Annotated in this window: 60 protein-coding genes (1 of these 60 running past the window's edge); 11 read left to right on the forward strand and 49 right to left on the reverse strand. The window is 48.6% G+C overall.

Annotated features, from left to right (window positions below; all coding sequences use genetic code 11):
* Positions 1-90 precede the first annotated feature (90 nt).
* The 19 genes from sigG to IC21_RS01905 all read right to left on the reverse strand — a co-directional run bounded on the left by sigG (position 91) and on the right by IC21_RS01905 (position 22846).
* Positions 91-867, reverse strand: coding sequence for an RNA polymerase sporulation sigma factor SigG (gene sigG, locus IC21_RS01810; protein WP_029142137.1), 777 nt, complete (start codon positions 865-867; stop codon positions 91-93).
* A gap of 154 nt (positions 868-1021) precedes the next feature.
* Positions 1022-1741 (reverse strand): RNA polymerase sporulation sigma factor SigE, encoded by a 720-nt coding sequence (gene sigE / locus IC21_RS01820; RefSeq protein ID WP_019721956.1) that lies wholly within the window; start codon positions 1739-1741, stop codon positions 1022-1024.
* Positions 1742-1765: 24 nt separating this feature from the next.
* Complete coding sequence (gene spoIIGA / locus IC21_RS01825) at positions 1766-2692, reverse strand: sigma-E processing peptidase SpoIIGA (protein ID WP_029713797.1); 927 nt, start codon at positions 2690-2692, stop codon at positions 1766-1768.
* 598 nt (positions 2693-3290) lie between these two features.
* A complete protein-coding gene (gene ftsZ, locus IC21_RS01830; RefSeq protein WP_013858981.1) occupies positions 3291-4424 on the reverse strand; it encodes a cell division protein FtsZ in 1134 nt (377 codons plus the stop codon).
* Between the two features lie 87 nt (positions 4425-4511).
* On the reverse strand, positions 4512-5801 hold the full coding sequence (ftsA, locus tag IC21_RS01835; RefSeq protein WP_029142135.1) for a cell division protein FtsA: 1290 nt from the start codon (positions 5799-5801) through the stop codon (positions 4512-4514).
* 317 nt (positions 5802-6118) lie between these two features.
* On the reverse strand, positions 6119-6874 hold the full coding sequence (locus IC21_RS01840) for a cell division protein FtsQ/DivIB (protein WP_029142134.1): 756 nt from the start codon (positions 6872-6874) through the stop codon (positions 6119-6121).
* 27 nt (positions 6875-6901) lie between these two features.
* Positions 6902-8005 carry an undecaprenyldiphospho-muramoylpentapeptide beta-N-acetylglucosaminyltransferase gene (murG, locus tag IC21_RS01845; RefSeq protein WP_029142133.1) on the reverse strand — a complete coding sequence of 368 codons (1104 nt, stop codon included), beginning with the start codon at positions 8003-8005 and terminating at the stop codon, positions 6902-6904.
* 180 nt (positions 8006-8185) lie between these two features.
* Entirely contained in the window at positions 8186-9286 is a 1101-nt protein-coding gene (gene spoVE / locus IC21_RS01850; RefSeq protein WP_029142132.1) for a stage V sporulation protein E, read from the reverse strand.
* A 78-nt stretch (positions 9287-9364) separates the two neighbouring features.
* A complete protein-coding gene (gene murD, locus IC21_RS01855) occupies positions 9365-10720 on the reverse strand; it encodes a UDP-N-acetylmuramoyl-L-alanine--D-glutamate ligase (RefSeq protein ID WP_029142131.1) in 1356 nt (451 codons plus the stop codon).
* Between the two features lies 1 nt (position 10721).
* The gene (gene mraY, locus IC21_RS01860) at positions 10722-11696 is read right to left on the reverse strand and encodes a phospho-N-acetylmuramoyl-pentapeptide-transferase (RefSeq protein ID WP_029142130.1); all 975 of its coding nucleotides are present in this window, start codon (positions 11694-11696) and stop codon (positions 10722-10724) included.
* Positions 11693-12133 (reverse strand): hypothetical protein, encoded by a 441-nt coding sequence (locus IC21_RS01865; RefSeq protein ID WP_029142129.1) that lies wholly within the window; start codon positions 12131-12133, stop codon positions 11693-11695. The genes mraY and IC21_RS01865 overlap by 4 nt, the downstream gene beginning before the upstream one ends.
* Positions 12134-12138: 5 nt before the next feature.
* Positions 12139-13596 carry a UDP-N-acetylmuramoyl-L-alanyl-D-glutamate--2,6-diaminopimelate ligase gene (locus tag IC21_RS01870; RefSeq protein ID WP_013858971.1) on the reverse strand — a complete coding sequence of 486 codons (1458 nt, stop codon included), beginning with the start codon at positions 13594-13596 and terminating at the stop codon, positions 12139-12141.
* Between the two features lie 274 nt (positions 13597-13870).
* The gene (locus IC21_RS01875; RefSeq protein ID WP_029142128.1) at positions 13871-15787 is read right to left on the reverse strand and encodes a stage V sporulation protein D; all 1917 of its coding nucleotides are present in this window, start codon (positions 15785-15787) and stop codon (positions 13871-13873) included.
* A gap of 236 nt (positions 15788-16023) precedes the next feature.
* Entirely contained in the window at positions 16024-18162 is a 2139-nt protein-coding gene (locus tag IC21_RS01880; protein ID WP_029142127.1) for a penicillin-binding protein, read from the reverse strand.
* Positions 18159-18518 (reverse strand): cell division protein FtsL, encoded by a 360-nt coding sequence (ftsL, locus tag IC21_RS01885; RefSeq protein WP_013858968.1) that lies wholly within the window; start codon positions 18516-18518, stop codon positions 18159-18161. The genes IC21_RS01880 and ftsL overlap by 4 nt, the downstream gene beginning before the upstream one ends.
* Before the next feature lie 21 nt (positions 18519-18539).
* The gene (gene rsmH, locus IC21_RS01890) at positions 18540-19469 is read right to left on the reverse strand and encodes a 16S rRNA (cytosine(1402)-N(4))-methyltransferase RsmH (RefSeq protein WP_029142126.1); all 930 of its coding nucleotides are present in this window, start codon (positions 19467-19469) and stop codon (positions 18540-18542) included.
* 27 nt (positions 19470-19496) lie between these two features.
* The gene (mraZ, locus tag IC21_RS01895; protein ID WP_029142125.1) at positions 19497-19928 is read right to left on the reverse strand and encodes a division/cell wall cluster transcriptional repressor MraZ; all 432 of its coding nucleotides are present in this window, start codon (positions 19926-19928) and stop codon (positions 19497-19499) included.
* Positions 19929-20182: 254 nt separating this feature from the next.
* Entirely contained in the window at positions 20183-21802 is a 1620-nt protein-coding gene (gene bshC / locus IC21_RS01900) for a bacillithiol biosynthesis cysteine-adding enzyme BshC (protein WP_029142124.1), read from the reverse strand.
* A gap of 165 nt (positions 21803-21967) precedes the next feature.
* Positions 21968-22846, reverse strand: coding sequence for a 2-dehydropantoate 2-reductase (locus IC21_RS01905; RefSeq protein WP_029142123.1), 879 nt, complete (start codon positions 22844-22846; stop codon positions 21968-21970).
* Between the two features lie 217 nt (positions 22847-23063).
* On the opposite strand from IC21_RS01905, the gene IC21_RS01910 reads away from it, so the two are divergent.
* Entirely contained in the window at positions 23064-23564 is a 501-nt protein-coding gene (locus IC21_RS01910) for an N-acetyltransferase (RefSeq protein ID WP_017553866.1), read from the forward strand.
* 83 nt (positions 23565-23647) lie between these two features.
* Here IC21_RS01910 and IC21_RS01915 read toward each other — a convergent pair whose 3' ends face one another.
* From IC21_RS01915 to IC21_RS01925, 3 genes are all read right to left on the reverse strand, one after another.
* Positions 23648-24160, reverse strand: coding sequence for an RsfA family transcriptional regulator (locus IC21_RS01915; RefSeq protein WP_029142122.1), 513 nt, complete (start codon positions 24158-24160; stop codon positions 23648-23650).
* Positions 24161-24334: 174 nt separating this feature from the next.
* Positions 24335-24508 carry a 50S ribosomal protein L32 gene (gene rpmF, locus IC21_RS01920; RefSeq protein WP_017553868.1) on the reverse strand — a complete coding sequence of 58 codons (174 nt, stop codon included), beginning with the start codon at positions 24506-24508 and terminating at the stop codon, positions 24335-24337.
* Between the two features lie 53 nt (positions 24509-24561).
* Positions 24562-25107, reverse strand: a complete 546-nt coding sequence (locus tag IC21_RS01925) for a YceD family protein (protein ID WP_029142121.1) — start codon at positions 25105-25107, stop codon at positions 24562-24564.
* Positions 25108-25387: 280 nt separating this feature from the next.
* Here IC21_RS01925 and IC21_RS01930 point away from each other — a divergent pair, with 280 nt between their 5' ends.
* Complete coding sequence (locus tag IC21_RS01930) at positions 25388-26611, forward strand: nucleotidyltransferase (RefSeq protein ID WP_029142120.1); 1224 nt, start codon at positions 25388-25390, stop codon at positions 26609-26611.
* A gap of 244 nt (positions 26612-26855) precedes the next feature.
* Here the strand turns inward: IC21_RS01930 and IC21_RS01940 are convergent, their stop codons facing one another.
* Entirely contained in the window at positions 26856-27905 is a 1050-nt protein-coding gene (locus tag IC21_RS01940; RefSeq protein WP_019721941.1) for a SepM family pheromone-processing serine protease, read from the reverse strand.
* On the reverse strand, positions 27902-28693 hold the full coding sequence (locus tag IC21_RS01945) for a patatin-like phospholipase family protein (RefSeq protein ID WP_029142118.1): 792 nt from the start codon (positions 28691-28693) through the stop codon (positions 27902-27904). Before IC21_RS01945 ends, IC21_RS01940 begins: the two co-directional genes overlap by 4 nt.
* Positions 28694-28818: 125 nt before the next feature.
* Between IC21_RS01945 and spoVV the strand changes: the two genes are divergently transcribed.
* Entirely contained in the window at positions 28819-30039 is a 1221-nt protein-coding gene (gene spoVV / locus IC21_RS01950; protein WP_029142117.1) for a dipicolinic acid transporter SpoVV, read from the forward strand.
* A 244-nt stretch (positions 30040-30283) separates the two neighbouring features.
* Here spoVV and coaD read toward each other — a convergent pair whose 3' ends face one another.
* Positions 30284-30778: a pantetheine-phosphate adenylyltransferase gene (gene coaD, locus IC21_RS01955; RefSeq protein WP_029713796.1), complete on the reverse strand. Its 495-nt coding sequence runs from the start codon at positions 30776-30778 to the stop codon at positions 30284-30286.
* The gene (rsmD, locus tag IC21_RS01960) at positions 30735-31331 is read right to left on the reverse strand and encodes a 16S rRNA (guanine(966)-N(2))-methyltransferase RsmD (RefSeq protein ID WP_029142115.1); all 597 of its coding nucleotides are present in this window, start codon (positions 31329-31331) and stop codon (positions 30735-30737) included. Before rsmD ends, coaD begins: the two co-directional genes overlap by 44 nt.
* Positions 31332-31747: 416 nt before the next feature.
* Here rsmD and IC21_RS01965 point away from each other — a divergent pair, with 416 nt between their 5' ends.
* Positions 31748-32137, forward strand: coding sequence for a DUF7147 family protein (locus IC21_RS01965; protein WP_013858952.1), 390 nt, complete (start codon positions 31748-31750; stop codon positions 32135-32137).
* 133 nt (positions 32138-32270) lie between these two features.
* Here the strand turns inward: IC21_RS01965 and IC21_RS01970 are convergent, their stop codons facing one another.
* The 5 genes from IC21_RS01970 to IC21_RS01990 all read right to left on the reverse strand — a co-directional run bounded on the left by IC21_RS01970 (position 32271) and on the right by IC21_RS01990 (position 34244).
* Positions 32271-32546, reverse strand: a complete 276-nt coding sequence (locus IC21_RS01970; RefSeq protein WP_019721936.1) for a YlbG family protein — start codon at positions 32544-32546, stop codon at positions 32271-32273.
* Between the two features lie 94 nt (positions 32547-32640).
* Complete coding sequence (locus tag IC21_RS01975) at positions 32641-33081, reverse strand: YlbF/YmcA family competence regulator (RefSeq protein WP_013858950.1); 441 nt, start codon at positions 33079-33081, stop codon at positions 32641-32643.
* A gap of 60 nt (positions 33082-33141) precedes the next feature.
* Complete coding sequence (locus IC21_RS01980; protein WP_029142114.1) at positions 33142-33519, reverse strand: hypothetical protein; 378 nt, start codon at positions 33517-33519, stop codon at positions 33142-33144.
* A gap of 74 nt (positions 33520-33593) precedes the next feature.
* Positions 33594-33833 carry a YlbE-like family protein gene (locus tag IC21_RS01985; RefSeq protein ID WP_029142113.1) on the reverse strand — a complete coding sequence of 80 codons (240 nt, stop codon included), beginning with the start codon at positions 33831-33833 and terminating at the stop codon, positions 33594-33596.
* A gap of 15 nt (positions 33834-33848) precedes the next feature.
* Entirely contained in the window at positions 33849-34244 is a 396-nt protein-coding gene (locus tag IC21_RS01990) for a YlbD family protein (protein ID WP_013858947.1), read from the reverse strand.
* Positions 34245-34424: 180 nt separating this feature from the next.
* Here IC21_RS01990 and IC21_RS01995 point away from each other — a divergent pair, with 180 nt between their 5' ends.
* A complete protein-coding gene (locus IC21_RS01995; RefSeq protein WP_019721935.1) occupies positions 34425-34904 on the forward strand; it encodes a PaaI family thioesterase in 480 nt (159 codons plus the stop codon).
* A gap of 111 nt (positions 34905-35015) precedes the next feature.
* Here the strand turns inward: IC21_RS01995 and IC21_RS02000 are convergent, their stop codons facing one another.
* The gene (locus IC21_RS02000) at positions 35016-35888 is read right to left on the reverse strand and encodes a CAP domain-containing protein (protein ID WP_234969439.1); all 873 of its coding nucleotides are present in this window, start codon (positions 35886-35888) and stop codon (positions 35016-35018) included.
* A gap of 407 nt (positions 35889-36295) precedes the next feature.
* On the opposite strand from IC21_RS02000, the gene IC21_RS02005 reads away from it, so the two are divergent.
* Positions 36296-36655, forward strand: a complete 360-nt coding sequence (locus IC21_RS02005) for a YugN family protein (RefSeq protein WP_013858944.1) — start codon at positions 36296-36298, stop codon at positions 36653-36655.
* Positions 36656-36709: 54 nt separating this feature from the next.
* Here the strand turns inward: IC21_RS02005 and ctaG are convergent, their stop codons facing one another.
* The 6 genes from ctaG to cyoE form a co-directional block, all read right to left on the reverse strand.
* Complete coding sequence (gene ctaG / locus IC21_RS02010) at positions 36710-37630, reverse strand: cytochrome c oxidase assembly factor CtaG (RefSeq protein WP_029713795.1); 921 nt, start codon at positions 37628-37630, stop codon at positions 36710-36712.
* A gap of 534 nt (positions 37631-38164) precedes the next feature.
* Positions 38165-38494 (reverse strand): cytochrome c oxidase subunit IVB, encoded by a 330-nt coding sequence (gene ctaF, locus IC21_RS02015; RefSeq protein WP_029141732.1) that lies wholly within the window; start codon positions 38492-38494, stop codon positions 38165-38167.
* A gap of 3 nt (positions 38495-38497) precedes the next feature.
* Positions 38498-39124, reverse strand: a complete 627-nt coding sequence (locus tag IC21_RS02020; RefSeq protein WP_013858941.1) for a cytochrome (ubi)quinol oxidase subunit III — start codon at positions 39122-39124, stop codon at positions 38498-38500.
* Positions 39124-40995, reverse strand: a complete 1872-nt coding sequence (gene ctaD / locus IC21_RS02025; protein ID WP_029141731.1) for a cytochrome c oxidase subunit I — start codon at positions 40993-40995, stop codon at positions 39124-39126. Before ctaD ends, IC21_RS02020 begins: the two co-directional genes overlap by 1 nt.
* 36 nt (positions 40996-41031) lie before the next feature.
* Positions 41032-42105: a cytochrome c oxidase subunit II gene (gene coxB / locus IC21_RS02030; protein ID WP_019721930.1), complete on the reverse strand. Its 1074-nt coding sequence runs from the start codon at positions 42103-42105 to the stop codon at positions 41032-41034.
* Positions 42106-42191: 86 nt separating this feature from the next.
* The gene (gene cyoE, locus IC21_RS02035) at positions 42192-43106 is read right to left on the reverse strand and encodes a heme o synthase (RefSeq protein ID WP_029141730.1); all 915 of its coding nucleotides are present in this window, start codon (positions 43104-43106) and stop codon (positions 42192-42194) included.
* A gap of 480 nt (positions 43107-43586) precedes the next feature.
* On the opposite strand from cyoE, the gene IC21_RS02040 reads away from it, so the two are divergent.
* Positions 43587-44534 (forward strand): COX15/CtaA family protein, encoded by a 948-nt coding sequence (locus tag IC21_RS02040; RefSeq protein ID WP_029141729.1) that lies wholly within the window; start codon positions 43587-43589, stop codon positions 44532-44534.
* Between the two features lie 177 nt (positions 44535-44711).
* Here the strand turns inward: IC21_RS02040 and IC21_RS02045 are convergent, their stop codons facing one another.
* Positions 44712-45929, reverse strand: a complete 1218-nt coding sequence (locus tag IC21_RS02045; protein WP_029141728.1) for an FtsW/RodA/SpoVE family cell cycle protein — start codon at positions 45927-45929, stop codon at positions 44712-44714.
* Positions 45930-46107: 178 nt separating this feature from the next.
* Entirely contained in the window at positions 46108-46389 is a 282-nt protein-coding gene (locus IC21_RS02050; protein WP_013858935.1) for an Fpa/YlaN family protein, read from the reverse strand.
* A gap of 490 nt (positions 46390-46879) precedes the next feature.
* On the opposite strand from IC21_RS02050, the gene IC21_RS02055 reads away from it, so the two are divergent.
* Positions 46880-47371 (forward strand): peptidylprolyl isomerase, encoded by a 492-nt coding sequence (locus IC21_RS02055; RefSeq protein WP_029141368.1) that lies wholly within the window; start codon positions 46880-46882, stop codon positions 47369-47371.
* Between the two features lie 63 nt (positions 47372-47434).
* On the opposite strand, the gene IC21_RS02060 is transcribed toward IC21_RS02055, so the two are convergent.
* The 3 genes from IC21_RS02060 to typA form a co-directional block, all read right to left on the reverse strand.
* A complete protein-coding gene (locus IC21_RS02060; RefSeq protein WP_029141727.1) occupies positions 47435-48763 on the reverse strand; it encodes a PhoH family protein in 1329 nt (442 codons plus the stop codon).
* Between the two features lie 188 nt (positions 48764-48951).
* Positions 48952-49284: a YlaH-like family protein gene (locus IC21_RS02065; RefSeq protein ID WP_029141726.1), complete on the reverse strand. Its 333-nt coding sequence runs from the start codon at positions 49282-49284 to the stop codon at positions 48952-48954.
* Positions 49285-49348: 64 nt separating this feature from the next.
* Positions 49349-51193, reverse strand: coding sequence for a translational GTPase TypA (typA, locus tag IC21_RS02070; RefSeq protein WP_029141725.1), 1845 nt, complete (start codon positions 51191-51193; stop codon positions 49349-49351).
* A 124-nt stretch (positions 51194-51317) separates the two neighbouring features.
* Between typA and IC21_RS02075 the strand changes: the two genes are divergently transcribed.
* Entirely contained in the window at positions 51318-51503 is a 186-nt protein-coding gene (locus IC21_RS02075) for a YlaF family protein (RefSeq protein WP_013858930.1), read from the forward strand.
* A gap of 12 nt (positions 51504-51515) precedes the next feature.
* Here IC21_RS02075 and IC21_RS02080 read toward each other — a convergent pair whose 3' ends face one another.
* Both IC21_RS02080 and IC21_RS02085 read right to left on the reverse strand, forming a co-directional pair.
* Positions 51516-52310, reverse strand: coding sequence for an inositol monophosphatase family protein (locus IC21_RS02080; RefSeq protein ID WP_029141724.1), 795 nt, complete (start codon positions 52308-52310; stop codon positions 51516-51518).
* 204 nt (positions 52311-52514) lie between these two features.
* On the reverse strand, positions 52515-52709 hold the full coding sequence (locus tag IC21_RS02085; protein ID WP_019721921.1) for a YkzI domain-containing protein: 195 nt from the start codon (positions 52707-52709) through the stop codon (positions 52515-52517).
* A gap of 199 nt (positions 52710-52908) precedes the next feature.
* Between IC21_RS02085 and IC21_RS02090 the strand changes: the two genes are divergently transcribed.
* A complete protein-coding gene (locus IC21_RS02090; RefSeq protein WP_013858927.1) occupies positions 52909-53529 on the forward strand; it encodes a DUF1054 domain-containing protein in 621 nt (206 codons plus the stop codon).
* Positions 53530-53650: 121 nt separating this feature from the next.
* Here IC21_RS02090 and IC21_RS02095 read toward each other — a convergent pair whose 3' ends face one another.
* Positions 53651-53938, reverse strand: coding sequence for a UPF0223 family protein (locus tag IC21_RS02095; protein WP_013858925.1), 288 nt, complete (start codon positions 53936-53938; stop codon positions 53651-53653).
* Between the two features lie 328 nt (positions 53939-54266).
* Between IC21_RS02095 and IC21_RS02100 the strand changes: the two genes are divergently transcribed.
* Positions 54267-55736, forward strand: a complete 1470-nt coding sequence (locus IC21_RS02100) for an aminotransferase class I/II-fold pyridoxal phosphate-dependent enzyme (protein ID WP_029141723.1) — start codon at positions 54267-54269, stop codon at positions 55734-55736.
* Positions 55737-55864: 128 nt separating this feature from the next.
* On the opposite strand, the gene IC21_RS17645 is transcribed toward IC21_RS02100, so the two are convergent.
* The 3 genes from IC21_RS17645 to lpdA all read right to left on the reverse strand — a co-directional run.
* Positions 55865-56065, reverse strand: a complete 201-nt coding sequence (locus IC21_RS17645) for a GapA-binding peptide SR1P (protein ID WP_371836564.1) — start codon at positions 56063-56065, stop codon at positions 55865-55867.
* A gap of 50 nt (positions 56066-56115) precedes the next feature.
* Positions 56116-56358, reverse strand: a complete 243-nt coding sequence (locus IC21_RS02105; protein WP_029141722.1) for a hypothetical protein — start codon at positions 56356-56358, stop codon at positions 56116-56118.
* A gap of 187 nt (positions 56359-56545) precedes the next feature.
* Positions 56546-57671: the 3' portion of a dihydrolipoyl dehydrogenase gene (gene lpdA / locus IC21_RS02110; RefSeq protein ID WP_029141721.1), read on the reverse strand. It continues 287 nt past the right edge of the window; the window shows 1126 of its 1413 coding nt (coding positions 288-1413); its start codon lies off the right edge, out of view; its stop codon occupies positions 56546-56548.

Genomic DNA, 57671 nt, shown 5'->3' on the forward strand with positions numbered 1-57671 from the left:
GATTCACCTGTCGGCTCATCGTGTTTCCTTTATCTCGGTCGAAGACTACAAAATCCGTACGCCGCTGTACAGTCGCCTCCGCTTTTCTTACTACTGTATATTTTTGTTCATTTGTTTGATGGCTGCTTTTTCGAGGCGGGAGACTTGGGCTTGGGAGATGCCGATTTCTTCTGCGACTTCCATCTGTGTTTTTCCTTGGAAAAACCGTTTGCGGATGATCATTTTCTCCCGCTCGTTCAGGCGCCGCATCCCTTCCTGCAAGGCGATTTCTTCAATCCATTGCGAATCTTTGTTTTTTTCGTCACTCACCTGGTCCATGACATAAATCGGATCCCCGCCGTCGTTATAAATCGGTTCAAACAGCGATACGGGATCCTGTATGGCATCAAGTGCAAGTACAATATCTTCGTGCGGAACATCCAGCTCTCTGGCGATTTCTTCTGTTGTCGGTTCTTTCGAAGTGGCGCTCATCAGCTTTTCCCTTACTTGCAGGGCTTTATAAGCAATATCCCTCAAGGAGCGCGATACGCGGATCGGATTATTATCCCGTAAATAACGCCGGATTTCGCCGATAATCATCGGCACGGCGTACGTTGAAAAGCGGACATTTTGATTCAGATCAAAATTATCGATGGATTTCATGAGTCCGATACAGCCGACTTGAAACAGGTCGTCCACATATTCGCCGCGGTTGTTAAAGCGCTGAATGACGCTTAACACAAGGCGCAAATTGCCATTGACCAGCTTTTCTCTTGCAGACGTATCGCCGGCATGCATTTTCTTTAAAAGATCCCTCATTTCCTCATTTTTCAAAACGGGAAGCTTGGAGGTATCCACCCCGCAAATTTCCACTTTTTTGCGCTTCAAATCTTTTCCCCCCTTCAGGACTCAGGAGCTGCTGTTCAAAAAACAGTATCTCCCCGGGTGGGAAATTTATGCACTGCGCAAAAAGCGGGAATTGCCTGTGGAAGATGCCCGGACATTGCCGTTCCTGCTTCCCGCCCGCCTGCAAATTTTCCTGCTATACCATTTTATTGAATTCTTTACGCAATCTTTTGATTATTCTTTTCTCAAGCCGTGAAATATAGGACTGGGAAATGCCGAGCATATCGGCGACATCTTTTTGTGTTTTCTCTTCCTGCCCTTTAAGGCCGAAACGCAATTCCATAATCTGTTTTTCCCGGTCCGACAAACGGTGCAAGGCGCTGTAAAGCAATTTTTTATCGACATTTGCTTCAAGGTCCCTTGTAATGATATCATCGTCCGTGCCGAGCACATCCGAAAGCAGCAGCTCATTGCCGTCCCAATCGATATTTAGCGGTTCATCAAACGAAACTTCAGACCGGAGCTTATTGTTCCGCCTTAAATACATCAAAATCTCATTTTCAATACAGCGGGAAGCGTATGTCGCCAGTTTGATCTTCTTTTCCGGATTAAACGTATTCACGGCTTTAATGAGGCCGATTGTGCCGATGCTGATTAAATCTTCAATATTGATGCCGGTGTTTTCAAATTTGCGCGCAATGTAAACGACAAGGCGCAAGTTGCGTTCAATGAGGAGCGAACGTGCTGCCTTATCCCCTGCCGGCAGTTTTTTTAACAGCATTTCTTCTTCTTCTTTGGAAAGCGGGGGCGGCAGGGCTTCATTCCCGCCGATATAATACACTTCATCCGCTTTCAGCCCGAGCTTGAACAGGAGTTTGTACCAAAAATAAGAGAGTTTCAACCGTAAATGTTTCACATTCATCCTCCTTTAAAGTCACCATCAGGCGGATTGCGCAGCTTCTGCCATCATTTGCGGGTGGACAATGCAGCTGAATGCATCATCGCCGGATAAACGTTGTGCCGAAAAAGAAACCAGCACTTTTTTTACAGGCCATGTCCGGTTTCCGCTCGTCAGTTGCACCTCATCCGGCTTGTACGCCAAAAGAAGCGATTGTTTCCCGACCGTTTTTGCCGGAACGAACCGGATGCGGCCGGCCCATTCGTCAGGAAGTGCAATACTTCCGTCCAGCAGACGGGTCGCATCTTCCGCAAGCGCCGCAATTTCTTCGGGGAGATGGTCACGGACGGGCAGGATGGAAAGGATCATCACCGGCAGCTTTGTCAGCGGATCATATAACTGGTTGCCGCTGTCCACCAGCCCTTTTACTGTAAAATCACTTTCCCCGATGCGGATATAAACATCGACAAGCTGGTCATACTTGATTTTCGCCATTTCAAGCCCCTGAATCCGGTTCTTTGAAAACAGCCATGCTGCCGGAAGACCAAGCGCAACAAACGCCCAGCTGACCGGATCGCCGAATCCCCCCGCCGCAGCTTTCAGCATTTTCACCTGCATGTCAAAACGAAAGCTTAAAAAGTAGTGGGCCCCCATTAAAATGCCACCCATCAGAAACGTGGCAAAATAAAAGGTTAAGAGATTTGAAAAAAAATAGCGCCACCTCTTATAGCCGAAAACCGCAAACACCATGGCGCCGGAAAAAAGCAACTTTACGGCCGGGTTGCCGGCGTAATAAGAGAGCTGCGGCATAAAGCCCATGATAATGATCACTGAACCGATAAGCCCGCCTGAAAGAATCCGGAGCAGGCGGGCCGGCCGTTTTAAGGCAATGCTTGTCAGCCATAACAGCAGGCTGTCGGCGAGAAAATTCAAAAGCCAGATGGCATCCATATATACAACCAAACGCATCCCCCCTGTCTCCGCCTCAAATGAACCTGCCCCCCAAAACGGCCGCTTCTGCCCGGGCCGCGCGCCCGAAGCCTGCGGAATGCTGCCGCAATGCATGCTGTGCCGGTTTTCGTGCACCAACCCGGTGACGTTGTTGAAGGGTACATCCACTAAGGCTTTAGGATCTCCAACCCGGTGATTGTGGCTGAAAGGTACATCTGCTGCGGCCTTAAGGGCTCCCATCCGGTGAATGAATCATGGCACAAACCGGCCGTCGCAGTTCCGGCATACTCCGGCTGCCAGGCGGGCCGCTTTGCGCAATTGCAGCATCTGCCCTTCTTAATTTGATTTATGGCTAGTATAACGCACCTGGAGCATCAAAGTGTGTCAGTTTCTGCTGGCAAAAAAACAGAACTTTTCATTTTTTTAACCGAAAAGTGTCAGGCGTGCTTTCCGGGTAGTCCTGTAGTCACGTCGGTATGCATCCGAAAAGAAAAAACCCGGCTGGATAAGCAGGCACCCTCTGCGAATCCAAACCGGGTTTGAAAAGTATTCAAGCGCAAAAAAGCCCGTCTTTGCTTTCAAGCGATGGCCTGGAAAACAGAGACGGGCTCTTTCATTATTTTCTTCTATTCCGGTTCCGCAAAAAAGTCGGAATGTCGAGTGTATCTTCACTGTACTGAACGGTGCGCTGCGGTTCAGACTGGGGTTCTTCACGCTTTGTTTCGCGCTTTGTTTGCTGATTCAGCGCCGGCCTCGACTGTCCGAGCGGCGGGCGCTGCTTGCCCTGGGCCTGTGCTTCTTCATTAAAGCCGGTTGCAATGACCGTGACCACAATTTCATCCTTCAGGCTTTCATTGATGACGGATCCGAAAATCATATTGACTTCCTGGTCTGATGCGGACGCGACAATATCGGCCGCTTCCTGCACTTCATACAAACTTAAATTCGCGCTGCCGGTGATATTCATCAGCACGCCTTGTGCACCGTCAATGGACGTTTCAAGCAGCGGTGATGAAATGGCTTTTTTTGCCGCCTCTGTCGCACGGTTTTCCCCGGAAGCGATCCCGATTCCCATGAGCGCCGAACCTTTATTGGTCATAATTGTTTTGACATCCGCAAAATCCAGGTTGATCAAACCCGGCACCGCGATCAGGTCGGAAATCCCTTGTACGCCCTGGCGCAGCACATTATCCGCTTCCCGGAATGCTTCCAGCATTGGTGTGCTTTTATCCACAATTTCCAGCAGGCGGTCATTCGGGATAACAATCAGCGTATCGACCGCCTCTTTCATGGCACTGATGCCGCCGGCCGCCTGGTTTGCCCGTTTGCGACCTTCAAATGTGAACGGCCTTGTGACCACCCCGACCGTCAGCGCCCCGAGTTCCTTTGCGATATGGGCAATGACCGGCGCCGCCCCTGTTCCGGTGCCGCCGCCCATCCCGGCTGTCACGAACACCATATCCGCACCCTTTAACGCTTCTTCAATTTGTTCTTTGCTTTCTTCGGCCGCTTTCCGCCCTACTTCCGGATTTGCGCCGGCACCGAGGCCGCGCGTTAACTTTGCGCCAATTTGCATTTTAATTTCAGCTTTGGAAAGGTTTAATGCCTGGGCATCCGTGTTTACGGCAATAAATTCAACGCCCTGCAGATTATGTTCAATCATGCGGTTCACGGCATTGTTGCCGCCGCCGCCAACGCCGATAACTTTTATCGTTGCCAAAGCGTCTACATTGGTATCGAACTCTAACATTCACTAATCCTCCTAATTCGTATTGCGTATCTTATCCCGGTCCTGCTGCCGGACGGGCTCCGGTTTTCCGCACATGATGCCGGCAGGCTATTCGAAAAACAAACCAAAGAATTTTTTCATTTTCGATGAAATTTTTTCTTCCTGGCCGGATGCTTGTTTCGGTTTGGACTGCGGTTTTTTCGCCGGTTTCGGTTCCGCATGCTCCATTCCGGCTGCCACCAGGCGGGAACTGACATTTTTCCCTTCCAGCCGCGCATTTTTCGCGGCATACTGGATCAGGCCGACCGCCGTCGTGTATTGCGGCTCACGGACGCCGATATAATCCGGAATGGCGACTCTTACGCGGTTTTGAAAGACCGTTTCTGCAAGCTCCGGTACACCGGGCATATTTGCAGTGCCCCCTGTCAGCACAATCCCACCCGGCAAATCATGAATACCGATTTTCCTGAGTTCCTGCTGGATAAACAAAAAGATTTCTTCTAATCTAGCTTCTATAATATCAGAAATTTGTAATTGGTTAAATTGTTCTTTTTGTTCGCTGCCGATGATCTGCACATCAAAAACATCATCTTCGAGCGCATCCCGGCTGAATGCGTGCCCGTGTTTCAGTTTGATTTTTTCCGCATCTTCCGTTGAAGCCCTCAGACAGATGGACAAATCTTTTGTGATATGGTCTCCGCCGACGGGCAGCACGCTCGTTGTCCGGATATGGCCGTTTTCAAAAACAGCCAGCGTCGTCGAACCGCCGCCGATGTCAACGAGTGCCGTCCCGAGTTCCACTTCATCTTTTGACAGTGCAATGGCGCCGGCTGCAAGCGGCATGAGGACAATTTCCGCGATGGTCAGGCCGGCCTTTTCCACACAGCGCAATGTGTTATGTAAGATCGTTTTGGAAGTCGTGACAATGATGCCTTCCATTTCCAATCTGACACCGATCATCCCGCGAGGATCATGTATTTCATCCAAACCGTCCACAATGAATTGTTTCGGAATGACATTCACAATCTCTCTTTCGGGAGGAATAGAAAGCACTTGCGCTGCATCCATCACTCTTTGTACATCCCCGTCCGTAATTTCACGGTTTTCGCTCTGGACCGCCACCACCCCGTGGCACGGCTGCAGCATCACATGATTGCTGGCAATGCCGACGATTACGTGGTCAATTTTCATGCCGACCATTCTTTCCGCTTGCTCAATTGCCCGCCTGATGGACAGTACGGTTTCATCTATGTCTACAATCGATCCTTTTTTAATGCCTTCGGACCTGACATTGCCAACCCCAATAATATTTAATGAATCATTGCCCAATTCGGCAATGATGACTTTCGTGGCAGATGTACCGATGTCAAGACTCACATATATTTCACTGCTGTTCATACTGCGGCACCTCCCTTTGCCTTTCGATCAAACGCAATCCGCCTATGTTAAAGCTCCATTTTTCCCAATGCGTCTCTTCTGAGGCGGGCTTTTTTGCCGTTCCGTCCGTGGACCCGCCTGAAGCCCCCATTCAAAAAGATGAGTATAAAGAAAGTATTCTTCGTCATGATGAAATTCCCTTTTTTCAATCGGACTTTTTTCATTTTCTTTTGGTTATCAAAATATTTCTAGTCTCAAAATATAGCAATTCCTAAAATTTGGTTTCATCATAAGTCTACACTAAGATGGACACGGAGAAAAGCGAAATTTTTTCATGTTCACTTCGAATCGTAAGCTTTAAAATACGAACCGACTTCGAGGTCAATCACACCTTTTTTCTTCGGGTCAAGCTGGCTGATGATCGAAGGGTAATGCGCCATTTTTTCTGCGAACGACGGAATGCTTGCGCGCACTTCAAAACCGTTATTCATGTACAAGGTGACAAGGTCACGGTCAACGTTTGAAGGGGTATAGCGGACTTCCGAAATGGCATTTGTGATCGAATCCGGCAATTTTTGCATCTGGCGGATCATTTCATGCAAATGCGTATCCTGTTTGAAGCCGGTAAATATCAGGCTTGCGGACGGAATTTCTTTCACCGTTCTTTTGACGACCGAACCGTTGTCCAAAACCGGCAAAAAACCATTTTTCTGCTGTAAATATCCGATTTTTTGATGCTCTTTCACTTTTATGTAAAGCGTATTCGGCAAGGAAATGCTCATTTTCACCGAATCAATTTCAGGGATGGATGCGATTCTTTTCCGGACTGCGCCTTTACGGATATTCCATATATTCTCACCCGTGGCAATACCGCTTTTTTTCAGGATGTACGGCTTGCTGACCGCCTCATTCCCCTCTATCTGAATGCGATGGACGCGGCTCAGCGGGGACTCAAGGTAGATGATCAGCATCACCAGCATAAAAAAAACCGTCAGCAGCATGATGAGCCGCCGGTTCGTTTTTCGGCGGCGCTGCTGCTTTAATTTCGGGATCCGGTCTTCCAGCGAAACGATGTTTTTGTCAGACCGCGCCATTTTGTTCCTCCCTTTTTATTTGCCGCATCATGATTTGGCTTTTGCGGCCAGATTTTCCATCACTTCATAAAGCCGCCACGAAGCGTCACGAATGCCGAGCTTGCGGGCGGCCGCCTGCATTTTCTCCATTTGTTCCCGATCCAGTAAAATTTTATCGATCAGGGACACGAGCTTCGCGGAAGATAAATCTTTTTCAAGCAGCATAAAAGCTGCACCGTTTTCCAAGAGTGTTTTCGCGTTTTTTTCCTGGTGATTATTTGTCACATAAGGGCTCGGAATTAAAATACTAGGCAGGCCGAGCGCCGTCAGTTCGGCCAATGTGGTTGCGCCCGCCCTTGAGACGACAAGATCCACCGCACGCAGCACTTCCGGCATATTGTGGATAAACGGCACCACTTTGATATTTCCCTTTTCGCCGATCAGTGCAATTTCTTTTTTGACGGCCTCATAATGCACATCCCCTGTCGCATAAATGACCTGGTAATTTTTTTGTGCAAAATTGGAAAAAGATTTCACAACCGCTTCATTAATCGGGCGTGCCCCGCGGCTCCCGCCGAAAATGAGAACGGTTGGAAGCGTAGTTTTCAGGCCGAAACCGGAAAGGACGTCACGCCTTTTCTCCCCGATCACTTCCGATGCGCGCGGATTGCCTGTCAGTACTACTTTTTTCTCATCAAAAAAAGATTTTGCGGATTCAAAGCAAATGGCCACTTTGTCAACGTACCGGCTTAAAAACTTATTCGTCAGCCCCGGCACGCTGTTTTGTTCGTGGATAATGGTCGGGATGTGCAGTTTGGCGGCGGCGTAGACAACCGGCCCGCATACATACCCGCCTGTGCCGATGACAACATCCGGCTTGAATTCCCGGATGATTTTTTTGCACCGACTCACGCCCTTTAGAAAGCGGGCAACCGTTTTGACATTTTCAAACGAAAGGGAGCGTTTAAACCCCGTAATATGAATCGATTTGAACGAAATGCTTTCCCGCGGCACAAGCCGGGATTCGAGCCCTTTTTCCGTGCCGATATACAAACATTCCGTGTCAGGATGTTTCTGTTTGATCGTTCTGATCAATGCCAGGGCCGGATAAATATGCCCGCCTGTTCCGCCCCCGCTGACAATGATTTTCATTTTTTCCACCTCAGGACGCCGTGCTGGGTTGCACGGGTATCAATATATGATGTTTGAACCATTCTTTTTCCTATATTACTATATTTTAAACGACAATGGGTACACAGTAAAACGATTATTATCAAAATGTTAACTAGTTGTCAAACGAAAAAAGAACCCCTTTATGAGGTTCTCCTTCCGTTACAGCCGGGAATGGCGGCTGATGTTTAAGAGCACGCCGACTGCGACAAGCATCAACGTCAAAGAAGAGCCGCCGTAACTGATGAACGGAAGCGTAATGCCTGTAACCGGGATCAGGCCAATGACGACGCTGATATTGATCATCACCTGGATCGCGATCATGGAAATAATGCCGACTGCGAGCAGGCTTCCGTACAGATCGGGTGCGCCAAGCGCGATCCGGATTCCGCGCCAAAGCAGCAGCGCAAACAAAATCAGGACAAAAGTCCCACCGATAAAACCGAGCTCCTCGGTTAGAATGGCAAAGATAAAATCATTTTGCGGTTCAGGCAGATAGTGGAATTTTTGCTTGCTCTCCCCAAGCCCCATGCCGAACAGGCCACCCGGACCGATCGCAAGAAGCGACTGGATAATTTGAAATCCTTTCCCCTGCGGATCGGACCATGGATCAAGGAAAGAGGTAATCCGTGCGATTCGGTATGGAGCCGATAAAACAAGAGCGACAAAACCGCCCACACCAAGGAGCCCGAGCATGGCAAAATGGGCAATGCGGGCGCCGGAAACAAAAATCATGATGATGCATGTCCCAAGCATCACCGTTCCCGTTCCAAGATCCGGCTGTAGCATAATCATCCCAAAAGCAACAAAAACGAGCGTCAAGGCCGGGAGCATGCCTTTTTTAAAAGTCGTAATGTATTTCTGGTTTTCCGATAAAAATTTTGCCAAATACGCGATCAGCGCCATTTTAATGAATTCGGAAGGCTGGATGGAAAATGCGCCGACCCCGATCCAGCTCCGCGACCCGTTCCGTTCAAGCCCGATGCCGGGAATCAACACAAGGACGAGCAGCACAAAACAAATGACCAGGATGGTTTTCGCCCATGCCCGCCACGTCCAGTAATCAATGCGCATCACGAAAAACATCGCTGCCACGCCGAGCCCGGCAAAAAGCAGCTGCCGCTTCAAAAAATAAAATGCATCGTTAAATTTGTACTCCGCCACGATCTCACTCGCGCTGAACACCATCAGGAGCCCGGTTGCAAGCAGCGCCAGGGTCACAATGATTAATAAAAAGTCGGGATTCGTTTTTTTCGACGGCATCCGCGCCCACCCCAGAAAAGATTTAGAGCTTCCCGCAAAAACCGGCAAACCGCACCGGTAAAAAAGCGGTGCAAGCCCTTATCTTAACTTATGCACGGCGTCGATGAAAATATCACCACGAATTTCAAAAGATTTGTACTGGTCCCAGCTGGCGCATGCCGGCGACAGCAAAATGCAATCGCCCGGTTCGGATAATGCCCACGCGGCCGGGACGGCTTCTTCCACGTTTTCCACCGTGCGGATGACCGGAATGCCTGCTTTTTTCGCGGTGCTTTCCAGTTTCGGCGCGGTTTCCCCAAAAGTAATCAATGCTTTGACGTACTTCAAAGCCGGGATCAGTTCATCAAAGCCGTTGCCGCGGTCGAGCCCTCCGGCAAGCAGAATGACCGGCTGATGGAAAGCAGCGAGTGCGGCTTTGCAGGCCAGGATATTGGTCGCTTTTGAATCGTTGTAAAATTTCCGCCCTTTGATTTCGCCAATATATTGCGTCCGGTGCTTGACGCCTTTGAACGTTGCGAGCACGCCGCGGATAGCATCATTACTTGCCCCCATCAGCTTGGCAGCGGCGACAGCGGCTAAAATATTTTCCAGATTATGGTCTCCCGGCAGCACAATTTCAGCGCGGTCCATGATTTTTTCGCCTTTCCACATGATGCTGCCGTCTTTTACCGATGCGCCGTCTTCAACATATTCCTTCGTTGAAAAAGGAATAATTTTTGCTTTTGTGAAGGAGACCAGATCCCACAGTTCCGGCTGGGCATGGTTCAGAATCAGGAAATCATCCTCTGTCTGGTTCCGGGTAATATTTGATTTTGCTTTTGCATAAGCTTCTTTTGTCCCGTGATAATCGAGATGGGCTTCATAAATATTCGTGATGATGGCAATATGCGGCCTGAACGTTTGCACGCCCATCAGCTGGAAAGAAGACAGCTCCACCACCATCTGCTGGCCCGCGCTTGCTTTTTGCGCCACCGTGGAAGCTACTTTGCCGATATTTCCGGCAATTAACGGATCAAAATGCGGATCCGCTTGGAAAATTTCATAAATCAAAGTGGTGGTCGTCGTTTTCCCGTTCGTTCCCGTAATGCCGACCATAGGGCATTCTGCAATTTTATAGGCCAGCTCGATTTCGGTAATGACCGGGATCCCTTTTTCAAGCGCCCCTGCAACAAGCGGGTTCGAATAAGGGATGCCCGGATTTTTCACAATCAGTTCAAAGCCTTCATCCAGCAGTTCGATCGGATGGCTGCCGCAAACGACTTTGATGCCCTGTTCCAAAAGCCCCTGCGCCTCCGGGTTCTCTTCAAGCGGTTTATAATCATTCACCGTTACAAACGCCCCGAGCCGGTGCAACAGAGAGGCCGCGCTCACCCCGCTTTTTGCCAGCCCGAGCACTAATACTTTTTTATGTTCATATTCCGTGATATTTTTCATGTTACATCCACACCTCGATATAAATTCCTAAAATCGCACACAAAAGGCCTACCGCCCAGAACGTCACGACAACACGCCATTCCGACCAGCCCGCCAGCTCATAATGGTGGTGCAGCGGGCTCATCCTGAAAATTCTTTTTCCTGTTGTCTTAAATGATATCACCTGAAGAATGACAGACAAAGTCTCGATGACAAAAACACCGCCAATCACAATTAAAAGAATCTCAAGATTGGTCAGAATCGAAATGGCGGCAATCGCCCCGCCCAATGCAAGCGATCCGGTGTCCCCCATGAAAACTTTTGCCGGATGGGCATTAAAGACGAGAAAACCAAGCACGGCCCCAACTACGGCAACCGAAAACAGGGCGACATCCGCCTGTGACTGGTTCCATGCCAAAACGGCGAATGCCCCGAAAGCAATCGCTGCCGTCCCGGATACAAGGCCGTCAAGCCCGTCCGTCAGATTGACCGCATTGGAAAACCCGACAAGCCAGAGAAGAATGATGACAAAGTAAAACCAGCCGAAATTAACCGATTTGTCCGTAAACGGAATCGAGACTTCCGAAGATAAATGGAAGTGGCGGAAAACGACATAAAAAATGACGGCAACGAGAATCTGGCCAAGCAGTTTCTGCTTCGATGTAAGACCAAGATTCCGCTTCATCACCACTTTTATAAAGTCATCCAAAAATCCGAGCAGCCCGAATCCGATCGTAACAAGCAGCAGCAGGTAAATTCTGACAGTCGGTTCAGCGAATTTACCGGCCATGACCAGCGTGGATGCAATGATCGATACCAAAATAATCAAGCCGCCCATTGTCGGCGTCCCGGATTTTTTCTGGTGCGATTTCGGGCCTTCTTCCCGAATGCTCTGGCCGAATTTCAGTCTCCTTAAAAAAGGGATAAAAACGGGCGAAAGCAGCACGGAAATTAAAAAAGCCATCAGCGTTGTAAAAAAAATTACCTGCTCGATCATGCTTTTTCCCTCCCGTGACGCCTGCATGCACAAAGCAGCCGCTTCCTGTTTTCCGCATCCGCCAAATCATATGTATGAGGGTTTTTGTCCCGCAATTCCGGGCCGTAAAAAATAAAAGTTGTCTTCATATCCAAATCCTTGCTTTCCATTTTTTTTAGATAAAACTGTACCAGTTGTGTAAAAGCAAAAGAAACATCTTCTGCCATAAACAGCGGAAAATCATTCGGTATATAGCGGGGCACGGGCGCATCTTTTTTCCAAAGCGCCGCGATTGCCCCGTGTGCAATTGCCCGGTTAATGTCCAGTTCAGAAAAAGGGACGTATAATCCCTTTGGCTGGTTTACATCTGCAAACACGCTGACTGTTGCAAATTCGAGCGCCATCTCCATGCCGCGGCCCAAACTGAAAAGGCGGGCTGTATCCCCGAATGATAACATATGCTTCACCGCTCCTTTATCATTTCCAGTGCAACTTCCCTGTCATCAAAATGATGCACTTCATTTCCAATGATTTGATAAGTTTCATGGCCTTTTCCGGCAATCAGGACAACATCCCCCGCCTTTGCACGGAAAATGGCTGTTTTGATTGCTTCCCTCCGGTCGGGGATGCATGCATACCGCTCGCCTTCTACCCCTTTTTCCATCTCGCGCAAAATGGCAAGCGGATCTTCGCTGCGCGGATTATCCGATGTAAAAATCGGATAATCCGCATATTTACAGGCAATTTGCGCCATCACCGGCCGCTTTGTTTTATCGCGGTCGCCGCCGCAGCCAACAACGACAAAGATTTTTTTCTTGGCAAACTGCCGGACCGTTTTCAGGACATTTTCCAGACTGTCGGGCGTGTGCGCATAATCGACAATCACGGAAAAATCCTGGCCGCCGTTTACGAGCTCAAACCGGCCGCGCACGCCTTCCATCGCTTCCGCCGTTTTAATGATCGAATCAAGCGGCACCCCGGAAACAACCCCGGTTGCGATCGCTGCGAGCATATTATAGACGCTGAACTTCCCGACAAGCTGCAGACGGACTTCCCGTTTTTCAAACGGCGTCACAAGCGTGAATGTCGTCCCGCGGGCGTGCATGTCAATGTTTTCGGCCATAAAATCCGCATCGCGGTCGATCCCGTACGTTATGACAGGCACCGCTGTTACTTGTTCAAATTCTTTTGATGCGGCGTCATCTGCATTTAAAATGGCATATTTCGGCTTATCCTGCGGGCAGGAGTTCCCGAGCTGCGAAAACAATAAACTTTTAGCGCGCCGGTATTCTGCCATTGTTTTATGGTAATCGAGATGATCCTGCGTGAGATTTGTGAAAACGGCAATATCATAGTCGCAGCCGTGCACCCGGCCTTCAACAAGCGAATGCGAAGAAACTTCCATCACACAGTCGGTGACGCCGCGCGCGTTCATTTCATGAAATATTTTTTGCAATGTCAGGCTGTCCGGCGTTGTGTTTTTCGTTTCCAGCGTTTCATCGCCAATTTTCATATACATCGTGCCAATCAGGCCGGTCGTTCTGCCTGCATCCCGGTATATTTTTTCGATAATATGGCTCGTTGTTGTTTTTCCGTTTGTGCCGGTAATCCCGACAAGGCGGAGCTTGCGGGACGGCTGCCCGTAAAACCGGTCTGCAAGGAGCGCCATTGCCCGTTTTGTATTGCGGACGATAATGACCGGTACATCCACATCGACCGGCTTTTCGGCTAAAATGGCTGCTGCGCCCCGTTTTGCCGCATCAACGGCAAACTTGTGCCCGTCAACCGTATAGCCTTTGATGCAAATAAACAGACTGTTTTTCGTGACAAGCCGGTTATCCTGGACAAGTTCCGTAATTTCCGGATTCACAGCAGGCATTTTCACAAACGACAATGCCTCTAACAATGTATGTAACTTCATTTGCTTCCAACCCTTCCTGTTCCAAACCCTTGTTGCTGCATCTTTTTTGTGTATACATGTAAATACAGTCCTTTTCTATTGTACAAAAAAAACGGCCATTAAGCTATGAAGTCCTGCTGATTTTTAAAATGTAAGCCGGAGCAGCCCTGTTTTATGCCCCTTGAAACAAAAACACGGGCGGCCGGACATACGGCGCCGCCCTGTTTTCCTGCATGCAAATCCGGATTGTCGGGCCTGGCGGGGCCCAAGTAAATAAGGAACTGGAAAGTCTGTTTTACTGCATGTAAACCCGGATCGTTGAGCCTTCTTCCACTTTCACGCCTGGTTCAGGGGACTGCCGGATCACCTTGTTTCCGGATCCGCTGACGTCAAGTTTGAGATTGTATTGGTCGTTCATCATCTCTTTTTTCGTCTCCCCGATTAAATTCGGCACTTTCACCGTTGGCGTTTCAAAATAACTTTTTTCTTTTTCCGCCTGGTTTTTCACCGGCTTGACGCCCATGGCACGCAGGCTGTCGCCGATGATCGTGCCCGCGATCGGGGCTGCCACCTGGCCGCCGAATTGGATCGTATTTTTCGGATTATCGACCGCCAAGTAGACGACGATTTTTGGATCATTGGCCGGGGCGAAACCGATAAAGGATAAAACATAATTGTTTTCGAGATAGCGGCCGTTTTTGGCTTTTTGCGCCGTCCCGGTTTTCCCGCCGACCGGATAACCGTCCACATAAGCATTTTTTCCGCTCCCCTGTGTGACAACTGTTTCAAGCGCATGGCGGATTTGTTTTGACGTGTTTTCCGAGATCACCCTTCTTTTGGCAACCGGGTTTTTTCGCATGACCGTTTCCCCAGTTTCGGGGTCGACGAGTTCCTTTGCAATATACGGTTTGTAGAGGATCCCGCCGTTTACGGCAGCCGAGACCGCCGCCACCTGCTGGATCGGCGTAACAGAAACCCCCTGCCCGAAAGCCGTTGTCGCTAGTTCAACCGGCCCGACGCGATCAAGGTTGAACAAAATGCCGGAAGCTTCGCCGGATAGATCCACGCCGGTTTTTGTGCCAAACCCGAAATTGCGGATGTATTTGAACAATGTATTTTTCCCGAGCCTTTCACCGAGTTCGACAAAACCCGGGTTGCATGAATTTTGGACAACCTCAAGGAACGTTTCGCTGCCGTGCCCGCCCCTTTTCCAGCAGTGCAGCGTCGAACCTCCGACTTCAACCGCGCCGGAATCGTAAAATTTGTCTTTTGTCAAATTCACTTTCTTTTCTTCAAGGGCGGCGGCAAGTGTGATAATTTTAAATGTCGATCCCGGTTCGTATGTGCTCCAGATCGGCAGGTTCCGGTTATACACTTCCTGCGGCACATTTTTATAATTGTCAGGCGTATAGCTCGGCCTGCTTGACATCCCGAGAATTTCCCCGGTGTCCGGGTCCATGGCGATCGCAATCAGCCCGTCCGGATGATATTTTTTTTCAGCATTATCGAGTTCGCGCTCAATGACCGTCTGGACTTTTGTATCAACCGTTAGCTTCAGGTCAAGCCCGTTTTTTGGCGCTTCATATTCATCCGCCATATCCTTCATCTTTTTCTTCCCTTTTGCGTCCGTATAAAACTCGACTGCCCCTTTTTTTCCGCTCAGCGCATCATCATAATACAGTTCGAGCCCGGTCAGCCCCTGATTGTCGGCGCCGGTGAATCCGAGTACATGCGAAAGGTAGCGGCCGAACGGATAATACCGCTTGGAATCTTCCGCGATATAGACCCCCGAAAGCCCGAGGCGGCGTACGTCATTTGCCTTTTCATTGCTGATTTTCCGCCCTTCTTTTATTCTGACAATCGATCTGACCTGTGTAATCTCTTTATAGATCTTTTCTTTGTCTGCATCAAGGGCGTTCCCCAGTTTTTCTGCCGTTTTCGCCGGGTCCTTGACCTGCCTCGGAATGATGAAAATCGTCGGGGCGCTTTGGTTGGAGGCGATCGGCACGCCGTTTCTGTCTTCGATTTTTCCCCGCTCCCCTTCAAAAGGGATACTTCTGCTCCATAGTGCTTTTGCCCTGTCCGTCAGCATATCCCCGAGCCCGAACTGGACATAACCGAGCCGCACATCTATAATGCTGAAAATGACAATCCCGCAAAGCAATATAAAAACAAGCCGCTTTCTCACCGTAACATTGGATACACGTTTCACGAGCGCGCCTCCTTTATTTAAATCTCAAAGCAGCAGACTCCACGGCGCAGGAAAGATGAAAAGTTTCAGCCCTGCAGGCTTTCTGAAATCCTGTAAATCCGCTCCGGGCGAAACAAGCCCTTTGTTGCCTTTACACCCATTTATATGCTTGTACGCATCCGGCTAGTACCTTTTCACGCGCATGAAAAAAAGCAAGCCTTGTGCTTGCTTTTTTCGGCATCCCTTCTGCCGCCCGCCTATGGATTCTTAAATTTTACAGTAAGGGCCTGCCCGGATTTCACCTTTGACTTTGCCGGAATGCTTTGTGATACGGCATAGCCTTCCCCGCTTATGACCAGGCGGAGACCGAGCAGTTTGGCAGCGCCCACCACGTCACGTTTCGAAAAGCCGCGTATATCCGGCATTACCCTATTGCCATTTGTTTTCAAAAATACTTTTGCGCCCGGCAGGAGTTTTTCCTGTGCCCCGGGTTCCTGGGCTGTCACGGTATCGCCATCGCCGAGCACAACAGGGGTAAGCCCCAGTGCTCTTACGGCAGATGATGCTTCTGTCCGGCTGTCACCCGTAAAATCAGGAAGCTTGGCAAGGCGTACGACCTTCCCTTTTGCCGGTTTAATATTTAAATATTGCAGGCTGTTCTTCATAATCGGGTTAAACAGCGCTTTAACCGGTTCGCCACCAAGCTCGCCTGCTTTTAAATGCGGCTGCTGGACAACGGCGTAAACGATTAATTTCGGATTGTCTTTCGGCGCCATGCCGAGAAAAGAAAAGATATAGTTATCGGTACCGGTTAAATAACCGCCGCCGTTCGGATTCGGGATCTGGGCGGTACCGGTTTTGCCGGTCACCTCATAGCCCGGAATGTTATAGGCCGTGCCGGTCCCGGTTTTTTTATTCGTCACAACCGTCCGCAAATAATCCCGGACTTTTTTCGCGGTGTCCGCGCTGATCGGGTTGCCGGCAACGGTTGGTTTTGTTTTTTCCGTTTTTCCGGTTGTGGGATTGACCACTTTGTCGACTACATACGGCTTCATCATTTTCCCGTCATTGGCAACCGCTGTTGCCGCCTGAATCATCTGCATTGCGGTCACGGTTGTGCCCTGACCGAATGTCGTCGTATACCGTTCGACCGGATAATCGTATAAAATTTTGCCGGAAGCTTCATTTGGCAAGCCGACTTTCGTCTTTTTCCCGAACCCGAACGCTTCCAAATATTGCTTAAGTTTATCCTGCTTAATATAATCAAGCAATGTGGCAAATGCGACATTCGAAGAACGCTGCAGCCCTTCCAGAAAGGTGATCCTGCCCCAGCCGACCCCGCCGTTATGGTCTTTAATCGGGTTTGGCACATTTTTTACATGGAATTCCCCTGACTTATAGGTCGCATACGGGTGAAAAGCGCCTTCCTGGACGGCCGCCGCCAAGGTAAAAATTTTCATCGTCGAGCCCGGTTCATAAGCGGTTTCGACTGCTTCGTTCTGCCAGACGCTCAAACCTTTCCGCGTTTCCGGGTCAAATGTCGGTCGCTGCCCCATCGCCAGTATCCTACCCGTTTTCGGATCTGCCACGACAACAAACGCTTTTTTCGGATTGTATTGCTTCTGGACTTTGCCAAGCGCATCTTCAACGAAAGACTGGATTTTCTTGTCAATCGTTAAATAGACATTTTCCCCGTTTTTCGGTTTGGTGACTTTTTTATGCGCGTTTGGCAGAATATACCCCCAAAAGTCGCCTTCATAACTGATTTTTCCGTCTTTCCCTTCCAAAGCGGCATTCATGCTTTTTTCGATTCCCATTACGCCTGCCATTTGGCCGCCCGTCTCATTTTTCTGCGCATAACCGACCAGATGGGAGGCAAACGAACCGTTCGGATACGTGCGTTTCGGCACCGCTTCGAACTGGATGCCCGGCAGGTTCAGTTTTTGAATTTCATTTTTTGTTTGATAGGGAATATCCTGCCCCGCTTTCCCGAATTCCACTTGAAACCGCCCTTTTTGTGTCAGAAGCGAATAGATTTTTGATTCGGGCATGTCAATATATTTTGCAAGGGCCTGGGCGGTTTTCCGGGGGTTGACAACATGTTTCGGATGTTCCGGATCAATCGTGGCTTTCGGGTCCAAAATAGCAACCAGATTGTACGAAACAACATTTTCGGCGATCACTTCCCCGCTTGCATCGTAAATATTGCCGCGGGAAGCGGGAATGGTGCTTGTCCGCAAATACTTTTTCGCCGCTTTTGCCGCGAGCACTTTCCCGTCTGCCTGCCCTGTGATTTCAATCGTCAAAAACCTTACGGCGATAATAAAAAAGGACAGACCGAATATGATAAATAATATCGCTGCCCCCCTGTTTGTATTCAGTTTTCTAGACTTCATTTATTTTCAACAACCTTGACATTATTCTCGTCCAATTTCAAGCCGAGTTTTTTTGCCTTTTCGTAAATACGGTCGTAGCGGCTTAATTCGCTTACTTGCATTTTCAAATCATCGGTCACCTTGTTTTTGTTCTGGATCGCGGTTTTCGTATCTTCAATCGACCGGTTGGCATTATAAATCGCAGCTTCCGTTGATACGATCTTCACGGCCATAATCAGAACGAACAAAGCAAAAAGGCTTGCGATAATCTTTTCCCCTAAAGTGATCTGCGCGCGTCTTGTGACCGGGGCTACTCTTTTTTCAACCTGTTGCTGTTGTTCCGGCGCACGTTTCGGCTGCCTTGCTAAATTACTCAAAAAACTCCCTCCTCTATTTTCTTAGCGTTTTTCCGCAATGCGCAGTTTAGCCGACCTTGACCGGTTGTTCCCGCCCACTTCCTCATCATCCGGGATAATGGGTTTTTTCGTAATGAGTTTTAATACGGGCTCGTATTCTTTTGGGATGACAGGCAGCCCATGCGGCAAATCTCCTGCACTGCTGAATTCTTTCAATATATTTTTACAAATGCGGTCTTCCAGGGAATGAAAGGTAATGACAGAGACCCGCCCGCCCGGTTTTAAAAGCGAAATGGCATCCGTTAAAGAAGTTTCAAAAGCGGATAATTCATCATTCACGGCAATCCGGATCGCCTGAAAGACCCTTTTTGCCGGATGCCCGCCTTTTCTTCGTGCGGGTGCGGGAATCGCTTCTTTAATTAGATCGGCCAGTTCACCGGTTGTTTCTATCGGTTTTTTGGCACGGGACGCCTCGATTTTGCGGGCGATTTGTTTTGAAAACTTTTCTTCCCCGTAACGGAAAAAGATCCGGACCAGTTTTTCATACGGCCATTCATTGACGACTTCATATGCGGTAAGCGGGGCATCGAGGTCCATCCGCATATCGAGCGGCGCATCATGCTGGTAGCTGAATCCCCGTTCCGGTGTATCCAGCTGCGGGGATGAGACGCCCAAATCATACAAGATGCCGTCGACAGCCTGCACACCGCGCGCTTTCAGTTCAGATTTTAAATAGCGGAAATTGCTTTTAATAAAAGTGATCCTGTTTTGGTCATGGGCAAGCTTTTCTTTGGCATGCTGAATCGCCGTTTCATCCTGGTCAAAAGCGTATAAATGCCCGCCGGTAAGCTGCTTAAGTAAATAGGCGCTGTGCCCCCCGCCGCCGAGCGTGCAGTCAACATAAATCCCACCCGGTTTGATATGTAGCCCGTCAACGGTTTCTTTTAGCAAAACGGTCTTGTGTGCAAACATACTGAATCTCCTATCCAATCGAACATGTTAAAGGTCAAAATCGATGAGGTTTTCCGCAATATCGGCAAAAGAGGCCTCCGATTCCTGAAAATATTCTTCCCATAAATCTTTGCTCCAAATCTCAATTCGATTGGAAACGCCGAGCACCACGCATTCTTTTTCGAGTTTCGCGTAGGAAAGGAGCGGTGCGGGAATCAGAATGCGCCCTTGCTTATCCCGCTCGCATTCGGTCGCCCCCGAAAAGAAAAAACGTGTGAATGCGCGGGCATCTTTTTTCGTTAACGGAAGGGACTTCAGTTTTTCTTCCACCTGTTTCCATTCATCCGCAGGGTAACCGAAAATGCAACGGTCCAGCCCACGGGTAATGACAAACGTATCGCCAAGCTGTTCACGGAATTTGGCCGGTACAATCAAACGGCCTTTTACATCGATATTGTGCCGGTATTCTCCCATGAACATTGGCGCGTGCCCCCCGCTTCCCACTTCATATTAATAATTTACCACAATCCCCCACCTTTCACCACTTTAATTTTTATATTCTCCCCGCGCGCTTGATTTCCTGCTTTTTGCAAGAAAAAATCAATTGAAAACTTGCCGGCCGTAAAACCCGATTCCAGCATGGCCAGACCCCGGCAGCCCGCTTTTTCACTTCGCAAACCAACGCCCCTTCTCCCCTGTTTTTTTGCACAAAAAAGCCGGCCGCTGTCAGCCGGTTAAATTTTAACGAGTTTATGGGTGCCGTCAAATGCGAACGGCAGGGCGGCAAGGGTGTGGATAAAGTCTGTCCCGTATTTGTTAAGGAAATAAAAAAGGTTCCAAACCCTTTCTTGGGGATTGCCGTCCGGGCGCAAAGCACGTTCGACCCGTGCGTATTTTTCAAGGACGGCATCATGTTTTTCCGCAATCTCTTCATCCACTTTCCGCTGCAAAAACGCAAGCTGCCCGAGGTGAAAATCGAGATTTTTGCGGGCAAGCGGTTGCAGCCCCTTTCCAATTGCGGCGAAAATTTTATCGTATTGCATTTTCAGCATTTTTTCTGTTTCTGCAATGAGTGCGTCCATATTCTCATCTTTTGCGGCATTCCAATATTTTTCCCGCTCTTTCCAGGTCCCGTATTTTAATACATGCCCGATATCGAGTTCCAGTTCCTCGATATCCCTTTGGACCGCTCTCTCAAGCAGCGTAATGTTGAGCCGCGGCACAAGAGGCGGCATAAGAATCCCCAATTCTTCAAACACCCGCTTCAGCTCGGCCCAGTACGCAATTTCGCCCGGCCCGCCGATAAACGCGAGGGTTGGGAAGAGCCATTCCTGCATGAGCGGCCGTGTGACAACATTATTGCTCAGCCGTTCAGGGCTTTTCGCACAAAGCGCGAGCAACGCTTCCTCCGTAAAAAAGGGGCTGCCGCCTTTCCCGGTAAATCCGCCGTGCTCCGGACTGTACGCAAGCAAAATCCGTTCCTTCCCGTCATAATAAAAAAGATTCAACGCCCGGCTCGAAATGTCAATCGCTTTTGGAAACTCAAACCGCGCGATTTCCTGCTGCTGCCAGAGGACCGCTTCCGTAATCGTGCCATAATCCCGGATCATCCGTTCAAAAAACGGCGCCTCGATCTTCCGCAAGTGCGCATCAGCCGAATCGATGAGCAGCACCCCGTACGCCTTGAAAAGATCGTGGATCATGCAGGCAAACAGGTCAGAAAGGCTTTGCGCCCTGTCTGCAAACGCCTCCAGCCGGGAAAGAAGGGCATTGGTATGTTCGGTTTCGCCAAATGCTTCAAAAACTTTATGTATCCATTTCTTTAAATGGGCAGGATCCGGTTTGGTGTCAGAGATCATTTTTTTCTCAAGCGGCCCTTCAGCATAACTGAATTTTTTTAAACGCCTTTCCTGTTCAGCATAAATATGATTCACTTCCAAATAGTCATGGTCCTCGCCCGCTATCCAGAAAACAGGCACAACCGGAATTTGAAGGGCTTCTTCCTGCTCACTGGCAAGCCGGATAATGGAAATCAGTTTATGGATGGTATAAAGCGGCCCTGTTAAAAGCCCTGCCTGCTGGCCGCCGATCACAACAGCAGCGTCCGGCTGCCTTAATTTTTCCAAGGAACGGGCCGTCTCCGGATAAATCCCAAATTTTTCCATATAGTGCCCGATACAATCTGCCAGCCCTTCCCGGTTAAAAGCCCGTTTTTTTAAATCTTCCACTCTTTTATGGAAAACAGAAGCATCCGTTATGTCATAATGAAAAAAATCCTTTACAGGAGATTTTTGCGCAAGATAGAGGGAAGCGAACCGATTCGTTGCTGGAATTGAAAAGTTTTCCAGTTCCATCAAATGATTCTTCCTTTCTCGTTTTCATTGATTTTCTCATTGAGTATAGCATTTTTGTGAAAAAAAGAAAAAAAGCCTGCCTGCCCGTTTCAAGGATGCCCGTTTCAAAAACAGAAGGCCTGTTTCCGGCCGCTTGAGGCACGGCGGCAGCACCGGGAACGCGCCTCACCCCTTTTCTTCCATCCCTTTCACCATTTCATAAAGGGCGGACGCAAGCGGAACCCGGCTGTTTTGACGGGCAGCCGTTTCCAGCATGTAACCGAGAATCGCGTCAATCTCGGTCCGTGCTCCTTTTTTCACATCTTTCAGCATGGATGATTCATTTTCGCATGTATTTTTGCAAATGCCGGTGGCTTCCTCCCACATCTTTTCCCGCGAAAGTTTCGGGAATAGCGCCACCAGTTCTTCAAATACCGCGCGGAACACACGGGCATAATGCGGGTTGCTGACAAGTTCCCCGTTCTTTGCCTTTAAAACGGCTGTGAGCGGATTGATGACGGCATTGGCAAAACATTTGCGCAAAAGCATCAGCTCATAATCCGGCTGCATCGTGAACGGGAATGCATCTGTATGCAGCTGCACGCTTTCATCCCATTTTCCGTGGTAGACGGCGATATTCGTTTTGCCGTGCCCGTTATGCTTCACCGTTGTGCCGTCAAGCCGAGATGCACCGTGCTCCACCGTGCCAACAAGGATCGTTTTTTGCGGCAATTTTTCAAGAAGAGCCAGATGGCCCATGCCGTTTTGCAAAAACAAGGCCGGCACCCCGCCATCTTCGTGTTTTAAAACGGCTGCAACAGCGGGAAGGTCATATTGCTTGACGGCAACAATCACCAAATCCTGGGAGGAAAGTGAAGAGAACGTGCCATCCGCTTTGACAATCGTCCTGAACGAAGATGCGCTGTCTTTTACGGTAATCCCTTTTTCATTCAGCTGCCCGGCCTGTGCCTTCGTCCTCGGAAACAGGGTCACTTCATGCAACTTTCCAAGCCAGCCCCCGTATAATAAACCGATCGCGCCAGCGCCAATAATCCCGATTTTCATTTTGCCCGCCCCTTTCCATTTTCTTTGCTCCATTTTAACAGGCAATAAGGGAATGGAAAAGAAAATTCCGGACAAAAAATGAGGTGCGACCGCTTACACGTATTTCTTTCATTCTTCCAATTGTTTGTTATATAATTATAATATCAACCGGTTTTATGCAAGAATCGCCGCCATGCTGCCGCGACACAGCACTATAAAGAGGGATGGGGGAATTAATATGGCATATCAAGTGGAAAGGCTGAAAGTGAACTACAAAACGCTCGAAGAATTCAAACAGTTTAAAGAGTACGGGCAGCAGGAACTGTCCATGCTCGAAGATTTGCAAGACAATATTATTGAAGACAACGCCGACTCGCCATTTTACGGCATCTATTTTGCCGATAAACTCGTTGCGCGCATGAGCCTTTACGAACGGGATGCAAAATATGATCTCTATTTTGATCCTCCGCAAACATTTTTGGAACTTTGGAAACTGGAAGTGCTCCCGAACTATCAATATAAGAATTACGGCCGGGCGCTTGTTGATTTTGCCAAAAGCTTCGGGTTGCCGATTAAAACAAACGCCCGCCTGAAGTCGCGGGGATTTTGGGAAAAAATGGGGTTCAAACCCGTTCCTTATAATGTTGAGCGTGATTTGAGCGAAAATCCGTTTGTCTGGCTGCCGCACGGCGTGAAGCTGAAAGACGCAAAACAGGACAAAAAAACGGCCTCCTCTTAAAGAACCGGATTCCGGTTCTTTTTTTGCCTTTTACGAACAAAAAATGTCCCCTGCCTTTTAAGGTCCAGGGGATGTCCGCCGCTTTAATCCTGTTCAGCCAGCTGCCGTGCTTTTTCCATAATGGAAAGAAGCGCACTGTATTCTTTTTGCAGCACTTCATGCTTTTCCTTTTCTTCAAGATACTTTTGAAGCAGTGCCTCATATTTGGTTTTCCATTCCTCTGTACCGCGCCGGGATGCGGACAACTTCCCGTTCTCGTGCCTGCTTTTTTCCGCAAGCTGCTGAAGGATACGGATGGCATCAAACAGCGTCGCTTTTGCCTGCGGCCCTTCTTCAGCAGGCGCTCTCCCGGAATCCCGGACAAGCTGTTTTCTTTCCTTTCTTTCTTTTTTTGCGGCCTCAATTTCGGAGGCGTACTGCTTTCTCACATAAGAATTCCACCTAAACCCGCATGCCGCTGCGGTCCGGTTCATCCGCTTCCCTGCCTCTTCAAACGCCCGGAGCTGCGTGCTGCCTTCGCGGATATGGCGCAACACAATGTCCGATAGCAACAAATCTTCTTCCTTTGTCCAGGCATCCTGTCTGACTGCCGGCATATCTTCCCCCTCCATCCTTTTTAATACTATTCATATGCCGTTAATAGAAAAGATAGACGAAAAGCCGCTGCAAAATTTCGAGGAAAAAGGGAAGAACAGGCAGGGGCTTATGGCGGGAAGGGAACGCGTTTTTTAGGCAAATAAAAAAGCACGGGTTTGCGCCGTGCTCTTTTATTATTTATTTACCACAACTTTGTCTTTGTAAAAACCGCAAGATGGGCATACGCGGTGCGCCATTTTCATTTCACCGCATCTCGGGCATTCAACCATGCCGGGAACTTGCAATTTAAAATGTGTGCGGCGTTTTCTTTTTGCCGTTTTAGAAGTTCTTCTAAAAGGTACAGCCATTCTTCCCACCTCCTTATAAGAGATCAGCATATCATTTTAGCCGAAGATGGCGGTTATTCAGAATCCTGGTCAAAAAATTTCGCAAGGCCGGCCATACGCGGGTCTACCGCTTTTTCCGCCTTCTGCTCCATTTCCAAATACTCGTCCTCCGTCAGCACCTGCCAGTTGTCCGTATGCGGCAGTTCGCCTTTTTTAGCTTCCTCGCTGAAAACTTGCATGGGAATGTCGAGCAAAATCAATTCTTTCATAACCGGGATCAAATCAATGACCTCATTTTCGGCAACATGCACTTCTTCATCTTCAGCGCCTTCATAATCGGAAGGCTCAAGAAGAAACGTTTCTGTCGATTTCAAGTCTACCGGGTAATGTACATCAACAAGCGTCCGGGCACAAGGCAGCACAAGCGTCCCTTCAACGTGAAGGTCAAACGTCACCCTGCCCCGCGCAACGCTCCCCGTTCCCGTTACGTGGAAAGGCGAGGCCCCGCGGATTTCCGAATCGGTTTCCATTAAATCTTTTGTAATATCAACCGACCCATCTATCTCAAAGCGCTTGTCCCGAAATTTTTGCAATTGAATGGCAGACCATTTCACTTTCATCACCCCAAGACAACAAAGGTAATTATAGCTTCCTTCATACCTTTTGTCAATATTTTTTGCTTTACAACCATTATGTCCAAAACGAAAATTTTTCTTCAAAACAGAAACCGGCCTAAGCTTTTTAGGCGCATCCTTTTTACGCTTTCGTCTCAAGTCTCCCCGTTTTTTCAAAAAATTTTGCAGCCGGCAGGATTGCTTTTTTTGCCGGTTATGGTAAAAATAACTTATCCCAAACGGATTTCTTTAAACATTCAAATCTTCCGGAAAGGGGAATCACAATTTGAAAAGTACCGGCATCATTGTGGAGTACAATCCTTTTCATAATGGCCATCTGCACCATCTTAGCGAGACGCGGCGGATGACAGGCGCAGAGTGCATCATTGCCGTTATGAGCGGCTATTTTACGCAGCGGGGCGAGCCGGCGCTTGTTTCAAAATGGACGCGGGCGGAGATGGCCGTATTATCGGGCGCGGATCTCGTTGTCGAACTGCCGTATGCATTTGCCGTGCAGCCTGCCGAAACATTTGCGGCAGGCGGGATTGCCGTTTTGGACGCTTTGCAGTGCAAAAGCTTCTGCTTCGGCAGCGAATCCGGCGACATCGAAGCATTCCGCCAGGCGGCCGCCGCCCTGCTTCAAAACGAGGCGGCATTTAACGCATCCGTCAAGCGCGAGGTCAAAAAAGGCATCAGCTATCCGGCTGCGCTATCAAACAGCTTTCAAAAGCTCGCCCCAGGCAGTGCGCTCGATTTACGTTCGCCCAATAATATTCTCGGCTTTCATTATATGCTCGCGGCAGCCAGGCAAAACCCGACGATGGAGGCTTTTACCGTCCAAAGAAAAGCAGCCGGGCATCATGACGCCGCGATAACCGGTGAAATTGCAAGTGCGAGCGCCATCAGAAGAACCATCTTGCAAACCGAAGATCTGCACGCTGCCCGCCCGGCGCTGCCGGAATCAGCGTTTACTATGCTGAACCGGCACCGGAACGGAAACGGGCACTTCCTGCATTGGGCGCTTTACTGGCCTTTTTTGCACTACCGGCTGCTTTCCTCTTCTGAAGAGGAACTGCGCGACATTTACGAAGTGGAAGAAGGCATTGAATACCGTTTAAAAAAAGCCGCGGTATCCGCCAACAGTTTTCCCGATTTCATGAGAAAAGTGAAAACAAAACGATACACATGGACAAGGCTACAGCGAATTTGCACCCATTTGTTAACCAATGCCAAAAAAACAGAAATCAAAAGGCATGCGGCAAAACCGGCGTATATCCGGCTGCTCGCCATGAACGAAACGGGAAGGCGCTATTTGAACAGCGTGAAAAAAACGGTACCGGTTCCCGTTATTTCAAAGTTTTCGCTGCAAACTGCCCCGCTGCTTGCACCGGACATAAGGGCCGCGCGGATATATGCCCTCCCGCTTCCGGCAAATGAACGGGAAAGCCTGATGGCGCGGGAATTCAGCAAGCCGCCTTTTTTCGCAGACGAAAAAACGGATGGCGCGTGAATCTGCAGGCTGCCTTTTTACAGGCGGAAAGCTTCGGGCATGGGGCTGGGAATAACCGGATGAAACGCAAGATGATGAGGACGGCTTTTTGCAGGGGAAAAAGCTGCATGCGTGCAGGCTGGCACCTTTTTTGAAAGCGAACAAGCCGGATCACACATTACATGCCGGCTTGCAGGTAAAACCCGGAATGCGTGACGGCCTTCCCCTTATTAGGGAAAAGCCGCTAAAACAAGCGGCTTTCCGGTTATTTCTGTTTCAGGGCGTTTAAATAGGCGAGTGCATCATCCAGTGTTTTGACCGGTACAATTTTCATGTTCGTCCCGATTTCTTTCGCGGCCGCTCTTGCCTCTTCGTAATTCGGCTTGATGCCAGGGTCGGCTTTTTTCATTTCGGGTGGAATCGTATCATCCGGGGCAAAGAAAATGTCCGCCCCCGCTTTGTCCGCTGCAATCACTTTTTTATCAATTCCGCCGATGCGGCCAACCTCCCCGTTTGGCGAAATGGTTCCGGTTCCGGCAATTTTATAGCCTTTTGTAATGTCCTGTTTGGTCAGCTGGTTGTAGATTTCCAATGTGAACATCAGCCCGGCGGAAGGGCCGCCGATTTTTTCAGTATCCATTTTCACGGCCGGGTCGGATTTGATGGTCCGGTCATCGACAAGGCTGATCCCGATTCCCGTTTTATGGTGGTTTTCCTTAAATTTTGCAAGCGCAACGGTTGCCGTCTTCGCCTTTTTCTGGCGCACATAGGTCAATTCCACTTTGTCCCCGGCTTTTTTCTTTGCTACATAGTGCATAAACTGTTTGGAAGACTTGAATGCATGGCCATCCACTTTTGTAATTCTGTCTCCGGCTTTGAGCACTTTTGCGGCCGGCATCCCGTCATATACATTCAGGACATAAATCCCTTCATAACGGGAGCTAAACGGCCTTTTCGCCTTCTTAAAAGCAGCCTGGATAGCATTATGTTTTGCTGATTCCATTAAATAAAGCTGATAGACATTGTATTCCTCGTCCGTCATATTTTTATCCATAATTTCACGAACCGGCACGACATCCTCGTGTTTTCTCACTTTTGCCCAAAGATACGTATACGGATTCGCACGGCCCATACGGACAGTCGTCAGCATAAACTGGCCTTTTTCAGGATAGCCACCTTTTACTTTGATCAGCGGGGCAAGCTGCATGGCGCTCCCCGGCATTTCAATATAATAAGGCAGCGGCACAAACGACAGGAGGGCAAGGATCAGCACTGCCGCAATCAGTATGCGCCGCCGGATGTTTCGGTGTTTCATTTGTCGAGCTCCTTCCATTTTTCCAGCAATTGCTGTATTTCAATTACGGATTGTTTTGCGGCTTCTTCCCCTATCTTAATGATTTGTCCGGCATTTGTAAAAGCCATTGAACTGTACATCGAGACATCGGGGCGGATCGAAACATGGGCTTCCGTTTTCCGGCTTTCGGCCAGTTCCATCTGCATGATATCGATGCTTTGCATAATAACATCATAAATATGGCGGATTTCCGCTTCTTTTTTCATGGCGGAAACATCCACCCCGACCAAAAGCTCCGCCCCCATTTCCTTTACAACAGACACCGGGACGCGGTCCGCCACGCCGCCGTCCACAAAGAGATGGCCCTTGATTTTTTTCGGGACAAAAATGCCGGGGATGGAAATGCTGGCGCGTACCGCTTCTGCAACCGGCCCTTTTCTGAACACCGTTTTTTCGCCGTTTGAAAGATTTGCGGCGACAACGGCGACAGGCGGGTTCAATTCTTCAAGTTTTTTCCCGTGAACGAGCAAGCGGATCAGATCTTCAATTCTTTTTCCTGAAATCAGGCCCATCTTGCCAATTTTAAAGTCCAAATAATATTTGCGTTTAAATGCGCCGGAAAGCAGCTCCATCTCGCGGACAGTCCGCCCCGCCCCATACAGCGCCGCAACCAGCGCCCCAATGCTGCTGCCGGAAATCATATCCACCGGAATGCCTTCCTCTTCGAAAACTTTCAATACACCGATATGCGCAAAACCTCTGGCGCCTCCCGAGCCGAGCGCCAATCCGATTTTCGGGCGGCCCGCCATCGTCCCCCTCCTCGTGCTTCTCTTTCGTACAGTTTATGGTCTAATTTACAGACCTATGAGTATATTTGATTTATAAGGACAAGCGAGCAAGTGCTGCGTATTGAAAGACAGGGGAGGAACACAGATTGTACCAGTCTAAACTCAAAAGCGCCATTTTGGCCTTCAGCGTTTCGATAATGGCGATTTCCATGATTGTATTGCCAGATGAATCTTTTAAAGCCTCCATTCAGGGTTTAAATATGTGGTGGGAAGTCGTTTTCCCTTCACTTTTTCCTTTTTTTGTCATTTCCGAACTGCTGATCGGCTTCGGAGTTGTCCGCTTCGTCGGTGTCCTCCTGGAGCCTTTAATGCGGCCATTGTTCCGTGTTCCGGGTGTTGGCGGGTTTACCTGGGCCATGGGGCTTGCTTCCGGCAATCCTTCAGGGGCAAAATTGACCGCACGTCTCCGCCAGGAAAAACAGATTGACCGGATTGAAGCAGAACGGCTTGTAGCGTTTACCAGTTCTTCCAGCCCCCTTTTTATTTTTGGAGCGGTCGCTGTCGGCTTTTTCCATAATCCTTCTCTCGGCATTTTGTTTGCCGCGGCGCATTATGCGGGCAATATTATTGTCGGCCTGGTGATGCGTTTTTACGGAACTGGCGAGGATACAAAAAGGCCGAAAAAGAAACATACCTTTCTTTTAAAAGAAGCGCTTATCGTTTTGCATGCGACAAGAATTAAAAACAGCAAGCCGATCGGGAAGCTGCTCGGGGACGCGGTAATGTCCGCCATCCAGACGCTCTTAATGATCGGCGGATTTATCATCCTGTTTTCAGTCTTTAATAAATTGCTTCTGTATATGCATGTCACATCCGTATTAGGCACGCTTGTCTCCCAGCTACTTCACCTCGCGCATTTTTCGGAAAAACTGAGCATCCCGCTCATTTCCGGCCTTTTCGAAGTGACGCTCGGGATCCAAATGATCAGTGAAGTCCAGGAATCCCCCCTGCTTCAGCAGGTCATCGCCGCAAGCTTTATCCTCGGCTTTGGCGGGTTCAGCATCCAGGCGCAGGTGGCAAGTATTCTTGCCCAGACGGATATCCGTTTCCGGCCGTTTGTTCTTGCCCGCGTGCTGCACGGCTTTCTGTCAGCTATGATCATCCGGCTCATTTGGAATCCGGTATACTTACGCTTTTTTGCCGAAAAAAGCGCGTGGCAGGAAGCTTTCAGCATGCCGGGTGGAGGCCGCAGCTTGTACGCGCGTTTGACAAATTGGCTTGAAATTTACGGGCCGCTGTTCACCCTGTCCTGTCTTGTGCTGTACATTTTCCTTTATTACCGATCCTGCCGGGCGGACCGGGCCTGACAGAGGCGCAAAAAAGCGGGGAGCATTCCCGCTTTTTCTGATGCCTTCGCAAATTTTCCGGTACACAGACCGGTACCCCGGGTCGGCCCTGTTTTTTTAGGGATTTTTAGTGCCGTGTATGAACGCGGCATACCCGGTTTTAGGGAGCCTTATTGGCCGGCGCTTTAAGTGCAAAACCGGCCCCGCCCGGGATTTTCCCGTCGCTTTATGTATAGCCGGCATGTCCGGTCCCCGGTCGCTTTTTCTATTGCCCCTGAAATTTCTTTTTCAATGCTTTATGCACAACCGGCGGTACAAGTTCAGCAATATTGCCGTGGTATTTGGCGATTTCTTTCACAATGCTTGAGCTGAGAAAAGAATATTGGTTGTTTGTCATGATAAAAAAGGTTTCAATTCTGTCATTCAGCACACGGTTCATGGACGTCAGCTGCAATTCATATTCAAAATCCGAAACAGCCCGTAAGCCCCGGATAATTACATCCACTTTTTTGGATTCCGCATATTCCATTAAAAGCCCCTGGAAGGAATCGACTTCCACATTCGGGATATCTTTTGTCACTTCCCGAATCAGCGCTTTTCTTTCTTCAATATCGAACAGCGGCTGTTTTGAAATATTATTCAGCACTGCCACATAAACTTTGTCAAATACTTTTGCCCCTCTTTTAATAATATCCAGATGCCCGTTTGTAATCGGATCAAAGCTGCCCGGGCATATCGCGGTCTTCCCCACGGGTTTCATCCCCCTTTTTCGTGTAAATCGTGATGCCGGTAATGCCGTACTGTGCTGTTTTATATGTAAAAAGATTGCCCACTTTTTCAGGCAAGGTCAGCCCGGCGTCGTGCTCGCAAACGGCGTAACCGTTTTCACGAAGAAGGCCGTTTGCCGAGATAAATTCCAGCATCGCGGTTAATTTTTGCTTTTTGTAAGGCGGGTCGAGGAATACCGTATCAAAGGCAAGCCCCCGTTTCGCCAGCACCTTCAATGCACGGCCGGCATCGTTCCGGTATACTTCACTCCTGCCTTCAAACCCGCATTTTGCCAGGTTGGCCTGGACGGTTTGCAGCGCCTGGATGTCCTTATCCACAAAAATGACTTTCTCCATGCCCCTGCTTAAGGCTTCAATCCCGAGCCCGCCGCTTCCTGCATATAAATCGAGGCCCAGGCCTTTTTCAAAATACGGGCCGATCATATTAAAAATCGCTTCTTTTACTTTATCTGTCGTAGGCCTCGTCCCCATTCCCGGAACGGCTTTTAAAACAGTGCCCTTTTGGTTGCCTGAAATGACTCTCATGCTGGTCACCACGTATCATCAGATTTCCATCTTATCCTACCATATTTTCCGGCCGGGTGGAAAAGTTTTTCACCAAAATTTAAAGCAAAAGTATAATTCAGGAAAAGTTGGCCATAATGATACCAGCAGCATCAAAAGATGTTGCTGCCAACCGCGGAGAAGACTTACGTTTCCCCATAAGTTCTTCCTCCGATTTCTCCTCTCCCTTTGCCTTCTGTCCGGAATAAGGATATAGAAGGGCCCTGCAGTATTGGCTGCAGGGTTTTTTATTTTCCGCATTTGCCGGAGTCCCGGCACGCCGTTTCAAAAAGCCGAGCCGGCATTTCGCCCGGTTTATTTTGCAGGAATACTTTCCGAATAAAAAGAAGTGCAGTAGAATAGAAACAGCAAATTTGTTTGTAAGTGAGGAATAGAGGATGCAGCAAAGATTTATTGAACTGGGGAACGGATATACAGATTTATTTGAACTGATCGAACTGGCAAAAGCAAACCGGCACCGGCTGCACGGCATGCTTGCCCTTCATACCATCGTTGCGGATCAAGCCGTCACTTCACCCGTGCTCATTTTAAAACCGACCGATCCGGGGGAATTTCAGGCGCTATACGTTTGCCTTGAAGGGATTCCGGATCCGCGGGTGCAGCCGAATAAACGGTACAGCCTGTTTGCCGAAACCGCAGCCGCTTTAGGAGCGGACATTGTGGAACTCGAAGTCCGGCCGTCTTCGTCTTTTTCCGACAAAACCCTTTTTTATCAATATTTAATCGGCATATTAAGAATGAACCGGCTAATTGCGCCGCTGCAATAAAATATCCGGCCAGGGCGCGGCCGGATGTGCTTGTTTTAAAACGCGCCGGACGGGGCTTCCAGGCAGTTTTTGGCACGGCGGATTTGCTGATTCACACGCAGCAGGGAATGCCGGCATGCAAACCCGGGCGCCTTTATAACCCTATTTTATAGTCGTATTCTTTTGCTTTGTCGGGTTTTGCGTTTTCATATTCCGTTTTTAAAAACGGCTTCATGGAATAATCCACTTTCCTTACAAACGGAAGACTTTCAATTTTCGCTTTTACTTGTTCTATCTCTTTGCGGTCACAATAAAGGACGGCATACTTCATCCTTTTCGACGCATAATGGACATTGCCGAATCTTCGTAAATGTTTCGTATGCTTCATCTGATACAGCCAAATGATGAGGCCCTGCCGATCTGATAACATAGCGTTTCCCCTTCGTGCTTTTTTAATGAGTGTATCATACCTTTTTTCACGGAACAATAAGGAAAGGCCGCAGATTGCGGCCTTATCGCGGTTATTATGCAGAACAGCTGCAGCTGCCGCCGGTTCCGCAGCCGCCGGAACAAGATGCATCAAAAAACGGATTTCCGGTCGGCACTTTTATATGTTCAGAAACAGATTTGCCAATCAGCAGGCTGATTTGGTCGAGCAGGTCCTGGAGGGCATTTTCCGCCCGCCTGAATCTGGCAACATTTTCATCCAGATCCATTTCCCTCTTGGCTTCCCTTGTTTCTTTGTTGATGCGTTTATAATCAGGGTGATACCTGCCAAAGCGCTGGACTTCCTCAAACTGCTCTTTCAGGCGCGCAAATTTCCGGATTTTCTGTTGTGTGGCGGGATCATGATACATCTTGCTATAGCAGTCCCGGTAATTTTCGGCAATATCCGAGGCAATGACCATTTTCGCCAGTGCTTCGGCTTGGGACAAAATTTCCGCGCTTTCCAATGTTGCAAGCAAAAAGCTCACCTCCACATGATGATTTTACCATGTTTCCGCAAGCTTTGCGAATTTGCCCGGTCAGCTGACAGAAATATAAAACTGCCTGTGAATGCCTAAGCGGGCGCCTGTGTTTTTGTCCACCACTTCCAGCTGCACGGCATGTACCCCTTTATCAAGCCCTTTTACAACAAATGCAGCCGTATTGTACTCGCCTTTCCATACACCATCCACATAAACTTTGATTTTTGCCGGTTTGGCATGCCGGCTGCCTGAAAAAGTGACGCTTGGAATCATGCATTCCACAAACAAATCCCGGCCCTTTACAAAATGCCGAACTGTTGCCTGGTTTTCTGCCGCAGAAGCAGCATCCGCTTCCCGCTCCTCTTTGCGCGGCATGTGCCCGCTGCAGCCGGCAAACAGCAAACATACAGCAAGGAATCCTGCAGCCATTTTCATTACGATCACTCCTTGCGGTTATTTTCCGCAAGAAAGCGCTGATTTACTCAAAAAAGGTAAATTTTTTTCGGAAATCAACCTTGTTCATAGATGGACTGCATCATATGCATCATCATTTGTGCCATTTGCAACCCGTTTGCAAACTTTTCAACCCGCTGAGGGATCGTTTTCTGGTAATAATGGAGCGCTGCAATTTGAAACTGTTCCAGTTCCCCGGGATGCCTTGACAATTTCCGGTACCACACCGGCTGCTCCCTTAAAAAGGTTTTCCATTCATTCGACCGCCGGATGACTTCCATCACTTCGTTCCGCATATGTGCAGCCCCTTTCTAGTCTTTTCTGAATGAAAACGGGCCCTTCGGCTGGGGAGCCCGCGATTGCGGCGCCTGTTGCGGTCCTGTAAACTGCGTGATCACATTTTGGACGGCGGCAATCGCTTCCGTCAAATGCTGCAAGTGGCCCTGGACCTGTGCTGTATCCAGGTTCTCGAGCATCGTGCCAAGCTGGTTCAGCCAGCTGCTTTTCCCGCCCGTTTTTTCCTTCGGTCCGCTGCCTTCTGCCGCGTACTTTTCCCAGACCGGGTCATCTTCGCCCAGTATATACCATTCTTCAAAGAAATCCTGTAAAGATTTTTTTCCGCCCCGGACTTCTTTTAAAATCAAAGGATGGGTTTTTGTAAATGCTTTAAACTTTTCTACGGAAGGATGCAATTTTTTCGTTCCCATTTCCGCTCACCCCGCGAGAAGACATTTTTTTCGAACCTTGGCTTTCTGTTACGTTCACATACCTTCCTCATTTCCAGCATATGCCCGCAGCAAACAGGTGTGAAGGTTTTCATTTCCCGTGAATTTTGATACGATATGGGTATGCTTTTTAAAAAAACGCGTTAAAAGAGGTATCAGGAGATGAAAGAAGAAATACGCCATACTTTTGAAAAAGTGGTCCAAGCGGCAACGGAAGAAGACTTAATCGTATTGCAGCAAATGTTAAACGGGCTTTCCAATAAGCAGGCCGGGAACGAGCGTACATATTTCAAAGATCTTTTTCTGATGGAAGCGGATTACGGCGGGGAAGAATGCGAGGTGGACATTCCGGTTACGCCGTTACTCTACAATCATTTTTCCATCGTTCACGGCGGGGTAACAGCAACCTTGCTTGATACAGCAATGGGCGTGATGGCAAACAACCTGTTGCCGGCGGGCCAGCAGGCTGTTACGTCCAGTCTCACCATTCATTATATTGCCCCTGGGACGGGAAGCCGCTTAAAAGCGAAGGCAAAGGTGATCCACCGCGGCACACAAACGATGGTGCTGGAAGGCACTGCCTTTCGGGACGACGGGACAAAGATTGCCCATTGCACGGGTTCTTTTTTCATTTTGAAATGAGAAGCCGGAAATACCGCTGTTTACCCTTTCAAAAGCCCCGGGCAGCCCGCCTGCCTTTTTTAACTATCCTTCAGCCGGACCCTCTCCAGCTTCGGCTGGAACGGTATCCGGCTATGGTGCCTTAATGAAATCCTGGGTATAGTATTTCTGGTACACCCCGACGCCAAGATGGGTAAAGTCTTTCTCCAGCAATGTTTTCCGGTGGCCCTCTGAATTAAGCCATCCCTCCACCGCAGCCGGGCCGTCCGTATAATGGGCGGCAATATTTTCCCCGGCCGCAGTATAAGAAACATGCCCATCCTTTAATCTTTCTTTTAAGTCTCCATATTTGGGGGAGACATGCGAAAAATAATGGCCGTCAGCCATGTCTTCGCTGTGACTGTATGCCACTTCGGAAAGGGCTGTATTCCAGGCCAGTTTTTTTAACCCGAATCGCTCCCTGACGATGTTTGTAAGGTCAAAAATTTGCCTGGCGTTCGCCTTTTCTACGTCAACCCATTTCGGGTCATCCTCCGGGACGGATTGGGGCAGTACTCCGCGGTACACCATTTCATAAGGATGCAGCATCGTCAGTGTGTTTTTATCCATAAAACGGATAAAAAGCAATTTGCCGCTGAACTTATCAAGCGCCAGCTGGGCATAAATGTCTCCAAGACGGACAAGCGGGCGGATATTCAGATCTTCTTCCGACAATTCAAAGCGGTATGAGCCTTCATTTGTTTGCACCGTCATATCCGTATCCATTAAAATGGAACTGTAAATTTTTTCTACATTTTCTCCAATCTCAAACGGGGCTACGTCTAAACGGGTTCCGACAGCGTAAATGGTCGTAACCTTGCCGTTTTTGACGCCTGCCTGAAAGTAACCGGCCGATTTTTTCTTATAAACCCACCAATCATAACCATATGGAGACGGATCCACTCTTTGCGGTTTTCCGAAATGTGCGGTTAACGTTTTTACGGGTTTTCCGATATATACCGACATGCCATGATCCGGGCGGCTGTACGTTTGATTCTTGCTGTGGTCATGAATGTCAGAACTGTTATCCATTTTCTTGTTAGAGGAATGGTTTTGCAGTACGCCGTTTTCAGGACGAAGCTGGACATAAAGCCCGATCAGAAATATGATGACAAGGATCGCGGCTGCTTTTAAAAAGGTACGCAGGTGACTTCACCTCTCTTGATGTTCCGTAAATTTTTTCTCCTTTAATTCATTTTATTATATATTTTACAGTTTTAAGCAGAAAAGCACCAATTTTTTTCAACCGCCTCCGGGAAGGGCAGCTGCTGCGGCCGGCTTTTTGCGGCAATGAATATTTGCATTGCATAAATGTTTGTATTCAGATAAGATAAAATTGAAAGATTTTAATTGCGCGGACGGGAGGGGTATTCTTGCGGTTTGATGACACGGGTTTGGAAAATATGAAAGTGGATTTGACGCGGCTGGACGATGTAATGGAACGGCACAAGATGGTACGTGCCGGGCAATGGGATTACGAACGCGTCACATACGATAGAAAATTTACGATTCAGGAAGGCACCTATTATCTTCGCGTGCAGGGAGTTGCAACCGAGGGGGATGTGGATTCGTTTGATGCCGTGATTCAGTTAAAGGCGCCTATTTTGGGAAAATATTATTATCCGCATGGTGTGGAATACGGTGAGGACGAATATTTTCCGCACGATCTCGTCAAGTATTGCAGAAAAATTTTGGAAGCGCTTAAAAAAGACTTGGCTATATTTGCAGAATAAATTGCGCCGCTCCTGTGGCCCCTGAAAACGGCTGGCCATAGAGAGCGGCCTTTTTTAATGCTGTTCCATCAGCCTCTGCTGTTCTCCTGCAACCGGATTCGTTTCCGGGCTGCCATCTCCCTGTTCTGTCTTTGCCCATTGGAAAAAGATGCGGGCAAGCATGATGCCGTAGACGATTTCCTGCATGATTTTCATCACCACACCGCCAAGCTGCTGATCCTGCAGTACAGGAAGCGGCGAGAAAAGCGCCGGGGAGCCGTAACGTGCGAGTCCGGAGAGCATGTCAGCAGGCACACATAAATGCATGGACGAAAGCCACATCGTTCCGTCGGAAAAGCTCCTGTAAACCGGATGATTGGCGAACATGATTAAGGCGCATGCAGGGGTTAAAAGCATGGCGCTTGCAAATAAATAAGCGATTTTTTTCAGGCCGCCCAGCGCATATTGCCCGGGCAATGGCGACAAAACCGGCCACCACATCGCTACGGCTAAAAGAAACAGCACGATGGTATAGAGGCTGTGGAGAAACGGATTGACCTTTACCTGATCGAAAACGGCCGGAATGTGGTACAGGGAAAATATAATATTAAAGGTGACAACGGCAAGCACCGGATTTGTAAAGAACCGGACAACGGGCGCCACAACCGGAAGCTGCATCCCCTTTTCCAATATCCACACCGGCATCCCGCGCAAAAACAGCGGCGCCACGATGAAAAAAAGGACAGACATTTGCAGCATATGGACGGAAAACATGATATGCCCGATAAGATCGACAGGAGAGCCTTTGACGATGTAAAGCAGCGCCATCGCTGTGCAAAAAGAAGCGGACTGCGCCGGCCCCGGCGGCGTTGCGTTCAAATAAGACCTTTTGCATAAGGACGCAAGCAGAAAATAAAGAACAACAAACAGTAAGATCGTGATAAAAAAATAAGGGCTCCACAGTGCACGAAATCCGAATATTTCAAGCGGCACCATTTCCACTCCTTTCCGCACCCATTGCAAATGGATTTAAAGCAGGGGCGCCTAAAAAGCGCCCTCCGCTTTTCTTTGTCCAGCTGCGGGCGCTGTCGGCTAGTGAATTTCCAGTCCCCTCCCCTACGATAAGTCAGCATCGGTTCGCCTGCGGCTCACCGTGCTTCCTTTACCCCACATTAACGGGCAGTAAGACCCCCGCTACTGGTATGATGAAAATATGGCACAATAGGCTGAGCGGGGGTCAACTGCCCGTAAATGTCCGATTGGTTCAACTTGCAATCATCAGGGCCAATGCTCTGATGATTGCAGTTTCACTCAATCTCAGTTCGGGGACTGTGAAATTCATACGCCGACGGGCAAGCGCCCTCCGCTTTTCTTTGTCCAGCTGCGGGCGCTGTCGGCTAGTGAATTTCCAGTCCCCTCCCCTACGATAAGTCAGCATCGGTTCGCCTGCGGCTCACCGTGCTTCCTTTATCTCAGTTCGGGGACTATGAAATTCATACGCCGACGGGCAAGCGCCCTCCGCTTTTCTATTCACCACCAGATGATGGTGAGGAATGCCAGTACTGTGACAAATGCGACGAGTGCGCCGCCAAAGATGAAAAGTTTTGGGCCTTCATGGTGCTTATGGTTCATATGCATGAAATAAAACAACTGAAATACGACCTGGATCGCAGCCAAAAGCAGGATCACCGGAATGGTAAACCATTTGGACAAATGGGCACGGACGGCCCAGAATGCAATAATGGTCAAAAACATCATTAAGATAAAACTGACGACCTGGTACTTCATTTCCTCCGCGCTTTTGCGGCGCCGGTATTCATATTCAACATGGCGTCTGTCCATTTGTGCATTGTGTTCCATTGTCTATCCCACCATCCCCATCAAATATACAACCGTAAAGATAAACACCCAGACGACATCAATAAAGTGCCAATACAGGCTTGCCACATAAAATTTCGGCGCATTGTACAAATTCAAGCCCCGTTTAGCGTTCCGCACCATCAGTGCCGTAATCCATAACAGCCCGAACGCCACGTGGCCGCCGTGGAACCCGACAAGCGTATAAAACGCGGAACCGAATGCGCTGCTTGTAAATGTATGATGGTATTCCGCCACATAATGATGGAATTCATATACTTCAAGCCCAAGAAAACAAGCGCCAAGCAAAACGGTAATCAAGAACCAGGCCTGCATTTTTTTAAAAGCAAAATTTTTCATATGATAAATGGCATACACACTTGTAATGGAACTTGTCAACAGAAAAACCGTGGCCAAAAAGGTCAGCGGCAGTTCAAATAAGTCTTTTGCATGCACCATCGATGCCGGACCCTTGTCTTTCAGCGCCAGGTAGGTTGCAAACAAGGAAGCAAAAAGGACCGTCTCGCCGCCTAAAAACAGCCAAAAACCGAGAAATTTATTCCTGCCTTCAAGCGTCGCCCGCTCCGGGGACTCAGGCCATGTTTTCGCCGTGAAATTTTGTTCTATTTCCATTACGCCCCGGCCCCCCTTTCTTCGCGTTCCATTAAGGCTTCCTTCTTAATATGGTACCCCGGATCATCTTTTACCGACCGGATCAGCATCGATGCAAGGGTAATCGCCAAGCCGATAACAAGGATGGTGGTCCCGGTTTTGGTGTGGGTTGCATGGTACAGCGCGCCGAAAGCGGCAATAAATAGGCCGAATGCCATAAACAATGGCAGGATGGACGGGTTCGGCATATGGATGTCTTTAATCGGCTCTGCCGGTGTCACCTGCTTTTTCCCTTCCATTTTTTCGAGCCACCAGGTGTCAATTCCCCTGACAAGCGGTGTTTGCGCAAAGTTGTACTCCGGCGGCGGAGAAGAAATCGACCATTCGAGCGTCCTGCCAAACTCCCACGGATCGTTTCCGACTTTCCGGTTCTGGACGGCCGTTACAACAATATTGGCCACGAGGATAAGCACACCTGCCGCCATCAGCACCGCGCCGCATGAACTGACGAGGTTATCCGTATCCCAGCCTTGATCCGGCAGATATGTCCACTGCCTTCTCGGCATTCCGAGCAATCCGAGCCAGTGCTGGATCATAAAGGTTAAATGAAAACCGATGAAAAACAGCCAGAATGTGATTTTCCCCATTGTCTCATTCAGCATCGTGCCGAACATTTTCGGCCAGTAATAATGCAGTGCCGAAAGCAGCCCGAACACAACACCGCCGACAATGACATAGTGGAAGTGGGCTACAACAAAATAGCTGTCATGATATTGGTAATCAGCAGGTGCAGCCGCGAGCATCACCCCGGTAACCCCGCCCAATGTAAAGGAAGGGATGAAAGCGGCCGCATAAAGCATCGGCGTTGTAAACCGGATGCTCCCGCCCCACATCGTAAGCAGCCAGTTGAAAATTTTAATGCCCGTCGGCACCGCAATGGTCATCGTGGAGACAGCAAAAATGGCGTTGGCTACGTTGCCCAGGCCGGTTGTAAACATATGGTGGGCCCACACCATAAAGCCTAAAAATCCAATTAAAATTACGGCGAATACCATGGAAGAGTATCCGAATAATCGCTTTTTAGAAAAATGTGCAAAAATTTCGGAGAAAATGCCAAATGCCGGCAAAATGAGAATGTAGACTTCCGGATGCCCGAAAATCCAGAAAAGATGTTCCCAAATGATGGTATTTCCCCCGAAAGCCACGTCAAAAAACTTCGCGCCGAACATCCGGTCAAATGTCAGCAAAAACAAACCGACCGTCAGCGGCGGAAAAGCAAACAGAATAAGGGCGGACACAACGAAAGTCGTCCATGTGAACATTGGCAAGCGCATATACGTCATCCCCGGCGCCCGCATGTTCATGACCGTCACAAGGAAATTCACCCCGGCAATGAGCGTACCGAAACCTGAAATCTGCAGCCCAAGTGAATAAAAGTCAATCCCGTGCCCGCTGGATGCGAGGGACAGTGAAGCATAAGACGTCCACCCAGCATCAGGCGCGCCCCCGAGAAACCAGGATAAATTCAAGAAAATGCCGCCAAAGAAAAACAGCCAGAACCCCAATGCATTTAAAAACGGAAAAGCCACATCACGGGCACCGATCTGAAGCGGGACAATCGCATTCATAAAACCAAACAACAGCGGCATGGCCGCAAGGAAGATCATGGTCGTGCCGTGCATCGTCATGACTTGGTTGTACGTATCCGCGCCGACAAAATGATTGTTCGGCACCGCCAGCTGAATGCGGATCATCAGCGCTTCAATCCCGCCGATGACAAAAAAGAATCCCCCTGTAATCAAATACAAAATGCCGATTTTTTTATGATCCACTGTTGTGAGATATTCATAGACAGTGGCGCCAAAACCTGCCTTTTTTGTTCCTACGCTCACTTTAACCTCCCCTTTGCTTTCGAATATCCCCTTGTTTTATTCACCAGCTTTCAGTTGCATCAGATAAGCCGCAAGCGCATCGATTTGCCGGTCGGAAAGCTTATCCCCGAAGGCGGGCATTTTTGTCCCCGGTTTGTATTTTCCCGGATCTTTTATCCAGTTTTTGAGATTGGCCTCATCACGGTCCAAAATGCCGGCGACTTTTTCCCTTTCGCCAAAGGTTGCCAGATTGGGAGCTGTCCGTGCCTGTTCCGGGCGTGTGTCATTCGGCGTGACCGCGTGGCAGCTGATACAGCTTTTTTTGAATACATCCTGCCCTTCCTGTGCGAGAGCGGACGCCGGTTTTGTTTCTTTTGCGTTTTTCATATTGCTGATCCACGCCTTAAATTCATCCTGTGACACCGCTTTCACTCGGAAGTCCATTAAGGCATGGGAAGGGCCGCATAATTCGGCGCATTTTCCATAAAACACATTTCCGGCATCCTCTGCCTTCTTATCATCAATTTCAAGCCAGAATTTGTTGATATTATCTGTGTTGGCATCCATTTTCCCGCCAACGGACGGTATCCAAAAGGAGTGTTTCACATCTGAGGCTTTAACTTGGAAGTAGACTTTCTGGTTTGTCGGGACAACGAGTTCCTGGCTTGTCACCACACCGTAACCCGGGTACTCAAATTCCCACCAATAAAGGCTGGCGCGAACTTTAACGATAAGCGCCCCCTGCTTGGCATCCTTTTTCTTATCCATCGCTTTTGTATCTCCGAGGCTGAAGACCTGGCTGATGGTTGGAATGGCAATTAAAATCAATAAAACAATCGGAATAATGGTCCATAAGATTTCAAGCTTATGATTCCCCGCTACCTGTTTTGGAATGGATTCGTCCCCTTTTTTCCGCCTGAACCGTATGAGAACGGCAAGGAAAACGGCGAATACGACAACCATGACGAACACCATAATCCAAACGCTCCACATCATCAAATCATACTGCTTCCGGGCCACTTCACCGGCAGGATCAAGCGCCGACAAATATGGCTTGCCGCAGCCCGAAAGCGCGGCCATAAACAAAGTGACAATAAAAAGCAAACTCCCCTTTTGTAGCCGCTGTTTCATCGCTCTACCAATCCCCTCTTTCCTGTATCTTTCTGTCAGAACAAGGATGCAATCTATTGGATTTCTTTTGCAAGAAAGAACTCCCTTTAGAAAAGCGTAGCGATCACCATTGCTACAAACAAGATCGTTAAATAGTTCAGCGAATAAATAAACATCCATTTCGCCCATTTTAAATCATTTTTCATTTTAAAACCGGACAGGCTTAATGCCAGCCAGCCCAGATTAAACAATGTCGCAAGGATGATAAAACCAATGCCGAGCGGTTTCAGGAAAAACGGCACCGGAATAAGCAGCGCCACCCATATAAGCATATGCCATTTCGTGATTTGAAACCCTTTGACAACCGGAAGCATCGGAATGCCCGCTGCCCGGTATTCTTCGCATTTTTTCATCGCAATCGCATAAAAATGCGGCGGTTGCCAGATAAACATAAGCAAAAACAGCATCCACGGCACAATCCCGAGATGCGGGTCAACAGCCGCCCAGCCGATCAGTGGGGGAACAGCGCCGGCGAAACTGCCGATCACGGTATTGCTGACAAGGGTTCGTTTTGACCACATTGTATACAGCACAACATAGCTGAATGCGCCAAACAGGCCGATCAGACCCGCCATTGGGGTGGTCAAAAACAATAGCAGCGTGCCGAAAGCCACAAATCCGAGGCCGATTGCAAGCACTTTCGCGTTTGAAAATCTGCCCGTAACCGTCGGCCTGAAATTTTTGCTTTTCATAATCGCATCAATATCCTGGTCATACCAGTTGTTCAGGCTGCACGACCCGGCGACAATCAGTGCAGTTCCCGCCATCGCGAGGAACATAATGTCCAGCGACTGCAAAAAATGCCTGTTTGTCAGTTCCAGCGCAAGCCACATTCCGGTAAATGCCGTAATTAAATTTGAGTTTACAATTCCAATTTTAATCAAGGATAAAAAATCTTTAAACGCAGAGGCGTCTGCAGCTTTCACCCTTGTTGCCGTATTCATCGTCCGACTATCTGCCACGATAGCCCCTCCTTCCAATTGTTCAAAACCGTTCAAAAAAAATGTCCTTACACGCTGCCTGCGGATTCCCTTTGCAAATGTTTTTACGATGCCAATAAGGAAAACGGTATACTACAACTATAATCCATCTTTTCCTTTTTGGCTATTAATCAAAACTGTATGTAACGGTATTGCCCTGCTAAGATCATTTATAAGTTTTCCAGCATGCAAATATGTGGAATTCCGGAATATACCTGCCTACATAATATTTAATCATAAATTGCCGCGAAGGTGTGATATTTTCGACACATTTTTATGGCAAATTTGTGTCATGGGAAATAAATATTTTTCCTTCAGGCTGTTTTACGATAAGATGATAGTTGGAAGTACCTTGCCGAACGGATTTTCTACTATATGAACGGTTGCAATAATGCGGGACTGTATGTTGCATTTGCGGCTGCTGATACATGTTTACAAATGAGATTAAAGAAGGTGGAACAATTGCGCACAACTTTAAAATGGCTCGGGGTAGTGACAACTTTATCGATGATGGTGGTTTTAATTGGCGGGGCACTTGTCACCAATACCGGTTCAAGCCTTGGCTGCGGCCGCCAATGGCCGCTTTGCAACGGCAAAATTTTTCCTGATCCGCTCACTGTCGAGTCGCTGATCGAGTGGCTGCACAGATTTTGTACGGGCATCGCATCGTTTCTTGTCTTTGCGCTTGCCATTTGGTCATGGTTTGCAATCGGCCATAAAAAAGAAACGAAATTTTTATCCATTATTTCCGTCATTTTTCTGCTTTTGCAGGCATTTCTCGGCATGGCGGCAGTCGTCTGGGGTTCATCCGATCTTGTGATGGCGCTCCATTTCGGCGTCTCTCTCATTTCGTTTGCGTCCGTGCTGATGCTGACTTTGATGGTATTTGAATGGGACCAGAAATTTGACGCAGGCAGGCTTGTCCTTGAAAAAAGCATGAAACGGCATACGATCGGCGTGACCGTTTACAGCTTTATCGTCGTCTATACGGGCGCGCTTGTCCGCCATATGAACGCAAGCCTTGTTTGCCGGGATTTCCCATTTTGTGTGAACAGCGACCCTTCCCTGCCCGGAAACCGGTACGAATGGGTGCAGATGGGCCACCGGACGGCGGCACTCCTCATCTTTGTCTGGATTGCTTATATCACCTTTAGAGCCGTAAGACATTATCAAAACCAGCTTGTCATTTACTGGGGATGGATCATTTCGTTCGTGCTTGTCTGCCTGCAGGCTGCCTCAGGCGCCATGGTCGTTTTTACGAGGATGAATCTTACTTTCACCCTCCTGCACGCATTTTTCATTTCCTGCCTGTTCGGCGTGTTATGTTATTTGAACCTTGTTGTCGGGAGAGTAAAACAATTTGCCAAAAGCAAAGACAGCCTTCCGCTGAAAAAAGCCCGGGTCCGCTGAGTTCCGAAAAAACAATAGTGCCGCCTGTTGCGGCCTGAAAAATAAAAAAGCTGTCCTGTTGCAAAACAAGGCAGAAAAGGGCTTACGCAAGATAAGCAGAAAAGGCGCAAGGCATAAAACCTTGCGCCTTTTCTTTTAGCCTCTGCTTTATCTCTGCCGCGCGCCTGTTTTTTTTCGTTACGGCCTTGAATAGACCTGATACGGCCTCCGGTTTGCATCATCCGCTTCCTGCGGCTTTTCCTGTTTGTGTTTATACTTTTCCTCATACTTTGTAAACATGCCCACATTAACCAGAATGCCGAGTGAAAGGGACAAAATCAGAAGCGATGAACCGCCGTAGCTGATAAACGGCAATGTCACCCCCGTAATTGGAATCAGGCCGCAGACGCCGCCCAGATTGATAAATGTTTGGATGGCAATCATGCCGGAAATTCCGATGGCAAGCAGGCTTCCGAACTGGTCTTTTGAATGGATGCCGATATATATGCCGCGCAGCACAAGGTAGCAGAGCCCGCCGATTACAAACAAGACGCCAAAAGCCCCGAGTTCTTCGGCAATAATGGCCATAATAAAATCGGTATGGGGCTCCGGAAGATAACCGAGTTTTTGAATGCTTTGCCCGAGGCCCTGCCCTTTCAGCCCGCCTGACCCAATCGCAATATAGGAGTTTACGAGCTGGAGGCCTTCCCCGCCTTCGTTCTGAAACGGATCCAAATAGCCTGTAAACCGCGCGATCTTAACCGGCGTAAAGATTTTATCCTTTTCCAGAAAAAGAAATGGCGACAGCAGGACGGCAAATGCAAGCCCGAGCCCTGCCAGCTTCAGCATGGTTTTCAGGCGCATGCCGGATGCAATGATGATCGTGCAGCCAATCCCGAAAATAATGGTCGCCGTCCCGATATCCGGCTGGATCGCAACCAGGAAACAAACAACGATAAGGAAGATCAGCGGCGGGACAACCCCTTTGTTGAAGATGTCAATGTATGCCTGTTTCTTGGCATACACGGCGGACAGGTAAATAATAATCGCAACCTTCACAAATTCCGATGGCTGCACGGAACTGGAACCGAGCCGGAACCAGCTTTGCGCGTTGTTCGATGTATGGCCGAAAATAAACAGCGCCAAAAGCCCGAACATCGACCCGCACATCAGCAATGCAAGGAATTTTTTGCTCGCGTATAGTTTATACGGGAGAAAAGCCGTGACGGTAAACGCAAGGAGAGCAAGGGCCAAATTGATTTTCTGCTTGTTGTAAAAATAGGCGCTGTCCATCCCGTAACGCTGCACTGCAATCACCATGCTGGAACTGTAAATCATTACCAAACCGAATAAGCAAAGAAGCAGGTAGACAATGATGACCGAGTAGTCGAATGATTTTAAGATTTTTTTCAGCATAGAAACCTTCCAATCCGTAAAAACTGCAACATTCTTGATAAAAAATATTCTACCGTTTTAAAAAAACTCCTGCCGTTATTTTTAAATTATAACATCTTTTTCGCCGGCCGCCATTGCCTTTGCCTTTTTCAAGCAATAAAAAACTCAAACAACCGGAACATCGTTTGAGTTTTCAACATCATTTTTTTATATATGCATCATGCAAAAGGGACAGTTCCTGTTCAAGCGAATCAAGAAGCCGCTTTCCGTCACCGGCATCCACTAAGCCGAGCCGGACCGCAAAATCTATTTCACGGGATAAACCAAACATTTGTGTATCCAACACTTCCTCATATAAAGGGCATTGGGGCATCGTTAAGTTATCCATTTGAACCTGAATTAATTTTAATATCTTTTCTGCGTCCGCCTTGAGCAGGCTGTATGCTTTTTCCCGGTGGTTCACCTTTGTTTCAGACGCCAAATTGATCCCCCCGTTCACATATCAATCTAATTAAAAATTGTACCTTTAAAACCGTGATTTTGCAAGTTATACGAAATGCGGAGGGCGCTTGCCCGTCGGCGTATGAATTTCATAGTCCCCGAACTGAGATTGAGTGAAACTGCAATCATCAAGGCCAAGGCCTTGATGATTGCAAGTTGAACCAATCGGACATTTACGGGCAGTTGACCCCCGCTTAGCCAATTGTGCCATATTTTCATTATACTTGTGGAGGGGGGCTTACTGCCCGTTAATGTGGGATAAAGGAAGCACGGTGAGCCGCAGGCGAACCGATGCTGACTTATCGTAGGGGAGGGGACTGGAAATTCATTAGCCGACAGCGCCCGCGGCTGGACAAAGAAATGCGGAGGGCGCTTGCCCGTCGGCCGGGCTGTTTTTATACGCTTTCAAGTGACACGGGCAGCCGTAAAAGGTATAATGCTGTATAGACGGACAGAAAGGGGCCACAATGATGATTATGCAAATAAAGGGAAAAGTGAAGTTTCCGATTACACTTGATGTCGGCACTTGGATATTTGATGACCGGAAAATCGATCTTGATACATATTTCGACGAAGAAAAGCAGGAAACCAGCCAGGAAGAAGCCTACTTAAAGAAAACCGGCAAATATTTTGATAAAGCCATGGCAGAAGGGGCTGATCCGCAGGCTGCTGTAAGGACAAAGCCAAAGTTTAAACGGCACCATCTAAAAACCGGGACATTTGGCATTCCGGTCGGCCTGTTCATCCAAAATGCGGAGCCGCTGGAAGATGCGGAAAAAATCGTGTTTGAAACAAAGAACGGGCCTGTCGCTTATCCGCTTGAAATGGCCGGCCATTTAATTGCTGCCTTTTCTTTTAAAGGAGAAGCGCTGAAAGAAGACGGCCCGCTTCACATTTTATTAGATGACGGTTCAAACCGGGAAAACCCGGTCAAATATGTAACCGGTATCCGCATTGAATAATCCCGGATGCCGGGGGCAGCGCTAAAACATCCTGAGGCGGCTGCTCCCGGTTTTTTCATGCCCTTACAACAGGTCTGCCGCGATTTGCGCGAGTTTTGAGCGCTCGCCCTTTAGCAGCTTCACATGTCCGGCAAGCGGCACATCTTTAAACTTCTCAACGACGTACGTCAGCCCGTTATTGTAAGCATCCAAATACGGATGGTCAATTTGTTCCGGATCCCCCATTAACACGATTTTACTCTGCTCCCCTACCCTTGTTAAAATCGTCTTTACTTCATGCTTGGATAAATTTTGCGCCTCATCAATAATGATATATTGCCCCGGGATGCTGCGCCCGCGGATATAAGTTAGCGCCTCTACCTCAATCGAACTCATGCCGGAGAGAATCCCGTCAATTTCCCCTGCTTTCTTCGTATTAAACAAAAACTCAAGATTATCGTAGATGGGCTGCATCCACGGCCGCAGCTTTTCCTGCTTTTCTCCTGGCAAATAGCCGATATCTTTGCCAAACGGGACAATCGGCCGCGCGACCAAAAGCTTTTTATAATCATGTAAATCCTCCGTCTGCATCAGGCCTGCAGCAAGGGCAAGCAATGTTTTGCCCGTTCCCGCTTTCCCGGTCAGGGTGACAAGCGGAATATCAGGGCGCAGCAAAAGTTCCATCGCCATCCACTGCTGGGCGTTTCTCGGCTTGATTCCCCAGACAGCATCCTGCACGTTAAAAAGTTTCCTCACCGTCTTTCCCGCCTGGTCCACAATGCCAATGGCGGAAGCCGAGCTGCCGAGCGCATCTTTCAAAATCAAAAATTGGTTCGGGTAGAACGGATGATTGGCAATTTCACTCAGCGCCAGTTCCTGCTTTTCATAAAACCGTTTCAATAAATCGGGGCCGATATACATTTCCATTTGCCCGGTATAAAGATGGTCGAGGCTTACGACACGGTCGTTTAAAAAATCCTCCGCCAACAGGCCGAGTGCGTCCGCCTTCACCCGGACAAGCGCATCTTTGCTGACGAGAATTACCGGGCGGCCATTTTCTTTTCTCTCTTCTTCTAGCGATAGATTTTTCGCAACCGCGAGGATCCGGTTGTCATTTGTTTTTTCCGCGAAAATATCCTGCAGCTGGTGAAATGAGCGGTGATTCAGCTCAATTCTGAGCACGCCGCCGTTTTCAAGCGGGATTTTCTCATGCAGTTTTCCGGCTTTCCGGAAACCGTCCATTAATTTGGATACCTGGCGCGCATTTCTGCCGATTTCGTCCATATTTCGTTTTTTGGAATCCACTTCTTCCAGTACAACAGCCGGTATGACAATTTCATTATCTTCAAAAGAAAAGATGGCATATGGATCCTGGAGCAATACATTGGTATCCAAGACGTATATTTTCTTCAAATCGATGCCCCCTGCTTCACTTGGATTATGTTATTTTATGTGAGCGCGGTGTGACCTGTTCATACCTGGGATTGGACAAAGGACCAAGCACTGCTAAAGTATATGTACGGGCAAGTCCGATTAGAATCATTGCGCGCGTCCGGGGCTTTTTGTGACGCAAAAAAAAGCTTCCGGGGGCCGGAAGCGTGCTACATTGGAAAACGTCCCTTTTTTTCAGTTTTTTTATGCTGGTACAGGCGGATTTTGTAAACGCCAAGCACAACAGCCGCTAAACAGAGTGATTCCCCTACAGGCAAAAAGATTGCAAAAAACGTGAGCAGCGTGCATCCCATAAGGAGCAGCACATAAATGACAGCAGATTTCAGAGCCGGCAATTTTCTCGCAAATCCGAGCCGGTAGACAATGACCGAGAGAACGACGATGGTGAGATACAAGAGCCACATCCCCGGTTCCGGGTTTTCATCCACTTTGTACAATGCCGCAAAAAATGACAATTGGTGGTGAACCGCCTCGCTTGTCATCCTATCTCCCCTTTTCCCCTTTGAATAGATGAAAGAACAGGGTCATGCCGGCCCTATTCTTTGTTTATGCATTTTCTGCTGCTTTTGCCCGTTTCTGCGCTTTTTCGCGCTCGCTCTTATTCAGGATTTTTTTGCGCAGCCGGATCGATTCCGGCGTCACTTCGCAATATTCGTCATCGTTCAGGTATTCGAGCGCCTGTTCCAGCGACATGATACGCGGCTTTTTGATGACCGCCGTCTGATCTTTTGTTGCCGAGCGGACGTTTGTCGCGTGTTTTGCTTTCGTAATATTGACGGCAATATCATTTTCACGGGAGTTTTCCCCGACGATCATGCCTTCATAAATGTCCGTGCCCGGCTCAACAAACAGCGTGCCGCGGTCTTCCACCTGCATCATGCCGTATGTCGTGGCTTTGCCCGTTTCCATGGAGACGAGAACGCCGTTTCTGCGGCCGCCGACGCGTCCTGGCTGCATCGGCTGGTAGGAATCAAACGTATGGTTTAAAATGCCGTAGCCTCTTGTGAGCGTCATAAATTCGGTCGTATAGCCGATCAATCCGCGGGCCGGGACATTGAAAATCAGGCGGACTTGTCCATTGCCGTTATTGATCATATCGAGCATTTCGCCTTTCCGAGAACCGAGCGACTCAATAATCGAACCGGTATATTCTTCCGGCGTATCGATTTGGACGCGTTCCACCGGTTCGCATTTGACGCCGTCGATTTCTTTAATGATCACTTTCGGCTTTGAAACCTGCAGTTCAAACCCTTCGCGGCGCATATTTTCAATTAAAATGGATAAATGCAGTTCCCCCCGCCCGGACACAACCCATGCATCCGGAGAGTCAGTGTTTTCAACGCGCAAGCTGACATCCGTCTGCAGCTGCGAACGGAGCCGTTCTTCAATTTTCCGCGCCGTCACAAATTTTCCTTCACGGCCGGCAAACGGGCTGTTATTGACGAGGAAAGTCATTTGCAAAGTCGGCTCATCAATGCGGAGCGGCGTCAGCGCTTCCTGGTGTTCAACCGGGCAGACCGTTTCCCCGACATTGATGTCTTCCATTCCGGACACCGCAATCAAATCCCCGGCATATGCTTCCTCGATTTCTTCCCGTTTCAGCCCGAAGAAACCGAACATTTTGGTGACACGGAACTGCTTGACGCTGCCGTCCAGCTTCATCAATGCCACCTGCTGGCCGACATGCATTTTCCCGCGGAAAACGCGGCCGATGCCGATCCGCCCGACATAATCGTTGTAATCAAGCAGCGCAACCTGGAACTGGAGCGGTTCTTCGCGGTTGTCGACAGGCGCCGGAATATGTTCGATAATCGTATCAAACAGCACCTTCATATTTCCTTCCTGTTTGGCCGGATCCGGATCGAGGCTTGCCGTACCGTTGATGGCGGAAGCATACACAACTGGAAATTCCAGCTGTTCATCATTGGCATCCAGTTCAATAAATAATTCAAGCACTTCATCGACCACTTCTTCAGGGCGTGCAAAATCGCGGTCAATTTTGTTTACGACCACAATCGGCGTCAGGTTTTGTTCCAGCGCTTTTTTCAGCACGAAACGCGTCTGCGGCATACAGCCTTCATAGGCATCCACCACAAGCAAGACCCCGTCCACCATTTTCATAATCCGTTCGACTTCGCCGCCAAAGTCGGCATGTCCCGGAGTATCCAAAATATTGATTTTCTTATCTTTATAATGAACTGCCGTGTTTTTGGCAAGAATCGTAATGCCTCTTTCCCGTTCCAGATCATTGGAGTCCATTGCACGTTCTTCAACATGCTCATTGGCACGGAAAGTACCGGACTGCTTCAGCAGCTGGTCCACAAGCGTCGTCTTCCCATGGTCTACGTGCGCGATAATGGCAATGTTGCGTAAATCTTCTCTTCTTTTCAAAAACATTTCCTCCTGCCTAAACGCAAATCTATGTTAGTCTATACCTTTAACTAAAATATTATAACACAATGCTGGCTTTATTAAAACATTTTCGGTAAAATAAGGGGAAAGGGAGGTTCACCGTATGCGGGAAATCAAATGGGTATTTGTGTTCTTTTCACTGGCCGCATTCCTTTCGATGTGCGGCATCGGCGTTGCGATCGGCGCCCAAAGCGTTGCCGGGATTCTCGGCTGCACCGCGCTTCTCATTGCCATTATGGGGTTCGGCTTTAAAACAAAGAAAAAAATGCGTGAAGAGGGGAAACTGTGAGCCCCTCTTTTCTTATTCCCACCCTTTTAAATACCGCTTCAAAATTTCCTCATGCAGCCCGGGCCTGCCGGCAAACACAGAACTGTTTCCGAGCATATCGAGCGGGCGCCCGTAAACGTCCGTCACAACGCCGCCCACTTCTTCCACGATCACTTTCCCGGCGGCAAAATCCCAAGGTGACAAGCGCATCGTAATATAAGCATCAAGCCTTCCCATTGCTACATAAGCAAGCTCCAGCGCTGCCGACCCGTAACTCCTTGTGCCGCGCACATCCCTGACCAGCGCCGCCAGACGGGCCGGGTCGATACCCCTGTTTTCCACCATACAATACGGGTTCAGTGCAAGGATCGTATCCTCGAGCCTGTTTTGCGCAAGCAGCGGAATCCGTTCCCCGTTGAAATAAGCCCCCTTGCCCTTTTCTGCAAAATACATTTCTTTCCGGACGACATCATAAATATAGCCTAGTTTGCCTTCTCCGTTCTCGTAGACCCCAATTGAAATCATGAAATTGACTTTTTGGTGGACAAAATTGACCGTCCCGTCAATCGGATCCACAATCCAGACGATGCCTTCCATATTCCGGATGTCTTCGCCGAAGCCTTCTTCACCCAAAATGTGGTGATCCGGGAAGATTGTCCGGATTTTGCCGATTAAAAATTGTTCTGTTTCCTTATCAATATTGGTCACCAGATCATTGCGGTCCGATTTTGTTTCAATTTGCAGCGGTTTTTGCGAAGCAAGAATCCGCTCGCCCGCTTCCCTGATCCACCGGACGGCATATGTATTGATTTCTTCCCATCTGTCCATAGCCGGACCCTCCATCTTTCCAAATCATTTCCCTTAAGCGTAAAGGAAATGAAGATAATTATCAAGTTTTGGGAACGCATTCGGCATCGTTTTCCGGCAGCGGGTTTTGCCTGCAAACATGGACCTCTGCTGCACAAAAACGAACCCCCATCTGTCCGATACAGGGAGTCCGCTTTTTACGACATCCTGCCTTTTTGTTTTCCATTACATGGCTTTCATTTTCAGCAGTTCTTCACGGATTTTTTCCAGACGCTTAATCGACTGTCCTTTTTGCTCTTCATCTTTCATTTCCATCGCTTCATACAACGTAGCCAGTTCGTAATCCAGTTCCATGCGCAAGACTGCAATCCGTTTTCTTTCATAAGGTTTTCTTTTCACCGAAGGGATTACCTGTTTCATTTTTCTTCACATCCTCCTGGGGTAATGATATGAATTTTCTGATATTATCTTTATATATATTATGTTCAATCATCACTGATGTAACAAAATTGTGTGTATACCTATTTTTACCCTCCGGCTTTTATTTGTTAAACCTCCCTTATGGATGATAAAATATGAATATCCATCCCCATGGTTCATACAGAACGGAGGTGAACAAATGGGCATCACCGCTTTTACCGGACAGGATTTTGACGTTTTCCGGATTGAGGGCCTCGACCAGCGGATGGAACAGCTGAAATCAACCGTCCGCCCGAAACTTGAAACATTGGGGGAATACTTTTCGCCGGTTTTGTCGGTTTTGACCGGTGAAGAAATATTTTATCATGTTGCCAAACACGCCCGCCGTACCGTCAATCCGCCGAAAGATACGTGGGTGGCTTTTTCCCCCGGCAAGCGCGGCTACAAAATGCTTCCCCATTTTCAAATTGGGCTGTGGGAAGACCGGCTCTTCATCGTCACGGCCATCATGAATGAGTGCCCGCAAAAAGCGTCCATCGGAAAAAAACTCGAAAAGAAAATTGATCCGATTTTAGAAAATATGCCTGGCCATTACATTTGGTCGGATGATCATACAAAACCGGGCGGCATCCGCACTGACCGTATGAATCACCATACGCTAAAGGAGTTTTTCAGACGGATGCAGGTTGTAAAAAAAGCCGAATTGCTTTGCGGGCTGGATATCCCGCGGGAAGAAGCAGCCGGCATGTCCCCGGATGAACTGGCCAAAACGATCGAGGACGTCTTTGTACATGTATTACCCATCTACAAAATGGCCTAAACAGAACGCGGAAGGGAAAAAGCGCGCCGGAACACGGCGCGCTTTTTCTCCTGTGCCAAGTCGTATTTGCAGGCAACTTAAAAGCAGCATCGGCGGGTGATGCTGCTTTCTTTCCGTGCCGCTAACCGCGCGATCCGGTTTCATGCATTTTAATGACCGGGCCCTGTTCTTCCTTCATTTTCTTGACGGCCCGGTACGGGGAGTAGCCGCTCGCTTCTTCAAATTCATTGCATATATTCCGCTCATCGGCTTTCCCGGGGACGATTTCTTTAAAACGGCGGTACCTGGCAAGCAGCACGTCCCGGTTGACCCCTTTTTCATATGCTTCTTCCACCGCTTCGAAAAATTGGACGGCATCGATGACTTCCTGTGTCGACCAGTCAGCTGAAATCGGATATGGATATTCCATCCAAACCACCTCGCTTTTCTTCAGTATACCCGTTCTATTTTACCTGAATCGCTTCCGCCCGGGCAATCATGCCGCAATCCGCCGGAATACAAGGGGGCTGCTATCCGTTTTAAAGAACGGTTTGCCCACGGCTTTCTTCCGCCTGTACACTCACCGTCTAGCTTCCCCTCATTTCTCCATGCTTTATGCGCTTTATCTTTTTCCATCGCCCGCTTCCGGCTTGTTTTTTCCCTGTGCAAAGAAAAACTATTTAAAAACCGCGGCTGGAATGCTATAATCCATCTTGTTTTTCTTCAAAAGCCAGTAATGAGATAAAGAGGTGGAATGATTGTCACAGTATCACACGCCATTATACACCGGGCTACTCCGGCATATTGAACGAAATCCCGTCCAATTCCATATTCCCGGCCATAAAACCGGGCGCGGGATGGATCCTGATTTTCGCAAATTCATCGGCGACAATGTATTAAAACTGGATTTAATTAATATCGAGCCGCTCGATGATCTTCACCAGCCCCACGGCATGATCGAGGAGGCGCAGAAGCTTGCCGCGGAAGCATTCGGGGCGGATGCTACGTTTTTTTCCGTACAAGGGACGAGCGGCGCAATTATGGCCATGGTGATGAGCGTCTGCGGGCCGGGCGATAAAATCATCGTGCCGCGCAATGTCCATAAATCGGTGATGTCTGCGATTGTGTTTTCCGGCGCCGTGCCCGTTTTTATCCACCCGGAAGTGGATCAGGTGCTTGGCATTTCACACGGCATTACACCGGCATCCGTTTCCAAAGCGCTCAAGCAACATCCCGATGCAAAAGCCGTCCTGGTCATTAATCCGACCTATTACGGCATTTCCGCTGATTTGAAAAGTATTGTGGATATATCCCATGCCTATCATGTCCCGGTGCTGGTGGACGAGGCACACGGCGTCCATATTCATTTTGACGATGAACTGCCGGTTTCCGCCATGCAGGCCGGCGCGGATATGGCCGCAACGAGCGTCCACAAGCTTGGCGGATCGCTGACACAAAGTTCGATCTTGAATCTGAAAGAAGGGCTTGTATCGAAGAAACGTGTTCAAAGCATTTTCAGCATGCTGACGACCACGTCCACTTCCTACATTTTACTGGCTTCGCTCGATGTCGCCCGAAAAAGGATTGCAACAGAGGGAAGCACGATCATCAAGGAAACAACCCGCCTTGCGCAAAAAACACGGGAGCGTATAAACGAAATCGATCATTTATATTGCGCCGGAAGCGAGATTCTCCAAACGAAAGCGACTTATGATTACGATCCGGCGAAGCTGATCATCTCTGTAAAAGATTTGGGGATCACCGGCCACGATGCGGAAAAATGGCTGCGTGAAACCTACCATATAGAAGTGGAACTCTCTGATTTGTATAATATTCTTTGCATTGTGACGCCCGGGGATACAGAAACGGAACTGGATTTGCTCGTTGAGGCTTTACACAGCTTGTCCGAAACCTTCTCGCATTTGTCCGGCAAAGTGGGGGTGAAAGTGATGCTTCCCGAAATCCCATCGCTTGCCCTCTCGCCGCGTGATGCCTTTTATGCCGAGACGGAATCCGTTCCGCTTTCCAGTTCTGCCGGCAGGATTATTGCCGAGTTTGTCATGGTCTATCCGCCGGGCATTCCGATTTTTATCCCGGGGGAAATCATTACGGAAGAAAACATTGCCTATATCCGGAAAAACATCGAAGCCGGCCTTCCCGTACAGGGGCCTGAAGACGAAACATTGCAAACGATCCGCGTCATTAAAGAACATCATGCCATTCAATAAGTTTGAAAAAGCAGGCGGGGCCTCCCCGCCTGCTTTTTTATCCCATAACGCAAAAAAAAAGCCGGGCAACAAGCCGGCTGAGAGAAAATGGACGCATGCATTGAAAAATCAAGTGCTACACTTCAGGACTATTCTTCTTCGTGTTTACATTGGTCACACGTTGAGTAAAGCACGGATACTTTTTCTTCCTCAACGTGGTCAATCATGGCATCGCATGATTGGCAAACAATGATTCCCATCCGATTTTCCTCCCCTTTGCGAGTTTTGTAACCGCTTGTAACATTATAATATGTCATACTGGAGAAAAAATCAAGGATTTTGTATAACATAATTTAAATTGTGTTATACAATTGAAAGTGGGGGTCATTTTGTGGTTGTTTTAGAAAATCAGTTTTGAAAAAGACATTTCCGCAAGCCCGTATGCAGCGAGACTCAACACCGTTACTACAGATGCAGCCCGGAGCGAATGCACAATTGATTTTGCCAGAGCAAAGGCAATGAATAAAAAGATAATGAACAGGGCGGCGGTAAAAATAGCCGGATCGTGTCCGGATAGCCACGCTGCCAGTTTAAAACCGCTCCATATCATGATCTGGAATAAAAATGCCACCGTACATTTCATTGTCCCACCTGCACCTTTCATTATAATTCAAAATATGCACGCGGTTTCGCCGTTATAACCCTGCCTGCCAGCGCGGAAAAAATCTGTCCCATATGCAGCTGTTACTGTTATAGCCTTAAAGCGGCGCCTTTAAACGGAAAAAGGCTTCACGCCGGGGCAGCCTTCCCGGTGTGAAGCCTTTGAATCATTATTTTAAAATATGGACTGGGGTGCCGAGTGCCGCTTCGGCCGCTTCCATCGTAATTTCCCCTAATGTCGGGTGGGCATGGATCGTCAGCGCGATATCTTCCGCTGTCATGCCCGCCTCGATTGCGAGGCCGATTTCCGAAATAATATCGGAAGCGCTGATCCCGACGATTTGGCCACCAATCAACAGCCCGTCCTCTTTGCGTGTAATCAGTTTGACGAAACCTTCGCCGGCTTCAAGGGCAAGTGCCCGCCCGTTCGCACCGTACGGAAATTTGCCGACTGCATAATCAATGCCCTCTTCTTTTGCCTGCTGTTCTGTATAGCCGACCGTTGCCAGTTCCGGATCAGAAAAGACAATGACCGGAATGCCGAGGTAATCCACTTCGGCCGGCTGCCCGGAAATGGCTTCGGCCGCAATCTTCCCTTCATAGGAGGCTTTGTGGGCAAGCTGCGGGCCCGGGACAATATCACCGATGGCATAAATATTCGGCACGCTTGTCCGGCACTGTTTATCCACTTCGATAATGCCTCTGTCTGTCATCTTTAAATTCAACTGTTCAAGGCCGAGTTCATCTGTGTTTGGACGGCGCCCGACCGTAACCAGCACATAATCGCCTTCCACTTTTTGTTCCTGGCCTTTTGCTTCATACGTGACAACTACGCCGTTTTCCTTCTCTTCCACGCCTTTTGCCATCGCTTCCGTGATAATTTCGACACCCCGTTTTTTTAGCTTGCGGACAACGAGGGAGGTCATTTGTTTTTCAAACGCGCCGCCGATAATGTCTTTTGCCCCTTCCAAAATCGTTACTTTCGCCCCGAATTTTGCATAGGCTGTCCCGAGTTCCATTCCGATGACGCCGCCGCCGATAATGACGAGTTTTTCCGGAATTTCCTTCAAACTCAGCGCGCCGGTTGAATCAATGACGCGTTCTGAAAATTTGAAGGAAGGGATTTCAATCGGTCGCGAACCGGTTGCGAGAATCGCATTTTTAAACGTATAGGTTTGCGCTGATTTCTCGTCCATTACACGAAGCGTATGGTCATCGACAAAATAGGCTTCCCCGCGGACGATGTCAATTTTGTTGCCTTTTAACAGGCTTTCTACGCCTCCGGTCAGTTTTTTC

Origin of the sequence: Heyndrickxia coagulans DSM 1 = ATCC 7050 (assembly GCF_000290615.1) — a bacterium.
In the GTDB taxonomy this organism is placed as follows: Bacteria; Bacillota; Bacilli; order Bacillales; family Bacillaceae_C; genus Weizmannia; species Weizmannia coagulans.

Bases quoted from the DNA above. Each gene is read 5' to 3' on its own strand.
- ftsA (WP_029142135.1), bottom strand. From the start codon at position 5,801: ATGAACAGCAGTGAAATATATGTGAGTCTTGACATCGGTACATCTGCC.
- IC21_RS01880 (WP_029142127.1), bottom strand. From the start codon at position 18,162: ATGAAGTCTAGAAAACTGAATACAAACAGGGGGGCAGCGATATTATTT.
- ctaG (WP_029713795.1), bottom strand. From the start codon at position 37,630: ATGGTGCCGCTTGAAATATTCGGATTTCGTGCACTGTGGAGCCCTTAT.
- IC21_RS01980 (WP_029142114.1), bottom strand. From the start codon at position 33,519: ATGAAAATGGCTGCAGGATTCCTTGCTGTATGTTTGCTGTTTGCCGGC.
- IC21_RS02055 (WP_029141368.1), top strand. From the start codon at position 46,880: ATGATTATGCAAATAAAGGGAAAAGTGAAGTTTCCGATTACACTTGAT.
- rpmF (WP_017553868.1), bottom strand. From the start codon at position 24,508: ATGGCTGTACCTTTTAGAAGAACTTCTAAAACGGCAAAAAGAAAACGC.
- IC21_RS01925 (WP_029142121.1), bottom strand. From the start codon at position 25,107: ATGAAAGTGAAATGGTCTGCCATTCAATTGCAAAAATTTCGGGACAAG.
- IC21_RS02075 (WP_013858930.1), top strand. From the start codon at position 51,318: ATGCGGGAAATCAAATGGGTATTTGTGTTCTTTTCACTGGCCGCATTC.
- coxB (WP_019721930.1), bottom strand. From the start codon at position 42,105: ATGAAACAGCGGCTACAAAAGGGGAGTTTGCTTTTTATTGTCACTTTG.
- IC21_RS01910 (WP_017553866.1), top strand. From the start codon at position 23,064: ATGGCATATCAAGTGGAAAGGCTGAAAGTGAACTACAAAACGCTCGAA.
- rsmH (WP_029142126.1), bottom strand. From the start codon at position 19,469: ATGTTTGCACACAAGACCGTTTTGCTAAAAGAAACCGTTGACGGGCTA.
- IC21_RS17645 (WP_371836564.1), bottom strand. From the start codon at position 56,065: ATGTTATACAAAATCCTTGATTTTTTCTCCAGTATGACATATTATAAT.
- IC21_RS02085 (WP_019721921.1), bottom strand. From the start codon at position 52,709: ATGAAACAGGTAATCCCTTCGGTGAAAAGAAAACCTTATGAAAGAAAA.
- IC21_RS02105 (WP_029141722.1), bottom strand. From the start codon at position 56,358: ATGAAATGTACGGTGGCATTTTTATTCCAGATCATGATATGGAGCGGT.
- IC21_RS01995 (WP_019721935.1), top strand. From the start codon at position 34,425: ATGAAAGAAGAAATACGCCATACTTTTGAAAAAGTGGTCCAAGCGGCA.
- IC21_RS01915 (WP_029142122.1), bottom strand. From the start codon at position 24,160: ATGCCGGCAGTCAGACAGGATGCCTGGACAAAGGAAGAAGATTTGTTG.
- murD (WP_029142131.1), bottom strand. From the start codon at position 10,720: ATGAAAAATATCACGGAATATGAACATAAAAAAGTATTAGTGCTCGGG.
- IC21_RS01965 (WP_013858952.1), top strand. From the start codon at position 31,748: ATGCAGCAAAGATTTATTGAACTGGGGAACGGATATACAGATTTATTT.
- mraZ (WP_029142125.1), bottom strand. From the start codon at position 19,928: ATGTTCATGGGAGAATACCGGCACAATATCGATGTAAAAGGCCGTTTG.
- IC21_RS01865 (WP_029142129.1), bottom strand. From the start codon at position 12,133: ATGTTATCATTCGGGGATACAGCCCGCCTTTTCAGTTTGGGCCGCGGC.
- IC21_RS01905 (WP_029142123.1), bottom strand. From the start codon at position 22,846: ATGAAAATCGGGATTATTGGCGCTGGCGCGATCGGTTTATTATACGGG.
- spoIIGA (WP_029713797.1), bottom strand. From the start codon at position 2,692: ATGCGTTTGGTTGTATATATGGATGCCATCTGGCTTTTGAATTTTCTC.
- IC21_RS01990 (WP_013858947.1), bottom strand. From the start codon at position 34,244: ATGGGAACGAAAAAATTGCATCCTTCCGTAGAAAAGTTTAAAGCATTT.
- IC21_RS01840 (WP_029142134.1), bottom strand. From the start codon at position 6,874: ATGGCGCGGTCTGACAAAAACATCGTTTCGCTGGAAGACCGGATCCCG.
- IC21_RS02080 (WP_029141724.1), bottom strand. From the start codon at position 52,310: ATGGACAGATGGGAAGAAATCAATACATATGCCGTCCGGTGGATCAGG.
- IC21_RS01985 (WP_029142113.1), bottom strand. From the start codon at position 33,833: ATGCGGAACGAAGTGATGGAAGTCATCCGGCGGTCGAATGAATGGAAA.
- murG (WP_029142133.1), bottom strand. From the start codon at position 8,005: ATGAAAATCATTGTCAGCGGGGGCGGAACAGGCGGGCATATTTATCCG.
- IC21_RS02095 (WP_013858925.1), bottom strand. From the start codon at position 53,938: ATGGAATATCCATATCCGATTTCAGCTGACTGGTCGACACAGGAAGTC.
- rsmD (WP_029142115.1), bottom strand. From the start codon at position 31,331: ATGAGAGTCATTTCAGGCAACCAAAAGGGCACTGTTTTAAAAGCCGTT.
- mraY (WP_029142130.1), bottom strand. From the start codon at position 11,696: ATGATCGAGCAGGTAATTTTTTTTACAACGCTGATGGCTTTTTTAATT.
- IC21_RS02090 (WP_013858927.1), top strand. From the start codon at position 52,909: ATGGGCATCACCGCTTTTACCGGACAGGATTTTGACGTTTTCCGGATT.
- IC21_RS02065 (WP_029141726.1), bottom strand. From the start codon at position 49,284: ATGACAAGCGAGGCGGTTCACCACCAATTGTCATTTTTTGCGGCATTG.
- IC21_RS02045 (WP_029141728.1), bottom strand. From the start codon at position 45,929: ATGCTGAAAAAAATCTTAAAATCATTCGACTACTCGGTCATCATTGTC.
- IC21_RS01940 (WP_019721941.1), bottom strand. From the start codon at position 27,905: ATGAAACACCGAAACATCCGGCGGCGCATACTGATTGCGGCAGTGCTG.
- IC21_RS01945 (WP_029142118.1), bottom strand. From the start codon at position 28,693: ATGGCGGGCCGCCCGAAAATCGGATTGGCGCTCGGCTCGGGAGGCGCC.
- spoVE (WP_029142132.1), bottom strand. From the start codon at position 9,286: ATGCCGTCGAAAAAAACGAATCCCGACTTTTTATTAATCATTGTGACC.
- coaD (WP_029713796.1), bottom strand. From the start codon at position 30,778: ATGAAACCCGTGGGGAAGACCGCGATATGCCCGGGCAGCTTTGATCCG.
- bshC (WP_029142124.1), bottom strand. From the start codon at position 21,802: ATGGAACTGGAAAACTTTTCAATTCCAGCAACGAATCGGTTCGCTTCC.
- IC21_RS02020 (WP_013858941.1), bottom strand. From the start codon at position 39,124: ATGGAAATAGAACAAAATTTCACGGCGAAAACATGGCCTGAGTCCCCG.
- IC21_RS01970 (WP_019721936.1), bottom strand. From the start codon at position 32,546: ATGTTATCAGATCGGCAGGGCCTCATCATTTGGCTGTATCAGATGAAG.
- IC21_RS01870 (WP_013858971.1), bottom strand. From the start codon at position 13,596: ATGAAGTTACATACATTGTTAGAGGCATTGTCGTTTGTGAAAATGCCT.
- ftsZ (WP_013858981.1), bottom strand. From the start codon at position 4,424: ATGTTAGAGTTCGATACCAATGTAGACGCTTTGGCAACGATAAAAGTT.
- IC21_RS02000 (WP_234969439.1), bottom strand. From the start codon at position 35,888: ATGTCGGTATATATCGGAAAACCCGTAAAAACGTTAACCGCACATTTC.
- ctaF (WP_029141732.1), bottom strand. From the start codon at position 38,494: ATGGAACACAATGCACAAATGGACAGACGCCATGTTGAATATGAATAC.